This is a genomic window from Staphylococcus sp. SUC_1.2 (assembly GCF_026222585.1).
The window spans coordinates 1-57,671 of the sequence record NZ_JANJPM010000006.1 but is presented as its reverse complement, the minus strand read 5'-3'; the positions used below and the strand labels follow the sequence as shown (position 1 = coordinate 57,671).

60 protein-coding genes, 1 tRNA gene and 1 other RNA gene (1 of these 62 running past the window's edge) are annotated in these 57,671 nt (G+C 30.9%); 40 read left to right on the top strand and 22 right to left on the bottom strand.

Annotated features, from left to right (window positions below; genetic code table 11):
- Both murB and NR218_RS03450 read right to left on the bottom strand, forming a co-directional pair.
- Positions 1–476, bottom strand: partial view of a UDP-N-acetylmuramate dehydrogenase gene (murB, locus tag NR218_RS03455; RefSeq protein WP_017175938.1) — the 5' portion only. It extends 451 nt beyond the left edge of the window; 476 of the gene's 927 nt are visible here — the first part of the coding sequence; it begins with the start codon at positions 474–476; the stop codon falls past the left edge of the window.
- 93 nt (positions 477–569) lie between these two features.
- A complete protein-coding gene (locus NR218_RS03450) occupies positions 570–1,085 on the bottom strand; it encodes a GrpB family protein (protein WP_017175937.1) in 516 nt (171 codons plus the stop codon).
- A gap of 107 nt (positions 1,086–1,192) precedes the next feature.
- Here NR218_RS03450 and NR218_RS03445 point away from each other — a divergent pair, with 107 nt between their 5' ends.
- From NR218_RS03445 to NR218_RS03435, 3 genes are all read left to right on the top strand, one after another.
- Complete coding sequence (locus tag NR218_RS03445) at positions 1,193–2,071, top strand: EMYY motif lipoprotein (protein WP_265883251.1); 879 nt, start codon at positions 1,193–1,195, stop codon at positions 2,069–2,071.
- Positions 2,072–2,185: 114 nt separating this feature from the next.
- A complete protein-coding gene (ytxJ, locus tag NR218_RS03440; RefSeq protein ID WP_002449093.1) occupies positions 2,186–2,506 on the top strand; it encodes a bacillithiol system redox-active protein YtxJ in 321 nt (106 codons plus the stop codon).
- A gap of 204 nt (positions 2,507–2,710) precedes the next feature.
- Positions 2,711–3,835, top strand: coding sequence for a glycerate kinase (locus tag NR218_RS03435; protein ID WP_172473765.1), 1,125 nt, complete (start codon positions 2,711–2,713; stop codon positions 3,833–3,835).
- Positions 3,836–3,880: 45 nt separating this feature from the next.
- Here the strand turns inward: NR218_RS03435 and pepT are convergent, their stop codons facing one another.
- The 4 genes from pepT to gdpS form a co-directional block, all read right to left on the bottom strand.
- Positions 3,881–5,110: a peptidase T gene (pepT, locus tag NR218_RS03430; RefSeq protein WP_265883250.1), complete on the bottom strand. Its 1,230-nt coding sequence runs from the start codon at positions 5,108–5,110 to the stop codon at positions 3,881–3,883.
- Between the two features lie 14 nt (positions 5,111–5,124).
- A complete protein-coding gene (locus NR218_RS03425) occupies positions 5,125–5,619 on the bottom strand; it encodes a threonine/serine exporter family protein (protein ID WP_002448047.1) in 495 nt (164 codons plus the stop codon).
- 16 nt (positions 5,620–5,635) lie between these two features.
- The gene (locus NR218_RS03420) at positions 5,636–6,397 is read right to left on the bottom strand and encodes a threonine/serine exporter family protein (protein ID WP_002448186.1); all 762 of its coding nucleotides are present in this window, start codon (positions 6,395–6,397) and stop codon (positions 5,636–5,638) included.
- Between the two features lie 207 nt (positions 6,398–6,604).
- Complete coding sequence (gene gdpS, locus NR218_RS03415) at positions 6,605–7,675, bottom strand: GGDEF domain-containing protein GdpS (protein ID WP_017175933.1); 1,071 nt, start codon at positions 7,673–7,675, stop codon at positions 6,605–6,607.
- Positions 7,676–8,047: 372 nt separating this feature from the next.
- Here gdpS and NR218_RS03410 point away from each other — a divergent pair, with 372 nt between their 5' ends.
- Positions 8,048–9,121: a glycosyltransferase family 4 protein gene (locus NR218_RS03410; protein WP_265883249.1), complete on the top strand. Its 1,074-nt coding sequence runs from the start codon at positions 8,048–8,050 to the stop codon at positions 9,119–9,121.
- A 64-nt stretch (positions 9,122–9,185) separates the two neighbouring features.
- Here NR218_RS03410 and NR218_RS03405 read toward each other — a convergent pair whose 3' ends face one another.
- Positions 9,186–9,827, bottom strand: coding sequence for a YigZ family protein (locus NR218_RS03405; protein ID WP_017175931.1), 642 nt, complete (start codon positions 9,825–9,827; stop codon positions 9,186–9,188).
- A 140-nt stretch (positions 9,828–9,967) separates the two neighbouring features.
- Between NR218_RS03405 and fakB1 the strand changes: the two genes are divergently transcribed.
- From fakB1 to whiA, 19 genes are all read left to right on the top strand, one after another.
- Positions 9,968–10,834: a fatty acid kinase binding subunit FakB1 gene (gene fakB1, locus NR218_RS03400; protein ID WP_017175930.1), complete on the top strand. Its 867-nt coding sequence runs from the start codon at positions 9,968–9,970 to the stop codon at positions 10,832–10,834.
- Between the two features lie 306 nt (positions 10,835–11,140).
- Entirely contained in the window at positions 11,141–12,223 is a 1,083-nt protein-coding gene (locus tag NR218_RS03395; protein ID WP_017175929.1) for a DEAD/DEAH box helicase family protein, read from the top strand.
- Positions 12,216–12,893 carry a ComF family protein gene (locus tag NR218_RS03390; RefSeq protein ID WP_265883248.1) on the top strand — a complete coding sequence of 226 codons (678 nt, stop codon included), beginning with the start codon at positions 12,216–12,218 and terminating at the stop codon, positions 12,891–12,893. The genes NR218_RS03395 and NR218_RS03390 overlap by 8 nt, the downstream gene beginning before the upstream one ends.
- A 61-nt stretch (positions 12,894–12,954) precedes the next feature.
- Positions 12,955–13,530 (top strand): ribosome hibernation-promoting factor, HPF/YfiA family, encoded by a 576-nt coding sequence (gene hpf / locus NR218_RS03385; protein ID WP_071560682.1) that lies wholly within the window; start codon positions 12,955–12,957, stop codon positions 13,528–13,530.
- A gap of 462 nt (positions 13,531–13,992) precedes the next feature.
- Entirely contained in the window at positions 13,993–16,530 is a 2,538-nt protein-coding gene (gene secA, locus NR218_RS03380; RefSeq protein ID WP_071560683.1) for a preprotein translocase subunit SecA, read from the top strand.
- 114 nt (positions 16,531–16,644) lie between these two features.
- Positions 16,645–17,758, top strand: a protein-coding gene (gene prfB, locus NR218_RS03375; RefSeq protein ID WP_100066499.1) for a peptide chain release factor 2 whose coding sequence is annotated in 2 segments (ribosomal slippage) — positions 16,645–16,716 and positions 16,718–17,758 — 1,113 coding nt in all. Because the reading frame shifts where the segments join, the coding sequence is not laid out codon by codon here.
- 220 nt (positions 17,759–17,978) lie between these two features.
- Positions 17,979–18,869, top strand: a complete 891-nt coding sequence (locus tag NR218_RS03370; protein WP_002448211.1) for a CHAP domain-containing protein — start codon at positions 17,979–17,981, stop codon at positions 18,867–18,869.
- Between the two features lie 208 nt (positions 18,870–19,077).
- A complete protein-coding gene (locus NR218_RS03365) occupies positions 19,078–19,725 on the top strand; it encodes a YfbR-like 5'-deoxynucleotidase (RefSeq protein ID WP_017175923.1) in 648 nt (215 codons plus the stop codon).
- 5 nt (positions 19,726–19,730) lie between these two features.
- The gene (locus NR218_RS03360; RefSeq protein WP_002448072.1) at positions 19,731–19,958 is read left to right on the top strand and encodes a CsbA family protein; all 228 of its coding nucleotides are present in this window, start codon (positions 19,731–19,733) and stop codon (positions 19,956–19,958) included.
- Positions 19,959–20,224: 266 nt separating this feature from the next.
- The gene (gene uvrB / locus NR218_RS03355; RefSeq protein ID WP_071860279.1) at positions 20,225–22,210 is read left to right on the top strand and encodes an excinuclease ABC subunit UvrB; all 1,986 of its coding nucleotides are present in this window, start codon (positions 20,225–20,227) and stop codon (positions 22,208–22,210) included.
- 7 nt (positions 22,211–22,217) lie between these two features.
- Positions 22,218–25,058: an excinuclease ABC subunit UvrA gene (uvrA, locus tag NR218_RS03350; RefSeq protein WP_265883246.1), complete on the top strand. Its 2,841-nt coding sequence runs from the start codon at positions 22,218–22,220 to the stop codon at positions 25,056–25,058.
- Between the two features lie 101 nt (positions 25,059–25,159).
- Positions 25,160–26,095, top strand: coding sequence for an HPr(Ser) kinase/phosphatase (gene hprK / locus NR218_RS03345; RefSeq protein ID WP_017175919.1), 936 nt, complete (start codon positions 25,160–25,162; stop codon positions 26,093–26,095).
- A gap of 3 nt (positions 26,096–26,098) precedes the next feature.
- The gene (lgt, locus tag NR218_RS03340) at positions 26,099–26,941 is read left to right on the top strand and encodes a prolipoprotein diacylglyceryl transferase (protein WP_048761415.1); all 843 of its coding nucleotides are present in this window, start codon (positions 26,099–26,101) and stop codon (positions 26,939–26,941) included.
- Complete coding sequence (locus tag NR218_RS03335; protein WP_017175917.1) at positions 26,941–27,420, top strand: acyltransferase; 480 nt, start codon at positions 26,941–26,943, stop codon at positions 27,418–27,420. Before lgt ends, NR218_RS03335 begins: the two co-directional genes overlap by 1 nt.
- Positions 27,421–27,437: 17 nt before the next feature.
- On the top strand, positions 27,438–28,877 hold the full coding sequence (locus tag NR218_RS03330) for a tetratricopeptide repeat protein (RefSeq protein WP_017175916.1): 1,440 nt from the start codon (positions 27,438–27,440) through the stop codon (positions 28,875–28,877).
- 63 nt (positions 28,878–28,940) lie between these two features.
- Positions 28,941–29,882, top strand: coding sequence for a thioredoxin-disulfide reductase (gene trxB / locus NR218_RS03325; RefSeq protein ID WP_017175915.1), 942 nt, complete (start codon positions 28,941–28,943; stop codon positions 29,880–29,882).
- A 153-nt stretch (positions 29,883–30,035) separates the two neighbouring features.
- Entirely contained in the window at positions 30,036–30,950 is a 915-nt protein-coding gene (gene rapZ / locus NR218_RS03320) for an RNase adapter RapZ (RefSeq protein WP_017175914.1), read from the top strand.
- Entirely contained in the window at positions 30,947–31,933 is a 987-nt protein-coding gene (locus NR218_RS03315; RefSeq protein ID WP_019834951.1) for a gluconeogenesis factor YvcK family protein, read from the top strand. Before rapZ ends, NR218_RS03315 begins: the two co-directional genes overlap by 4 nt.
- A 97-nt stretch (positions 31,934–32,030) precedes the next feature.
- Complete coding sequence (gene whiA, locus NR218_RS03310) at positions 32,031–32,975, top strand: DNA-binding protein WhiA (RefSeq protein ID WP_019834952.1); 945 nt, start codon at positions 32,031–32,033, stop codon at positions 32,973–32,975.
- 67 nt (positions 32,976–33,042) lie between these two features.
- Here the strand turns inward: whiA and NR218_RS03305 are convergent.
- Positions 33,043–33,114: transfer RNA gene (locus NR218_RS03305), tRNA-Arg, on the bottom strand.
- A 177-nt stretch (positions 33,115–33,291) separates the two neighbouring features.
- Between NR218_RS03305 and clpP the strand changes: the two genes are divergently transcribed.
- A complete protein-coding gene (gene clpP / locus NR218_RS03300) occupies positions 33,292–33,879 on the top strand; it encodes an ATP-dependent Clp endopeptidase proteolytic subunit ClpP (RefSeq protein WP_017175911.1) in 588 nt (195 codons plus the stop codon).
- Positions 33,880–33,931: 52 nt separating this feature from the next.
- Here the strand turns inward: clpP and NR218_RS03295 are convergent, their stop codons facing one another.
- The 3 genes from NR218_RS03295 to NR218_RS03285 all read right to left on the bottom strand — a co-directional run bounded on the left by NR218_RS03295 (position 33,932) and on the right by NR218_RS03285 (position 35,475).
- A complete protein-coding gene (locus NR218_RS03295; protein ID WP_265883244.1) occupies positions 33,932–34,114 on the bottom strand; it encodes a hypothetical protein in 183 nt (60 codons plus the stop codon).
- Between the two features lie 17 nt (positions 34,115–34,131).
- Complete coding sequence (locus NR218_RS03290; RefSeq protein ID WP_017175910.1) at positions 34,132–35,031, bottom strand: TIGR01777 family oxidoreductase; 900 nt, start codon at positions 35,029–35,031, stop codon at positions 34,132–34,134.
- Positions 35,032–35,304: 273 nt separating this feature from the next.
- The gene (locus NR218_RS03285) at positions 35,305–35,475 is read right to left on the bottom strand and encodes a hypothetical protein (protein WP_002448117.1); all 171 of its coding nucleotides are present in this window, start codon (positions 35,473–35,475) and stop codon (positions 35,305–35,307) included.
- Between the two features lie 187 nt (positions 35,476–35,662).
- Here NR218_RS03285 and NR218_RS03280 point away from each other — a divergent pair, with 187 nt between their 5' ends.
- Positions 35,663–36,451 carry a hypothetical protein gene (locus NR218_RS03280; protein WP_017175909.1) on the top strand — a complete coding sequence of 263 codons (789 nt, stop codon included), beginning with the start codon at positions 35,663–35,665 and terminating at the stop codon, positions 36,449–36,451.
- 52 nt (positions 36,452–36,503) lie between these two features.
- Here NR218_RS03280 and NR218_RS03275 read toward each other — a convergent pair whose 3' ends face one another.
- On the bottom strand, positions 36,504–36,731 hold the full coding sequence (locus NR218_RS03275; protein ID WP_017175908.1) for a hypothetical protein: 228 nt from the start codon (positions 36,729–36,731) through the stop codon (positions 36,504–36,506).
- Positions 36,732–36,998: 267 nt separating this feature from the next.
- Here NR218_RS03275 and NR218_RS03270 point away from each other — a divergent pair, with 267 nt between their 5' ends.
- The 13 genes from NR218_RS03270 (at position 36,999) to NR218_RS03210 (ending at position 51,179) form a co-directional block, all read left to right on the top strand.
- Positions 36,999–38,018 (top strand): sugar-binding transcriptional regulator, encoded by a 1,020-nt coding sequence (locus NR218_RS03270; protein ID WP_017175907.1) that lies wholly within the window; start codon positions 36,999–37,001, stop codon positions 38,016–38,018.
- A gap of 46 nt (positions 38,019–38,064) precedes the next feature.
- Positions 38,065–39,072, top strand: a complete 1,008-nt coding sequence (gene gap, locus NR218_RS03265; protein WP_017175906.1) for a type I glyceraldehyde-3-phosphate dehydrogenase — start codon at positions 38,065–38,067, stop codon at positions 39,070–39,072.
- A 145-nt stretch (positions 39,073–39,217) separates the two neighbouring features.
- On the top strand, positions 39,218–40,408 hold the full coding sequence (locus tag NR218_RS03260; RefSeq protein WP_017175905.1) for a phosphoglycerate kinase: 1,191 nt from the start codon (positions 39,218–39,220) through the stop codon (positions 40,406–40,408).
- Positions 40,409–40,519: 111 nt separating this feature from the next.
- The gene (tpiA, locus tag NR218_RS03255; protein WP_017175904.1) at positions 40,520–41,281 is read left to right on the top strand and encodes a triose-phosphate isomerase; all 762 of its coding nucleotides are present in this window, start codon (positions 40,520–40,522) and stop codon (positions 41,279–41,281) included.
- A 2-nt stretch (positions 41,282–41,283) separates the two neighbouring features.
- Positions 41,284–42,801 carry a 2,3-bisphosphoglycerate-independent phosphoglycerate mutase gene (gpmI, locus tag NR218_RS03250; RefSeq protein ID WP_019835815.1) on the top strand — a complete coding sequence of 506 codons (1,518 nt, stop codon included), beginning with the start codon at positions 41,284–41,286 and terminating at the stop codon, positions 42,799–42,801.
- Positions 42,802–42,919: 118 nt separating this feature from the next.
- Entirely contained in the window at positions 42,920–44,224 is a 1,305-nt protein-coding gene (gene eno / locus NR218_RS03245) for a surface-displayed alpha-enolase (protein WP_002448208.1), read from the top strand.
- Between the two features lie 173 nt (positions 44,225–44,397).
- On the top strand, positions 44,398–44,868 hold the full coding sequence (locus NR218_RS03240; protein ID WP_019835816.1) for a hypothetical protein: 471 nt from the start codon (positions 44,398–44,400) through the stop codon (positions 44,866–44,868).
- 67 nt (positions 44,869–44,935) lie between these two features.
- Complete coding sequence (gene secG, locus NR218_RS03235; RefSeq protein WP_002448159.1) at positions 44,936–45,169, top strand: preprotein translocase subunit SecG; 234 nt, start codon at positions 44,936–44,938, stop codon at positions 45,167–45,169.
- A gap of 205 nt (positions 45,170–45,374) precedes the next feature.
- The gene (locus NR218_RS03230; protein ID WP_017175900.1) at positions 45,375–46,115 is read left to right on the top strand and encodes an alpha/beta hydrolase; all 741 of its coding nucleotides are present in this window, start codon (positions 45,375–45,377) and stop codon (positions 46,113–46,115) included.
- A 37-nt stretch (positions 46,116–46,152) separates the two neighbouring features.
- Complete coding sequence (gene rnr / locus NR218_RS03225; RefSeq protein ID WP_145449460.1) at positions 46,153–48,531, top strand: ribonuclease R; 2,379 nt, start codon at positions 46,153–46,155, stop codon at positions 48,529–48,531.
- A gap of 24 nt (positions 48,532–48,555) precedes the next feature.
- Positions 48,556–49,026 carry an SsrA-binding protein SmpB gene (smpB, locus tag NR218_RS03220; RefSeq protein WP_017175898.1) on the top strand — a complete coding sequence of 157 codons (471 nt, stop codon included), beginning with the start codon at positions 48,556–48,558 and terminating at the stop codon, positions 49,024–49,026.
- An 86-nt stretch (positions 49,027–49,112) separates the two neighbouring features.
- Positions 49,113–49,474: a transfer-messenger RNA gene (gene ssrA, locus NR218_RS03215) on the top strand.
- A 763-nt stretch (positions 49,475–50,237) separates the two neighbouring features.
- Complete coding sequence (locus NR218_RS03210) at positions 50,238–51,179, top strand: cation diffusion facilitator family transporter (RefSeq protein WP_019835719.1); 942 nt, start codon at positions 50,238–50,240, stop codon at positions 51,177–51,179.
- A 54-nt stretch (positions 51,180–51,233) separates the two neighbouring features.
- On the opposite strand, the gene NR218_RS03205 is transcribed toward NR218_RS03210, so the two are convergent.
- The 8 genes from NR218_RS03205 to tsaA form a co-directional block, all read right to left on the bottom strand.
- A complete protein-coding gene (locus NR218_RS03205; RefSeq protein WP_019835718.1) occupies positions 51,234–51,410 on the bottom strand; it encodes a hypothetical protein in 177 nt (58 codons plus the stop codon).
- A gap of 135 nt (positions 51,411–51,545) precedes the next feature.
- A complete protein-coding gene (locus NR218_RS03200; protein WP_070549395.1) occupies positions 51,546–52,262 on the bottom strand; it encodes a hypothetical protein in 717 nt (238 codons plus the stop codon).
- 132 nt (positions 52,263–52,394) lie between these two features.
- Positions 52,395–52,622: a hypothetical protein gene (locus NR218_RS03195; protein ID WP_019835716.1), complete on the bottom strand. Its 228-nt coding sequence runs from the start codon at positions 52,620–52,622 to the stop codon at positions 52,395–52,397.
- Positions 52,623–52,777: 155 nt separating this feature from the next.
- Positions 52,778–53,062, bottom strand: a complete 285-nt coding sequence (locus tag NR218_RS03190) for a hypothetical protein (protein ID WP_017175890.1) — start codon at positions 53,060–53,062, stop codon at positions 52,778–52,780.
- A 76-nt stretch (positions 53,063–53,138) separates the two neighbouring features.
- Positions 53,139–53,885: a poly-gamma-glutamate hydrolase family protein gene (locus tag NR218_RS03185; protein ID WP_017175889.1), complete on the bottom strand. Its 747-nt coding sequence runs from the start codon at positions 53,883–53,885 to the stop codon at positions 53,139–53,141.
- Between the two features lie 73 nt (positions 53,886–53,958).
- Complete coding sequence (gene lnsA / locus NR218_RS03180) at positions 53,959–54,525, bottom strand: lipoprotein N-acylation protein LnsA (protein ID WP_375541976.1); 567 nt, start codon at positions 54,523–54,525, stop codon at positions 53,959–53,961.
- Positions 54,526–54,621: 96 nt separating this feature from the next.
- Entirely contained in the window at positions 54,622–54,810 is a 189-nt protein-coding gene (tsaT, locus tag NR218_RS03175) for a type II toxin-antitoxin system toxin TsaT (protein ID WP_017175887.1), read from the bottom strand.
- Positions 54,811–54,832: 22 nt separating this feature from the next.
- A complete protein-coding gene (tsaA, locus tag NR218_RS12710; protein WP_416346226.1) occupies positions 54,833–55,090 on the bottom strand; it encodes a type II toxin-antitoxin system antitoxin TsaA in 258 nt (85 codons plus the stop codon).
- A 452-nt stretch (positions 55,091–55,542) separates the two neighbouring features.
- Between tsaA and NR218_RS03170 the strand changes: the two genes are divergently transcribed.
- A complete protein-coding gene (locus NR218_RS03170; RefSeq protein WP_017175885.1) occupies positions 55,543–55,746 on the top strand; it encodes a sterile alpha motif-like domain-containing protein in 204 nt (67 codons plus the stop codon).
- Here NR218_RS03170 and NR218_RS03165 read toward each other — a convergent pair.
- Entirely contained in the window at positions 55,738–55,980 is a 243-nt protein-coding gene (locus tag NR218_RS03165; protein WP_017175884.1) for a hypothetical protein, read from the bottom strand. The two genes, NR218_RS03170 and NR218_RS03165, sit on opposite strands and share 9 nt — an antisense overlap.
- 194 nt (positions 55,981–56,174) lie before the next feature.
- Here NR218_RS03165 and NR218_RS03160 point away from each other — a divergent pair, with 194 nt between their 5' ends.
- Positions 56,175–56,774 carry a histidine phosphatase family protein gene (locus NR218_RS03160; protein ID WP_019835711.1) on the top strand — a complete coding sequence of 200 codons (600 nt, stop codon included), beginning with the start codon at positions 56,175–56,177 and terminating at the stop codon, positions 56,772–56,774.
- Between the two features lie 14 nt (positions 56,775–56,788).
- Here the strand turns inward: NR218_RS03160 and NR218_RS03155 are convergent, their stop codons facing one another.
- Complete coding sequence (locus tag NR218_RS03155) at positions 56,789–57,280, bottom strand: GNAT family N-acetyltransferase (protein WP_048761455.1); 492 nt, start codon at positions 57,278–57,280, stop codon at positions 56,789–56,791.
- Positions 57,281–57,671: the final 391 nt, after the last annotated feature.

The following is a 57,671-nucleotide window of genomic DNA, read 5'->3' as shown; positions in this document are numbered from 1 at the left end:
TTTACACATAAAGCATAATCGATGCAATCTTTAATTTCTCCTCCATAGGCGCCTGCATTCATATAAACAGCACCACCAACAGAACCAGGAATGCCACAAGCAAATTCTAAGCCGGTAAGAACGTGATCTCTTGCCGCTCTTGATACATCTATAATTGCTGCACCGCTTCCTGCTATAATTGCATCATCTGAGACATTAATATGATTAAGAGATAATAGACTAATCACAATACCTCTGATACCGCCTTCGCGAATAATAATATTTGAACCATTCCCTAAATATGTAACAGGTAATTGATGTTCATGAGCATAACGTACGATAGTTTGTACTTGCTCATTTTCAGTAGGTGAAAGGTAAAAATCTGCATTTCCACCAGTTTTCGTGTATGTATAACGTTTTAACGGTTCATTAACTTTAATAATATTGTCAGGTACTAAAGATTTTAAATCTTTTAAGATGTCTTCTTGTTCTAACATAAGTACATCCTTTCTTCTCTTCTATAATCTAAACTTTATTATAGCAACTTTACATATGTTTTGCTAAAAGAGTTTAAAACAATTTGTATATCATTAAAGTGTATGATACAAATTATCAAAAAATTTCTGTTTTTGGTTTTCGTAGTATCGGATTGTTGAGTTTAGATTGATAAATTTATTTTTCTGATTAGAAAACATCTGTGCTACGTGTTTTTGTGTAGACAGTACGTGATCTATAGCTAAATATTGAGTGAATAAGGGCGTATCTATTTGAATAATATGTAATCGTATTATTTGCTTAAGATTGATCATATTATCAAATTTTGCCATCATCACTTTCTTTTTATAAGGGTGGTGTAATCGATAAAAGCCTACATAATTCAATCTCTTTTCATCAAGAGATGTAATATCATGGAGATTGTTGACTCCAACTAAAACATCTAAAATCGGTTCTGTGGGATAAGAAAAATGTTTTGTTCCTCCGATATGTTGTGTAAATTTTACTGGAGAATCTAACAAGTTAAATAACAGAGCTTTAGTGTCTTCGTACAACTGATGATAATCATTGCCGTTGGAACAATTTATAAATGATTGAACAGATGCATACATGTGTAACTCCTTCAATTAAATTATTATACAAATTCTGAAATACTATAACATAATTTATTTTCAATATAAATAACTTTATGTATAATACGGGTGTTAGGAGTGCAAAAATGAAAAAATTAATAATACTTTCATTATGTTCACTATACTGTTTGATACTTTCTGGTTGTGGTCAGAATAATAACGAAGATTTAAATCGCTTCAAACAACACCTATCTAAAGTAGAGACCAAGCAAAAAAGCGTGGAAAAAGTGATGAATCAATTAGAGCTGAACCGTTTAAATGATATAAGTAAAACCGATACAACAGATAAAAATAAAAAGTCATTTGAACGACTACAGAAAAATATAAATCACCGTTTAGTGCCTGAGTTTAAAGAGTATGAAAAAGAAGCTAAACATCTTCCGGCTAAGACAAATAAAACTCGTCAATTAAAGAAAGATTATTTAAATCATGTGAGTAATCAACATCAATCTATAAAGGAAATTAAATCATTTGTAGATTTATATAATCAATCAGTTGTGGAAAATGAAAAAATTCTAAATTATACACATTCATTTGAAATAAATAGAGCACTAGTAGAAAAAGATATACGTAAAACAAATAATCAAGAAAATGCACATCTATTAAAATCTAAAATTGAAAACAATAATCGTAATTTACGAAAAACTGCTCAAAAATATTTAGAAAAGGATAATTATCCTACTTCAAAAGCAATTAATGAGCATATAAAACCACTGATACAAAAACAGATTAAAGATTTAAATCAGACTAATATTACAGATTCACATTTAAACAATGCTCGTAAAAATGCGATAGAAATGTACTATAATTTACTTGATTATTATGAGACACGTGAAACAACTATTAAGATTGAAGATCAACTTTCAAAAATTAATGTTGAGAAACTACCTAAAACGGGTAAAGATTTAAGTAAGGGAAATTACAACTTTAATACAGAATTAGAAAAAGTACAGCAAAACGAATAAAACCTAAATTTAAATTTTTGGTTAACATTATATGATGAAATGTGTATAATTGTAGCCATTGAGAAGTTTAATTTAAAAAAAGGGACAAAGTTAAAAAATTTAGAGGTGAATAGAATGGCTATAAAGCTGAGTTCGATTGACCAGTTTGAACAAGTATTAGAAGAACATAACGATGTATTTGTATTAAAACATAGTGACACATGTCCAATTTCAGCTGCAGCATTTGATCAATTTAATAAGTTTTTATATGAAAGAGACATAGATGGATATTATCTAGTAGTTCAAGAAGAAAGAAAACTTTCTGATTATATTGCTGAAAAGACAAATGTGAAACATGAATCACCACAAGCTTTTTATTTTGTAGATGGAAAAGCTGTATGGAATGCAAGTCACAGTGATATTAATGTATCTACATTAGCACAAGCTGAAGAGTAAGAAAGATAAATATATCGATTTAAGAGTCTGGTACATTTTTTGTTACCAGCTCTTTATTATATCTACATTTTTATCACTTTAAATGACTTTTATATTTATAAAATGTAAAAAATGAAATATGCGATGAACCTATGTATAATGTGAAAGTGAAGTTATAACGTATGAATTTAAGAAAGATAGAAAGTGGCATGAGGTGAAAATAGAATGAAAATTTTAGTAGCCATGGATGAATTTAACGGTATTATTTCGAGTTATCAAGCGAATCGTTATGTGGAAGAGGCAATAGCAAGTCAAATTGATCATGCAGATATTGTACAGGTACCTTTATTTAACGGACGTCATGAATTATTAAATTCAGTATTTCTTTGGCAATCAGGTACAAAATATAAAGTGAATGTTCATGATGCTGATATGAATGAGATTGAAACAATATATGGACAAACTGAAGAAGGTACTGTAATTATTGAAAGTAATTTATTTTCAAAAGGTCATAAAGCAATTGAACAACGTACTAGTTTTGGGTTAGGAGAAGTTATTTTAGATGCATTAAACAAGGACACAGATCATATTATTATATCTTTAGGTGGTATGGATAGTTTTGATGGTGGCGTAGGGATGCTACAAGCTTTAGGAGCTAAATTTTATGATGATGAAAATAGAGAACTTGACGCACGAGAAGGCGCACAAATGATTAAGTTCATTCGTCATATTGACATTTCTGGACTGCCTAGTACATTGGAAAATGTCAGACTACAAGTGATGACGGATTTTTCTAGTAAGTTGTATGGAAAAAATAGTGAAATTATGAAATTAAGCTATAACCATCAAATTCCACACAAAAAAGCAGTGGAAATTGATAATTTAATTTGGTACTTAAATGAGATTATGAAAAATGAATTACATATTGCTTTAGGGCCAATTGAACGTGGCGGAGCCGGTGGCGGTATAGCTGCGGTGTTGAAAGCATTATACAACACAGAAATTTTAACGAGTCATGAACTAGTAAATCAAATTACACATTTAGATGAGTTAGTATCTCAGGCAGATTTAATTATCTTTGGAGAGGGTTTAAAAGAAGAAGATCATATGCTTGAAACAACCACATTGACTATTGCGGAACTTACAGAAAAATATCACAAACCATCTATTGCAATTTGTGCGACTAATGATAAGTTTGATATATTTAATCATCATCGCGTAACAGCCATGTTTAACACATTTATTGAAATGCCGAAAACATACACAGATTTTAAAATGGGTCTTCAAATTAGACATTATACAGTTCAAGCTTTGCGATTATTAAAAACTACAGCTAATGGAATAAAATAAATAAAAAAGTTTAGTTCAAAGAATGAACTAAACTTTTTTTATTTATTATTTTTCATATTGTGTTACTTCTTGAGCAATACCGATAATCACTTGTACTGCTTTTTCCATTACATCGATAGAAGCATATTCAAATGGGCCATGGAAGTTTCCACATCCTGTAAAAATATTAGGTGTAGGTAAACCTTTAAATGAAAGCTGAGAACCATCAGTACCACCGCGTATAGGCGCAGTATTTGGTTTTATCTCTAAATCTGCAAATACTTTTTTAGGAATATCAATAATATACGGATGTGGCTTAATTTGTTCAGCCATATTATAGTATTGGTCTTCGATATCTACTTTTACTGGATAACCTTCATAATGAATATTAATATCATCACGAATTTCTAAAAGTTTTTTCTTTTTAAGTTCAAAAGATTTTCTATCATGATCTCTTATAATATATTGTAAAGAAGCTTTTTCAACTGTTCCTTCTATTTTCATTAAATGATAGAATCCTTCATAACCTTCTGTACGTTCTGGTACTTCATTAGCAGGTAGTAGACTATGGAATTGATGTGCTAATCCAATAGCATTAACCATAACGTTTTTTGCAGAACCAGGATGAACGTTTACACCATGTGTAGTGATTGTTGCTTCTGCTGCATTAAAACTTTCGAATTGTAATTCTCCAAACTCACTGCCATCCATAGTATAGGCGAAATCGGCATTAAAGCGTTCCACATTAAATTTGTGAGGACCACGACCTATTTCTTCATCAGGTGTAAAAGCTATACGTATGCGACCATGTTTAATTTCTGGATGGGTCTGCAAGTATTTTACTGCTTCCATAATTTCTACAACACCTGCTTTATCATCGGCACCGAGTAAAGATGTACCATCTGTAATCATTAGAGTGTGACCTTCTAATTTTTTAAGTTCTGGAAATACATCTTGACTTAATACTCGATTTGTTTGACCTAATTTAATAGGTTGACCATCATAATCTTCTATAATCTGAGGATTAACATTTGTCGCATTAAAATCTGGTGAGGTATCTACATGTGCTAAGAAACCGACCGTAGGAACTTCTTTTTCTATGTTACTTTCTAAAGTGGCAAACAGATAACCATTATTATCCAATTCTGTTTCTAATCCAAAGTCTTGCAGTTCTTTTTGTAATAAATGTAATAAATCCCATTGTTTCTCAGTAGAAGGCGTCGATTTCGATTCGGGATTTGATTGTGTATCTATTTTCACATATCTTGATAATCTATCTATAATCTGTATTTTCATGACGAAACATCCCCTTAGACTCTATTGTTCATATTATAAGATTTTCTGTACGTTTTTCCTTTAATTTTACCATAAAATTGCTTAATACGTGTGTAAATATAATAGAGAATTTCTGCTACTAATATTCCAAAAGCAATTGAACCAGAAATTAATGTGACCTCTAGAAATGTATTCACAGCATGAGTATAGTCATTAGATACTAAAAATCGTGTTGCTTCATATGCTGTACCACCAGGAACAAGAGGGATTATACCTGGCACAATGAAGATAATAACGGGTCTTTTATAGCGTCGACTCATCACATGACTTAATAAACCAAGAATTAAACTACCTAAAAACGCAGCGCCAACTTTTCCTAAATCCATATCTACGGTATATTGATAAATTGTCCAAGCTAAGGCGCCGACAAATCCACAAGCAAGTAAAAGTCGTTTAGGAGCGTTAAATATAATAGAAAAAAGTACTGTCGAAATAAAACTTATAACAAAATGAAATAAATAAAATAACATACATAAACAGCCTTTCTTAAAGAATTAATAAAACAATCGCTACGCCTGCACCAATAGCAAATGATGTTAGTGCAGCTTCTACACCACGAGACATTCCAGCAAGTAGCTCGCCAGCCATTAAATCTCTAATAGCGTTACAAATTAAAATTCCAGGTACTAAGGGCATAACACTAGAAATTGTTATAATATTTTGATTTGTAGCAATGCCTAGTTTAGTAAATGTAACAGCAATTGTAATAACTACTGCTGATGCTACAAATTCAGAAAAGAATTTAATTTGAATGAAACGCTGGACAAAGCTAAAAGTTAAGAACGCAGCACCGCCAGCTAAAATAGCAATCCAGCAATCAGAAACAACACCGCCAAACATGAGTAAGAAAAAGCCACATGCAATTGCCGCAGCAAAAAAATTCAATAAAAAAGAATATTGTAATGAAGCTTTACTTAGATGAATCAGTTCTGATTTAGCTTCATCAATAGTTAACTCATTTTTAGCAATCTTTCTAGAAAGACTATTTGTAAGAGCAATTTTTTCTAAATCTGTAGTACGATCTCTAATTCTTATAAGCCTTGTATTTGTTCGATCATTAAGTGAGAAAATGATAGCGGTCGATGTGACAAAGCTATATGTATCATTTAAACCATAACTGTGAGCAATTCGATTCATAGTGTCTTCAACACGGTAAGTTTCAGCTCCAGATTCTAAGAGAATACGACCAGCTATTAACACAACATCAATCACCTTATTTTCATCGATAATAGTGATTGAATTATTCATAAAAGCACCTCCACAATAATTAAAATATATAATGATTTTCGTGTATATCTATAATATTCTTCGCTTGTATTAATACTTTATTACTAAATCAGTCATTTTAAAAGTAGAATAACAAATAAATAATATAGATGTTAAATGAGTATAAAAAAGAGATGCAACAGAATTCATTTCGAATTCCACGTTCCATCTCAAATTAAATCGTAACGTCTATAATTTAATTATAGGATTAAACATTACTTGATTACGACCTTCTTTTTTAGCTACATGGACCATATCATCGGCGTCTTTAAATACTTTACGTTGAGATTTATATTCATCTTGAGATAAATAACCAACGCCAATAGATACAGATAATTTTATAACTTCCTTATTAGGTAAATGGAACGAAGATTTTTCGACTGCCATCCTAATATTTTCAGCAAGTTTCACACTTTGATCTAAAGAATAATCGAAGATAACGATAGAAAATTCTTCACCGCCATTACGGAAGATTTTAAATTGATGTGGTACATAATTTTTAAGCAATTGAGACATTTGTTTTAGTACAGCGTCTCCTGCTTTATGAGTATATGTATCATTAACATCTTTAAATCCGTCAATGTCAACGAGTAAAAGTGCGAGACTAGTATGTTCTATTTCGGCTTTTTGAGAAATCTTATTTAAATGTCTATCAAATTCTTTTACATTACCTAAACCTGTTAAATAATCGTACTTATCCTCGTTTTCGTACCGTGTAACAAGCGAAAAGAAATGCCAGATATCAACAAAGGTAATAGCAGAAGTAATCGTTAGTACGAATGAAATAGGTATAAGCATAATTAATTCAGTTAAATCATATAAAGTTGTGAAGATAGATAAAACAAAAATAATAACAATACTGATAGCATTTAAAATAATTAAAGCAATAATATCATTTTTTTTAAGAAACGGCCCAATTAAACTAACAATAATACCTATTATAATAAGAACGACGCCATAAAAAAATGAATTTCCGAATAAAAATATATCCACTAGACTTATGATAAGTGAGGCAATAAAAGTGTAACCGACGTTTGTATAGCGACCAAGGAATAGTAACGGGACGAAAGTTAGGCGAATAAGATATTGATGATGAAAAGGAATAGGGTAAGCTGTTAATAGTAATGCCACCAAAGTCATTAAAATTGTGACATAACCTTTAGAAAATATCATGATTTTATTTTCTGAATATTGTAATCGATGGAATAAATAAATTCCAGCTACCATAACGGCAATATTGTAAATAATTGCTTCAATCATATTGGGATCGACTCCTTTAAATTAACCATTAGTAATTGTAAGTGAAAACTTACTATTTGTCATTAAGTTGTTTGTTATAAAATATATATTATGAATTTCAGATAGACTTTCATGTTCAAATTTATAACAAAATGATATGATATAAAAAATACGTATCTTTACAAAAAATTTACAATTAATTTTAATTAGTTTATGATACATGATTAAAAGTGGTCTATTTAATGAATAGATTATTACGAAGAAAATAAATAGACTAATAATATATAAAATTGAAAAAGTATATATACTACTATAGTCTAATTTAAAAAATTAATAATAATTGTTTAAATAGTATAGATGAAAAAATAACAGGAATATATTGAAGGTGAACTGATGTATACTTTATTACTTATTGTTGTAACATTGGTAATCAGTTTAATAATAACACCTATTATAATAAAGGTTTCTTTTAAATTTAATTTAGTAGATCGACCTAACTATAGAAAAGTACATACAAAACCAGTATCAGTCATGGGAGGTACTGTCATACTACTTTCATTTCTTATTGGTTTATGGTTAGGTCATCCCATAGAGAGAGCAGTCAAACCTTTGGTAATTGGTTTAATTATTATGTATTTTGTAGGCATCATTGATGATATTTATGATTTGAAGCCAATTTTAAAATTAATTGGACAAATTATAGCAGCATCAGTTGTCGTTTTTTACGGGATTACCATAGATTTTATTTCTTTTCCAATTGGTCCAACCATTCATTTTGGTATTTTAAGTATACCGATTACAATTATATGGATTGTAGCAATAGCAAATGCAATAAATTTAATAGATGGTTTAGATGGTTTGGCATCAGGTGTGTCAGTTATTGGTTTAACTACCATTGGTTTCATAGCTATATTACAAGGAAATGTATTTATCATTATGATTTGTAGCTTGTTGATTGGCGCATTACTTGGCTTCTTATTCTTTAATTTCCATCCCGCTACAATCTTTCTAGGCGATAGTGGAGCATTAATGATTGGATTTATTATTGGCTTTTTATCCTTACTAGGTTTTAAAAATATCACATTTATTTCTTTATTCTTCCCAATTGTTATTTTAGCGGTACCATTTATTGATACCTTATTTGCAATGATTAGAAGAGTGAGAAATGGTCAACACATTATGCAAGCAGATAAATCACATTTACATCATAAACTTCTTGCATTAGGATATACACATCGTCAAACAGTATTACTGATATACTCTATTGCGATTATGTTTAGTTTATCGAGTATTATATTGTATTTATCTCAACCATTAGGTGTATTACTAATGTTTATCTTAATCGTCATCACAATTGAACTCATCGTTGAATTTACTGGTTTAATAGATGATAGTTATCGTCCTATTCTTAATTTAATTTCTAAAAAAAATGACGATGCATCTCGCCATAAGACAAACCATAAATAATACTTTTATTCATTTATTTACAAAAGCCAGCAATCTTAAGCGTTTGCTGGCTTTTGTAATTTAATTAATTTGTTTCAATATCAAAAGGTAATTGCTTAGGTGTATCTTTTTCTAAATCATATTGACTTGCTGTATTACGGTTTAAAAATTCGATAAATGAGTCGTATTCTGTTTCTACAACATCAATCTTATAACTCACTTTATCAGTGTAAACTTTGTCTCTTAGAAAAAAAGAGGTTGAAGCAAGTTCATACTCAAATTTACCTGTTAAGTCATAATTAATGGTAACAGTAGTGGGAATAGCATTTCTTAATTCTACACGGCCGATATCGTAAATCACATCTCGTACTGCACCACTATATGCACGAATTAATCCGCCACCGCCAAGTTTAATGCCACCAAAATACCGAGTAACTACTACACAAGCATTGTGAATATCCAGTTTTTTTAATATTTCAAGCATAGGAATACCTGCTGTTCCTGTTGGTTCTCCATCATCGTTGGCTTTTTGTATATTCATTTGATTGCCAACAGTATACGCAGAACAATTATGTGTTGCTTCTTTATGAGTTTGTTTTACTTCTTCTATAAACATCTTAGCCTCTTCTTCTGAGAAAACAGGTTTGATATGAGCAATAAATCGAGATTTATTAATTGTATTTTCAATAATATGTTCTTTTTTTATAGTAATAACATGATCACTCAATTGATAAATACCTCCACGATATGATTAATATGAATTTTATTATACACGTTTGTTTTCTTTTAGATAAATAATTGATTATGAATTTCCTTTTTTATTAAAATAATTTATAATACTGTTGAGTATAATTGAGGAGGACGATTATGAAAATTGCAGTAATGACAGACTCTACTGCGAATCTGCCAAAACATATTATTGAAAAATATCAGATACCAGTTGCACCACTGAGTGTAACATTTGATGATGGAGAAACATTTACTGAACATCCAGATCTTTCAAAAGAATCTTTTTATAAAAAAATGGCCGCATCTAAAACAATTCCTACAACAAGTCAACCAGCTATTGGTGAATGGATAAAGAACTATGAGGAATTAAGAGATAAAGGTTATACAGATGTTATCGTCTTTAATTTATCAAGTGGGATTAGTGGTAGTTATCAATCAGCAACACAAGCAGGTGAAATGGTAGATGGCATTCAAGTCCACACATTTGATACAAGATTAGCTTCTATGATTGAAGGCAGCTATGTGATTTATACATTAAAATTGATTGAAGACGGAGCAACCCCTAACGAAATTATTGAGGAATTAACGTCTATTCGTAAAGATACAGGTGCATACTTATTTGTTGATGATTTAAAAAATTTACAAAAAAGTGGTCGTATTACTGGTGCCCAAGCATGGATTGGAACACTTTTACAAATGAAGCCAGTGCTTAAGTTTGAAGAAGATGGAAAAATTCATCCTTTAGAAAAAGTACGTACACGTAAGCGAGCTTATAATTCTATAGAACAACATGCACTTGATATTGCGAAAAATATTAATGATGTAACAGTGTTTGTGATTAATGGCGATAAAATAAAAGAGGGTAAAGATTTTTGTGCTAAATTAAAAGAGAAATATTCAAACATTAATATTCAATATTGTGAATATGGACCAGTCATTGCATCTCATTTAGGTTCAGGTGGAATCGGAGTTGGATATTTCCCAAGAAAAATTGTAATCGAATAAGATGAAGGTCTAATCGTTAAAAGTGAGAACATGGAGGGTTAAGGTACCCATCTCCTTTTCGATTAGACTTTTTTTATTTTAATAAGGAAGTGATGAAATATTAAATATTATGGAAGATTAGTATCTTCAGAAATAGAATTAAAAGATGAAATAATCAGTGAGAAAACGTTAGGTATCGTAAAGAGTTCAAAAGGATATCGGTGTATTCAATGTGGTAATGAAGATAGTGCTCATTTCTATCAATATTTTTCCTCTATTCTTAATAAAGAAGTAATATATTGTCGACAATGTATACATTTAGGAAGAATGGATAATATTACTGAATATAAAATCATTAAAAGTAAAAATGTTAAATCAGAGGGATTATATACATTATCTTTTAAATTATCTGAACAGCAATGTTATGCATCTGAAAAAATCTTATCTGCTATAGAAAACTGTGAAGACTTACTATTATATGCGGTAACTGGTGCAGGAAAAACAGAGATGATATATGAGGGTATTAGCTTATCACGTAAAAGAGGATTTAATGTAGCAATCATCTCTCCAAGAGTAGATGTAGTAGTAGAGATTAGCCAGCGTATTAAAGAAGTTTTTTTGAAAGAAAATATTGACGTATTGCATCAATCAAGTAAACAACAATATAACGGACATTTTGTAATTTGTACTATCCATCAACTATATCGATTTAAAAATCACTTTGAAGTTATTTTTGTCGATGAAATTGATGCATTTCCGCTGCCTATGGATCATCATCTACAAAATGCTATTAAACAAGCGGCTAAACCGCTATCTACATTGATTTATATGACTGCAACGCCACCTAGACATTTACTGCGTCAAATACCAAAACATCGCATTATACAGTTACCTGCTCGCTTTCATAGACACCCATTACCAGTTCCAAAATTTAAATATTTTAAATTAAATATGAATCGTACTCAAAGTTTTTTAAAGTATATGTTATTAAATCAGATTGAACATAAAAGATTTACGTTAGTATTTTTTAATAATATAGAAAAGATGATTAAGATATCCGAATACTATAAAAAAATATTTTCAGATTTGATATGTATTTCAAGTGAAGATGCTTTACGTTTTGAAAAAGTGAAAGCACTTCGTGAAGGAAAACATCGAATTGTTTTTACAACAACAATTTTAGAACGTGGATTTACTATGGCTCAATTAGACGTTATCGTAATTAATGCAGATACATTTGAAAAGGCTGCATTAGTACAAATTGCTGGAAGAGTTGGACGTAAACAAGAAGCTCCCACAGGAATGGTATTATTTCTTCATGAAGGTGTGAGTATATCAATGTTGATGGCTAAAAAAGATATTACAAGAATGAATAAATTAGGGATTCAAAGAGGGTGGATCGATGAATAAATGTATTCAGTGTGCTACTTCTATTCACGAAGAGTTATCTATATTTAATTTTTATAAACCACCACAACAATTTTGTGAAACATGCAAAAAACAATGGCAAGCCATTAAGCTTGATATCAATGATGAAAAAAGATGTACAAGATGCCTTAATTATAAAATAAAAGCGAGTGATGAATGTTTAGACTGTAAATGTCTCAATCAACAATTTACGCTAATGTCACAACTGTATTGTGAATATAAATATGATGGAATAATGAAAGAAACGATTCATCATTATAAATTTATGAAAGATTATTATTTAGCTGAGGTTTTAGCTTCAAAGTTAACATTGCCTAAAACGTCATACGATTATATTGTCCCTATTCCATCCCCTTATAAAAGAGATGAACATCGAACGTTTAATCCAGTAACCACTGTTTTGGACAAAATGGGTATAAGCTATATAGAATTATTAGGCACACGTTCACGACCTAAGCAATCAAGACTTGGAAAAAAAGAACGATTTAAAGCTGACAATCCGTTCTATCTTAAAGAAAATATAGATATTACAAATAAAAATATTTTACTGATTGATGATATCTATACTACAGGTTTGACAGTTCATTATGCTGGAAGTGTATTATGTAATAAAAAAGTCAGAAAATTCAAAGTGTTTGCGTTTTCAAGATGACTTAAACATGATATTATAATAGTAAGAATTACCAATATTAGAGGTTAAAGGAGAGATAACTATGATTAGATTTGAAATTCATGGAGATAACCTCACTATTACAGATGCTATCCGCAACTATATTGAGGAAAAAATTGGTAAACTTGAACGTTATTTTAATAATGTGCCAAATGCAGTTGCACATGTAAAAGTTAAAACGTATCAAAATTCAGCTACTAAAATCGAGGTAACAATTCCTTTGAAAAATGTTACATTGAGAGCTGAAGAACGACACGACGATTTATACGCAGGCATTGATTTAGTTACAAGCAAATTAGAACGTCAAGTTCGTAAATATAAAACGCGTGTGAATCGTAAGAATAGAGATAATGGAGAACTAGAACCATTTATTGCTGAGCAACAAACAGTAGTGAATGAGAATGTGGAAGCGACTTCTGAATCATCAAATGAGAATGAAATAGAAATTATTCGTTCTAAACAGTTTAGCTTAAAACCAATGGATTCTGAAGAAGCAGTATTACAAATGGATTTATTAGGGCATGATTTTTACATTTTTACAGATCGTGAAACAGATGGTACAAGTATTGTGTATCGACGTAAAGATGGTAAATATGGTCTGATTGAAACAACTGAATAGTTGAATGTAGACGTTCTTTACGAAAGTTTAAGTATGAGAGGAGCTATGACTAGAATTGAAAATGCATGACATAGGCACGTATTCAATTCAGTCAATGACTACTCCCTTGTTTAAAGGTACCTGAGACAATTTGATGTCCCAGGTACTTTTATTATTTAGAAGAGAATAATAAATATTATATGTATCGTACAATGTGAAGAATGAGTATGAAGCTACTATCAACTAGCTATTTTACACTTATTCATGGACGGTATAATCATGCTATGCTAATGTAATGAGGTAATTAAAAATTAAAGGATAGTAAGTTTTTTGAAATAGAAAGAAAGTTTAGATATAAAAGTAATTATTGTACACAATTAAGCATATCATTTATATGAGTATTTAAGTATAAATTTGAACTTATAAATGATATTATAAATTGTTGTAGGCCAAACAGTTTTTTTAGCTAAAGGAGCGAACATAATGGGATTTTTATCAAAAATTGTTGACGGCAATAAGAAAGAAGTGAAACGTTTAAGTAAAAAAGCTGATGAAGTACTTGCTTTAGAGGAAAAAATGGCGATTTTAACTGACGAAGAAATCAGAAATAAAACAAAGCAATTTCAAGAAGAAGCACAAGCAATTGAAGATGTAAAAAAACAAAATGACTATTTAGATAAAATTTTACCACAAGCATTTGCATTAGTACGTGAAGGTGCAAAACGTGTATTTAACATGTCACCTTATAAAGTCCAAGTTATGGGTGGTATTGCTATTCATAAAGGCGATATTGCAGAAATGAGAACTGGTGAAGGTAAAACATTAACTGCGACAATGCCAACGTATTTAAATGCTTTAGCAGGGCGAGGTGTTCATGTTATTACAGTCAATGAATACTTATCTAGTGTTCAAAGTGAAGAAATGGCTGAATTATATGAGTTTTTAGGTTTAACAGTTGGTTTAAATCTAAATAGCAAATCTACTGAAGAAAAACGTGAAGCATACGCAAAAGACATTACTTATAGTACAAATAATGAATTAGGCTTTGATTACTTAAGAGATAATATGGTGAATTATGCGGAAGAACGCGTAATGAGACCATTACATTTTGCTATTATTGATGAGGTTGACTCTATTTTAATAGATGAGGCAAGAACACCGCTAATTATTTCAGGTGAAGCTGAAAAGTCAACGTCTCTTTATACTCAAGCGAATGTTTTTGCTAAGATGTTAAAAGCGGATGAAGATTATAAATATGATGAAAAAACAAAAGCTGTTCATTTAACAGAACAAGGTGCAGATAAAGCAGAACGAATGTTTAAAATTGATAATTTATATGATGTTCAAAATGTAGATATTATTAGTCATATTAATACTGCTTTAAGAGCACATGTGACTTTACAACGCGATGTCGATTACATGGTCGTAGATGGAGAAGTATTAATTGTAGATCAATTCACTGGTCGTACAATGCCTGGACGTCGTTTTTCTGAAGGATTGCATCAAGCTATTGAAGCTAAAGAAGGCGTGAAAATTCAAAATGAATCTAAAACAATGGCTTCAATTACTTTCCAAAACTACTTCCGTATGTATAATAAATTAGCTGGAATGACTGGGACTGCTAAAACTGAAGAAGAAGAGTTCCGTAATATCTATAATATGACAGTAACTCAAATTCCAACGAACAAACCTGTTCAACGTCAAGATAAGTCTGATTTAATTTATATTAGTCAAAAAGGAAAGTTTGATGCAGTTGTAGACGATGTGGTTGAAAAACATAAACAAGGGCAACCCGTTTTATTAGGTACTGTTGCAGTAGAAACAAGTGAATACATTTCAAATTTATTGAAAAAACGCGGTATACGTCATGATGTATTAAATGCGAAGAATCATGAAAGAGAAGCTGAAATTGTAGCCAATGCAGGACAAAAAGGTGCAGTTACTATTGCTACTAATATGGCTGGACGTGGAACAGACATTAAATTAGGTGAAGGCGTAGAAGAAATAGGTGGCCTTGCAGTAATAGGCACTGAAAGACATGAATCTCGTCGTATTGATGATCAATTACGTGGTCGTTCAGGTCGTCAAGGAGATAAAGGGGATAGTCGTTTCTACTTATCATTACAAGATGAATTAATGGTTCGTTTTGGTTCTGAAAGACTTCAAAAAATGATGAATCGTTTAGGTATGGATGATTCAACGCCAATAGAATCTAAAATGGTTTCACGCGCAGTTGAATCAGCTCAAAAACGTGTTGAAGGAAATAACTTTGATGCACGTAAACGTATTCTCGAGTATGATGAAGTATTACGTAAACAACGTGAAATTATTTATAATGAACGTAATAGCATTATAGATTCAGAAGATAGTTCAGAAATTGTTATTGCGATGATGCGTACTACTTTACAGAGAGCGATTAACTACTATATTAACGATGAAGATGATAATCCTGATTATGGACCATTTATAAATTATGTTAATGATGTGTTTATTCAAGAAGGAGAATTAACTGAAGAAGAAATTAAAGGTAAAGATTCTGAAGACATTTTTGAAGTGGTATGGACTAAAATTGAAAAAGGTTATGAAAGCCAAAAAGAAAACATTGGAGATCAAATGCCTGAATTTGAACGTATGATTTTATTACGTTCTATTGATACTCATTGGACTGACCATATTGATACAATGGATCAGTTACGCCAAGGTATACACTTACGTTCATATGCACAACAAAATCCACTTCGTGATTACCAAAATGAAGGACACGAGTTATTTGACTTAATGATGCAAGCTATTGAAGAAGATACGTCTAAATATATATTAAAATCTGTTATTCAAGTAGACGAACAAGTTGAACGTGAAAAAACAACAGATTTTGGCAAGGCACAACACGTATCTGCTGAAGATGGCAAAGAAAAAGCAAAAAAACAACCGATTGTAAAAGGTGAAAAAATCGGACGTAATGATCCTTGTCCTTGTGGTAGTGGTAAAAAATATAAAAATTGCCATGGTAAAGAAGATTAATATCAAGTAATTATAATTAGGCGAGATCGAGACGTATATTGCTTATCATTTAAAAGCTTTTGTCGCGATCTCGTATTTTATTTAAAGAATTTATAAATAAAGGAGACATATATAGTGGAATTATCAGAAATCAAACGTAATATTGATGAATATAATAATGATTTAGAACAAATTAGGGGGTCTCTTTGACTTAGAAAATAAAGAAACAAATATTCAAGAATATGAAGAAATGATGACAGAACCAGACTTTTGGGATAACCAAAATAAAGCTCAAGATGTTATTGATAAAAATAATGCATTAAAATCGATAGTTAATGGTTACTATGAGCTCAATCATAAATTAGAAGATATGGATGCAACATGGGAATTACTTCAAGAGGAATATGATGATGAAATCAAAGAAGATTTAGAACAAGATATTGTATCATTCAGAGAACAAATCGATCAGTTTGAATTACAATTATTATTAGATGGTCCACATGATGCAAATAATGCTATTTTAGAGTTGCATCCTGGTGCTGGAGGGACCGAATCTCAAGACTGGGCTAGCATGTTATTAAGAATGTACCAAAGATATGGTGAACAACAAGGCTTTAAAATAGAAACCATCGATTATTTACCAGGTGATGAAGCGGGAGTAAAAAGCGTTACATTATTGATTAAAGGTCATAACGCCTACGGTTACTTAAAAGCAGAAAAAGGAGTACACCGACTTGTAAGAATTTCACCTTTTGATTCATCTGGAAGACGTCATACGTCATTTGCTTCTTGTGATGTTATACCAGAATTTGATAATGATGAGATAGAAATAGAAATTAATCCTGATGATATTACAGTAGATACATTTAGAGCGTCAGGTGCAGGTGGACAACATATCAATAAAACAGAGTCTGCAATCCGTATTACTCACCATCCAACCGGAATTGTAGTGAATAACCAAAATGAACGTTCTCAAATCAAGAACCGTGAAGCTGCAATGAAAATGTTGAAATCTAAATTATATCAATTGAAGTTAGAAGAGCAAGAACGTGAAATGGCAGAAATTCGTGGTGAACAAAAAGAAATAGGATGGGGTAGTCAAATTCGTTCGTATGTATTCCATCCATATTCTATGGTAAAAGATCATCGTACAAATGAAGAGACTGCTAAGGTAGATGCAGTAATGGATGGAGATATTGCGCCATTTATAGAAGCTTATTTACGACAAACGATGTCACAAAATGATTGATTGAGTTGTTTATTAATAAAAAATAAAATTTTAAAATCTAAATAAATCTAACTTTAAAATGTAATTCGTGACTTGTAATATTACTAATTTAATCAATTTAAACTAATTTAGGAGTGTTATTTAACCTTTATATTACAAGGTTTTAACATTCCTCTTTTTTAATGTTGTTTATGCTAAAGTATTAATGAACAAGCATACACTACAGCAAAGGAATGACAACATGTTAAAAAAATCAATGACTGTAACATTTGCTTCAATTGCAGCAATTACAGGTTTAAATACGTTAGCACATGCACAACAAACACACATTGTTAAAGAAAAAACAAATGTAGAAGCATTGGCACAACAATTTTCTACAACTGCAGATGAGATAAAAAAATTAAATCATATAGGTAATGAGGAAGTTGAAAAAGATATTTCAATAGTTGTACCTGATAAAGATATTGTTGAAGTTAAATCGGGTGATACATTAAACAACATTGCGAATGCTCATCATTTAACATTAGATGAATTATATGCATTTAATCCAGGAGTAAAACCGTTAATTCATCCTGGTGATTTAATCGCAGTAAGTGACAAAGGTTCAGCAACATTAGAAAGTCAATTGATAAGTGATAGTAGTGTATATGCTACGCCTTATTCAAGTGAAACTGAAACTGCACCATTAAGTTATAATAGCGCTGAAACTGCGTCATATGTAGCGTCTCCATCATATGTTACTAGTAATAATTACAATACTGAAACAGTAAGTGCACCAGTATATTATAATAATAGCGCTTTAAATAACCAAGGTAATCATTATTATTTTGGTAACTGTACATATTATGCATTTGATCGTAGACAACAATTAGGACGTTCAGTAGGGAGCTATTGGGGAAATGCAAATAATTGGGCAAGCTCAGCTAGAAATGCTGGTTTAGTGGTCGATCATCGTCCAGAAGTGGGTGCTGTTTTCCAAACACCAGCGGGTTATTATGGTCATGTGGGCATCGTAGAACGTGTGAACAATGATGGTTCGTTTTATGTTTCAGAGATGAATTGGAATGGTCATTTCAATGATGTTACAAATAGAACAATTTATAATTCGTCTAGTTATAATTTTATACATTAAATTTTCAAAGGATTTATAATGTTAAAGCATCAACAAAGCTTGTGTTTTGTTGATGTTTTTTTAGTTATTAATAATGCAATGTATTGTTTAAAAAAAGAAATAAAAGTTATGAAATTATCACAATTAAAACTTTTTACTAAACGATTGATTGATATAATAAATACAAGTATAATTTCTATTTAATAATATAAGGAGGTATAACCGCATTATGGGGGTTCATCAATACTTTAAACGTTTATCTGATCTTGAAAAATTAATAAGATTACCAGGAAAATTCAAATATTTTGAGCATAATGTTGCAGCACATTCATTTAAAGTTACTAAAATAGCTCAATACTTAGCAACAGTTGAAGAATATCATGGTAATTCAATTGATTGGAAAAGCTTGTATGAAAAAGCCCTTAACCATGATTTTGCAGAAGTATTTACAGGGGATATTAAGACACCAGTTAAATATGCAAGTAGAGAATTAAAAATGTTATTTTCTCAAGTCGAAGAAGAAATGGTAGATACGTTCATTAATGAAGAAATTCCGAAGCCATACCAAGATATTTATCGTAAAAGACTTCAAGAGGGAAAAGATGATTCTTTAGAAGGCCAAATTTTATCAGTAGCTGATAAAATTGATTTATTATATGAAACGTTTGGTGAAATTCAAAAACGTAATCCGGAAGATCTGTTTTTTGAAATTTATGAACATAGCCTAGAAACAATAATGCAATTTGATCATTTAAGTTCAGTACAAGATTTTATTGATCACGTTATACCGGAAATGCTTACAGAAAACTTTATTCCTCGTGCTGAACTACGTGAAACAACAATGTCAATCTTAGAACGACGAAGAAGAAATGAGTGAATATAATGGTATGGTATACTTTAGCTGCTTTCTTTCCTTGTATCTTAGTTATTTTATTTAGTGTCATTACCAGAAGTAAATGGGTAGGCGTTATTGTAACATTGATATTAATTGCCGCTTCAGTGTATAAAGGATTTTTTCATAATGAATGGATTATATTTTTAGATGTAGTATCTATCCTAGCTGGTTATGTGATTATTGATAATTTAGAATTTCACAAACATCAAGACTAAGCCAAAAAATTGCAGTACTATACCATTTGTTTTATATTATTAATACATATCTAATAAAAATACGTCAACATATTAAGATGAGGCATAAATATAGAAGTGAATTTATATTTGTGTCTCATCTTTTATATATGTATAAAAAATGATGGCAAACGTAAGCGAACAAACGTTTGTTTTTTTATTCGCTTTTTTGTTAAAATAAGTATAAATAATATTATTTATACTGAAATAAACAATTAATAAAATAAACTGAGGAGGCGCTTGAAAGAATGGTAGAACATCATCCTTTTAAATTAAATTCTGAATTTGAACCACAAGGGGACCAGCCTCAAGCCATAAAAAAAATCGTTGAAGGTGTTAAAGCTGGTAAACGTCATCAAACATTACTTGGTGCAACGGGTACTGGTAAAACATTTACCATGAGTAATGTTATTAAAGAAGTTGGAAAACCTACATTAATTATAGCGCATAATAAAACGCTAGCAGGTCAATTGTATAGTGAATTTAAAGAGTTCTTTCCTGAAAATAGGGTAGAATATTTCGTGAGTTACTACGATTATTATCAACCTGAAGCATATGTACCATCAACGGATACATTTATCGAAAAAGACGCCTCAATTAACGATGAAATTGATCAGTTACGACATTCAGCTACAAGTGCTTTATTCGAACGTGATGATGTGATTATTATTGCAAGTGTAAGTTGTATTTATGGTTTAGGTAATCCAGAAGAATACAAAGATTTAGTTGTTAGCGTTCGAGTAGGGATGGAAATGGATAGAAGTGAGCTTCTTCGAAAATTAGTCGATGTTCAATATTCAAGAAACGACATCGATTTTCAACGTGGTACATTTAGAGTAAGAGGAGATGTTGTAGAAATCTTTCCTGCTTCAAGGGAAGAAATGTGTATCCGAGTAGAATTCTTTGGCGATGAAGTTGATAGAATCAGAGAAGTAAATTATCTAACTGGTGAAGTGATACGTGAAAGAGAACATTTTGCTATATTCCCTGCTTCCCACTTCGTTACTAGAGAAGAAAAAATGAAAGTCGCTATTGAACGTATTGAAAAAGAACTTGAAGAGCGATTAAAAGAATTGAAAGCTGAAAATAAATTATTAGAAGCACAACGTCTAGAACAACGTACAAATTATGACTTAGAAATGATGAGAGAGATGGGCTTTTGTTCAGGAATAGAGAATTATTCTGTTCATTTAACATTAAGACCACTTGGTTCCACACCTTATACTTTACTTGATTATTTTGGTGATGATTGGCTTGTAATGATAGATGAGTCGCACGTGACGTTACCACAAATTAGAGGTATGTTTAATGGAGACCAAGCACGTAAAAAAGTACTCGTAGATCATGGTTTCCGTTTACCAAGTGCTATGGATAACCGTCCGCTTAAATTTGAAGAATTTGAACAAAAAACTAAACAGCTCGTTTATGTTTCAGCAACACCTGGTCCATATGAAATTGAACATACTGATAAAATGGTAGAACAAATTATTCGACCAACTGGTTTATTAGATCCTAAAATTGATGTTCGACCTACGAAGAATCAAATTGATGATTTACTCAGTGAAATTCAAGAAAGAATTGATAGGAATGAACGTGTACTTGTCACAACCTTAACTAAAAAAATGAGTGAAGATTTGACAACATATATGAAAGAGGCAGGAATTAAAGTGAATTATCTTCATTCTGAAATCAAAACACTTGAACGTATAGAAATTATACGTGATTTAAGAATGGGCACATATGATGCTGTAGTAGGTATCAATTTGCTTAGAGAGGGTATTGATATACCTGAAGTGTCGTTAGTAGTTATTTTAGATGCAGATAAAGAAGGATTTTTACGTTCAAATCGTTCACTTATTCAAACTATCGGACGTGCTGCACGTAACGATAAAGGAGAAGTTATCATGTATGCCGATAAGATAACAGACTCTATGCAGTACGCAATTGATGAAACACAGCGTCGTCGAGAAATACAAATGGCACATAACGAAAAATATGGTATTACTCCTAAAACAATCAATAAAAAAATACATGATGTCATTAGTGCAACAGTGGATAATGATGAAACAAATGAAAAGCAACAAACTGAAGTACCTAAGAAAATGACAAAGAAAGAACGTCAGAAAACAATTGAAAATATTGAAAAAGAAATGAAAAAAGCAGCTAAAGATTTAGACTTTGAAAGAGCAACAGAATTGAGAGATATGTTATTTGAACTAAAAGCAGAAGGGTGATTATTACATGAAAGGTCCAAGTATCGTAGTTAAAGGTGCAAGAGCACATAACTTAAAAGATATCGATATTGAGTTACCAAAGAACAAACTTATAGTGATGACTGGTCTCTCTGGGTCGGGAAAATCATCACTTGCATTTGACACAATATATGCTGAAGGACAACGTCGCTATGTAGAATCGTTAAGTGCCTACGCACGACAATTTTTAGGACAAATGGATAAGCCAGATGTTGATACCATTGAAGGACTATCACCTGCAATTTCAATTGACCAAAAAACGACAAGTAAAAACCCGCGTTCTACAGTAGCTACTGTGACTGAAATATATGATTACATTCGATTATTATATGCACGTGTGGGGAAAGCATTTTGTCCATATCATGGAATCGAAATTGAATCGCAAACCGTCCAGCAAATGGTAGATCGTATATTAGAATTAGAAGAAAGAACTAAAATTCAAATTTTAGCTCCTTTAGTTTCACATAGAAAAGGGAGCCATGAAAAATTAATTGAAGATATTGGCAAAAAGGGATATGTCAGATTACGTGTCAATGGTGAAGTGGTCGATGTAAACGAGGTTCCTGCACTAGATAAAAATAAAAATCATACTATTGAAGTAGTTGTAGATCGTTTAGTTGTAAAATCAGGAATAGAAACAAGATTAGCAGATTCAATAGAAACAAGTTTAGAGCTAGGTGAAGGAAACCTTACTGTTGATGTCATTGGTGGAGAAGATCTCAAATTCTCTGAAAATCATGCTTGTCCAATTTGTGGATTTTCTATAGGTGAATTAGAACCTAGAATGTTTAGTTTTAATAGCCCATTCGGTGCTTGTCCAACATGTGATGGATTAGGTCAAAGACTTACAGTAGATCTAGATTTGGTTGTTCCTGATACTAATAAAACTTTAAATGAAGGTGCGATTGAACCTTGGGAGCCTACAAGTTCCGACTTTTATCCAACATTATTAAAACGAGTATGTGAAGTTTATAAAATTAATATGGATAAGCCATATAAAAAATTGACTGATAGACAAAAAGGTATTCTTATGAATGGGTCAGGCGATAAAGAAATTGAGTTTTCATTTCATAGTCGAAATGGAGGCACACGCCGTAGAAAAATGAAATTTGAAGGCGTAGTCGCTAATATAGATCGACGTTATCACGAATCACCATCAGAATATACACGTGAAATGATGAGTAGATATATGACTGAACTTCCGTGTGAAACATGTCACGGTAAACGTTTAAGTAAAGAAGCACTTTCAGTATATGTTGGTGGATACAATATTGGAGAAGTTGTAGAATATTCAATTAAAAATGCACTCAAATTTTATGAGAATATAGAGTTATCAGAGCAAGACAAAGCGATTGCTAAACAAATTTTAATTGAGATTATTTCAAGATTGACATTTTTAAATAATGTAGGCCTTGATTATTTAACACTGAATCGTTCTTCAGGAACATTATCAGGTGGAGAAGCACAACGTATTCGTCTTGCTACTCAAATTGGATCACGATTGACAGGCGTGCTTTATGTATTAGACGAACCTTCTATCGGGTTACATCAACGCGATAATGATCGTTTAATCAATACATTAAAAGAGATGAGAGATTTAGGTAACACACTAATTGTCGTTGAACATGATGATGATACGATGAGAGCAGCAGATTACCTTGTTGATGTCGGACCTGGTGCAGGTAACCATGGCGGCGAAATTGTCTCAAGTGGGACTCCTAAAAAGGTAATGAAAGACAAGAAATCCTTAACAGGTCAATACTTGAGCGGTAAAAAACGTATTGACGTACCGGAACATCGTAGAGAAATCACGAATCGTAAAATATCAATAAAAGGTGCAAAAAGTAATAATTTAAAAGATGTTGATGTAGATATTCCATTGTCTGTAATGACGGTTGTAACTGGTGTTTCTGGATCAGGTAAAAGTTCATTAGTTAATGAAGTGTTATATAAATCATTAGCTCAAACAATTAATAATTCTAAAGTTAAACCTGGAGAGCATGAGGAAATTAAAGGTATTGATCAATTAGATAAGATTATAGATATTGATCAATCACCTATAGGAAGAACACCACGTTCTAACCCGGCGACATATACAGGTGTATTTGATGACATTAGAGATGTTTTTGCTCAAACGAATGAAGCTAAAATTAGAGGATATCAAAAAGGACGCTTTAGTTTTAATGTTAAAGGCGGTCGTTGTGAAGCTTGTAAAGGCGATGGCATCATTAAAATAGAAATGCACTTCTTACCAGATGTATATGTTCCATGCGAAGTGTGTGATGGCAAACGATACAATAGAGAAACTTTAGAAGTCACATATAAAGGGAAAAATATTGCAGATGTATTAGCAATGACAGTAGAAGAAGCGACTTATTTCTTTGAAAATATTCCTAAAATTCATAGAAAATTACAAACACTTGTAGATGTAGGATTAGGCTATATTACTTTAGGACAACAAGCAACCACACTTTCTGGTGGGGAAGCACAACGTGTGAAACTGGCTTCAGAATTACACAAACGTTCTACAGGACGCTCAATTTATATCTTAGATGAACCTACTACAGGTCTTCATGTTGACGATATCAGTCGATTATTAAAAGTATTAAATCGCCTTGTGGAAAATGGAGATACAGTGGTTATTATTGAACATAATTTAGATGTTATTAAAACAGCAGATTATATTATAGATTTAGGACCAGAAGGTGGCGAAGGTGGCGGTACTATCGTTGCAACTGGAACGCCAGAAGACATTGCAAGTGTGGGAGCTTCTTATACTGGTAAGTATTTAAAAACAGTGTTAGAACGTGATAAAGTGCGAGATGAATAAAATAGCATTTAATGTGCGATAGTGTTTTTTTATATAACATATTGTTATATTTTTGATATGATAAGAGATGAATTAATTCAAGGGAATTTTGAGGTGAACTCATGTTAACGACAGATAGATTGGTTAAAGTATTAAAACTGAAGCTATTTACTGGAGAAAAAGGATTAAATAAAACGATTAAAAACATTGATATTTCTAGACCTGGTTTAGAAATGGCAGGTTATTTTTCTCATTATGCAGCAAATCGTATTCAATTATTAGGTACCACTGAATTATCATTTTACAATTTATTACCAGATGAAGAAAGACGGGGACGAATGAGAAAATTATGTCGTCCTGAAACGCCAGCAATTATTGTGACAAGAGGATTAGAGCCACCTCAAGAACTGATTGAAGCGGCTCAAGAAATGGATACACCTTTGATTGTTTCTAAAGATGCTACAACAAGTTTAATGAGTCGATTAACGACATTTTTAGAACATGAGTTAGCTAAAACGACCTCTCTACACGGTGTTTTAGTAGACGTATATGGTGTAGGAGTATTAATTACAGGAGACTCTGGCATCGGGAAAAGTGAAACAGCATTAGAATTAGTAAAGCGAGGTCATCGTTTAGTAGCAGACGATAATGTTGAAATCCGTGAAATTACGAAAGACGAATTGGTTGGTACACCACCTAAGTTAATTGAACATTTATTAGAAATACGTGGACTAGGAATTATCAATGTCATGACTTTATTTGGAGCGGGGTCAATTCTAACCCAAAAACAAATACGGTTAAATATAAATCTTGAAAATTGGGATAAGAATAAATTATATGATCGCGTTGGATTAAATGAAGAAACATTAAAGATTTTAGATACAGAAATAACTAAAAAAACAATCCCTGTAAGACCAGGAAGAAACGTTGCTGTTATTATAGAAGTAGCTGCAATGAATTATCGTTTAAATATCATGGGTATTAATACAGCTGAAGAATTTAATCAACGTTTGAATGAAGAAATTATCAAGAATGGGAATCAGAATGAAGGGAAATAGTATATGCTTTTTAATTTGAATTATATCAATCCTACTGCTATCGATATAGGTCCTTTATCGATAAAATGGTATGGAATTATTATTGCAGTAGGAATATTAATAGGATATTTTATTGCTCAAGAAAGCTTGAAATCTATAGGATTACATAAAGATACATTAGTAGATATTATCTTTTATTGTGCAATTTTCGGATTTCTAGTTGCAAGAATTTATTTTGTTATATTTCAATGGCCTTATTATATGGAAAATCCATCAGAAATACCTAAAATTTGGCATGGCGGGATAGCTATTCACGGTGGATTAATAGGTGGCTTTATTACTGGAATTATTCTATGTAAATTGAAAAATCTTAATCCTTTTCAAATTGGAGACATTGTTGCGCCAAGTATTATATTAGCTCAAGGTATAGGGCGATGGGGCAATTTTATGAATCATGAAGCTCATGGTGGACCGGTATCAAGAACATTTCTAGAAAGCATGCATATTCCAGAATTTATTATTCGAAATATGTATATTGAAGGTGTATACTATCATCCTACTTTTTTATATGAATCTATTTGGGATATACTTGGATTTATTATATTAATTACCCTTAGAAAGCATCTACGTGTTGGAGAAACATTTTCATTATACCTCATTTGGTATTCAATAGGACGCTTCTTTATTGAAGGATTAAGAACAGACAGTTTAATGTTAACAAGTCATATTCGCGTAGCTCAACTTGTTTCAGTTATTTTAATGATTATGGGTATTATTTTAATTATCTATCGTCGAATCAAACATCAACCAGTTATTTATAAAAATGCTGGACCATTAACTTGGAATTCAAGAGTGAAGGTAAAATAATGAGACGATTAACTATTATTAATACACAGTCGATGAATCCCTTATGGCGCATTTACCAATTTGTTCGTTTTTCTAAAGTGTTAAAAAATACAGTAATAATAGAAATAAGTCGCTTTATTCCTTTTTTAAATGTAAAACGTTATATTTATATTCATTTCTTGAAGATGTCAATTGGGGAACGAACTGCATTTGCCTATAAGGTAATGCCTGATATTTTTCATCCCCAGTTAATATCTATTGGCAGTAATACTGTTATTGGTTATAATACAACAATATTAACGCATGAAATTTTAGTAAATGAGTATCGTTATGGACGAGTGGACATTGGTTCTCATACTTTAATTGGAGCAAATGTGACCATTTTACCTGGGGTGAAAATCGGTCATAACGTTATAATTAAAGCAGGTACTATCGTCTCTAAAGATGTTCCCGATGATACTATTGCTTTTGGAAACCCCATGCAAATTCATAATAAATAAGAAAGTGGTGACAAAGCATGGCACGAAAGGAACAAAAAATTATTCCAATGACTTTTGATGAGAATTTTTATCGAAAGATGGCAGATCAAAAATATAAACAGAGAGATTATAGAAAAGCAGCTGAATATTATAGAAATGTGCTAGATTTGTCACCTGAAGATTTTGATATAAGACTTAAGTATGCCGATTGTTTAAATGAATTGAATTTGAATAAAAAAGCAGAAAAAATGTTTTATGAAAGCATTATAAATGATCATAATGTAGCAGAAAGTTATTATCAATTGAGTCAACTGAATATTAAACTTAACGAGCCAAACAAGGCCTTCTTGTTTGGTATTAATTATGTAGTTTTATCAAATGATGATTCTTTTAGAGAAGAATTAGAAAAAATGTTCGAAGTTTCTTATATTGAAGAAAATAAAATTGAAATGGAAGCACAATTATTTGCAGTTCAATTATTATTTCAATATTTATTCGCTCAAGGACGTTTACAAGAAGCACGAACGTATATTTTAAAACAAAACGATGATATTCAGTCGCATCGCGTTATTAGAAATTTACTAGCAATGTGTTATCTTTATTTGAGTGAATATGAGATTGCTAAAGAATTATTCGAAACATTGCTTGCTGAAGATAACTCGGATGTACATGCACTCTGTCATTATACATTGCTATTATATAATACTAATGAAACAGAGAAGTATCACAAATATATAAAAATATTAAATAAAGTGATGCCGATGAACGAAGATGAAAGTTTTAAGTTAGGTATTGTACTAAGTTATCTCAAACAGTACAAAGCGTCTCAACAACTTTTATTACCTTTATATAAAAAGGGTAAGTTTGTTTCAATTCAAATGTTTAATGCTTTAAGCTATAACTATTATTACTTAGGAAATAAAAAACAAAGTAAATTATTTTGGGATAAATTATTGCAAATTTCTGAAGTAGATGTTGGATATGCCCCATGGGTATTAGAAGAAAGTAAATATACATTTGAACAAAAAATATTACCTTTATTATTAGATGATGACAGTCATTATCGATTATATGGCGTATTTTTATTAAATCAGTTAAACGGAAAAGAAATACTAATGACTGAAGACATTTGGTCAGTATTGGAAAACATGAATGACTATGAAAAGTTATATTTAACTTACTTAGTTCAAGGATTACATTTAAATAAGCTTGATTTTATTCATAAAGGATTAAAGAAAATGTATGACGTTGAAGAACTATCGTTTGATACAGAATTATTTGTCAGTTGGATTGATAAAGGAGAAGCTTTAATCGTTGAAGGCGTTAATTTTAAAGAGTTAAATAGATATATTGCGGCACATGTTTATTTATATTACCGTTATCATAAAAAGCGTATAACTAAAAAGAAAATCATTGAAATTTTTAATACTACAAGATATAAATTAGATAACGCAATTGATAAATTATTGAGCATATAAATTTATGAAAAGCAAATAATACTATATAATGCGCGTATTAATATAAACGTAGGAGGTATAAAAATGAACGAAGTAGATTTTGATGTTGCGATAATTGGGGCTGGACCAGCTGGAATGACTGCTGCAGTTTATGCATCACGTGCAAATCTAAATACAGTGATGATTGAACGTGGTATGCCTGGAGGACAAATGGCAAATACGGAAGAAGTTGAAAATTTTCCAGGGTTTGAAATGATTACAGGTCCAGATTTATCAACAAAAATGTTTGAACATGCGAAAAAATTTGGTGCTTCTTATCAATATGGAGATATCAAATCAATTGAAGATAATGGCGATCACAAAGTGATTAATCTAGGAAATAAAACTATAACAGCTAGAGCAGTGATTATTTCAACAGGTGCAGAATATAAAAAAATTGGTGTCCCTGGTGAACAAGAGTTAGGTGGCCGTGGCGTAAGTTATTGTGCAGTATGTGATGGCGCATTCTTTAAAAACAAAAATATATTTGTTATTGGTGGAGGCGATTCAGCGGTAGAAGAAGGCGCATTCCTTACTAAATTCGCTGATAAAGTAACAATTGTTCACCGAAGAGACGAATTAAGAGCCCAAAAAATTCTACAAGATCGTGCATTTAAAAATGAAAAAATTGATTTTATTTGGAGTCACACTTTGAAATCAATTAATGAAAAAGATGGAAAAGTTGGATCTGTAACGTTAGTTTCAACAAAAGATGCGTCTGAACAAACGTTAGATGCAGACGGTGTATTTATTTATATTGGGATGAAACCTTTAACAGCACCATTTAATAACTTAGGTATTACAAATGATATGGGTTATATTATTACAAAAGATGATATGACTACTTCTGTACCAGGGATTTTTGCAGCTGGAGACGTGAGAGATAAAGGATTACGTCAAATCGTAACTGCTACAGGTGATGGTAGTATTGCTGCACAAAGTGCAATTGATTATATCGAAGAATTAAAAGATAAAGAAGAAGCTTAAGGGATTAATTAAAGCTAGAATAATCACTTCTGATAGAAGTATTATTACTAGCTTTTTTCTTAGCAGTAAAGTCGATACAAATTGTTAGCAAGGTAAAAATATATGCTATGATGTTATATAAATACATGTATGCTTAAATGGATGGTGCTTAGAATGGTTAATCAAATAAATGATGAAATGAGCAAAAGTGAACTATTAGTTGTTACAGGATTGTCTGGCGCTGGTAAATCATTAGTTATTCAATGTTTAGAAGATATTGGCTTTTTCTGTGTAGATAATTTACCACCTATATTACTACCTAAACTTGTGGAGTTAATGGAGCAAGGTAACCCTTCACTTCAAAAAGTAGCAATTGCAATTGATTTAAGAGGAAAAGAGTTATTTAAATCACTTATAGATGAAATTGATGTAATTAAAACGCGAAATGATGTTATTGTAGATGTTATGTTTTTAGAAGCTACAACTGAAAAATTAATTTCTAGATATAAAGAATCACGTAGAGCGCACCCTTTAAATCAAAATGGTCAAATGTCTTTAATTGATTCAATTCTAGAAGAACAACAATTACTTTCAAATATTAGATCAATAGCGAATTATATTATTGATACTACAGAGTTAAAGCCTAAAGAATTAAAAGAAAGAATCAAACGTCATTTCGCCGATGAAAAAATGAATTCATTTAGTATTAATGTAACTAGTTTTGGATTTAAACATGGTATTCAGAAAGATGCTGATTTAGTATTCGATGTACGCTTTTTGCCTAATCCATATTATGTTGAAGACTTGAGACCGATGACTGGAGAAGATGAAGCAGTTTATAATTATGTGATGAAATGGAAAGAAACTGAAACTTTCTTTGAAAAACTAATGGATTTACTTATTTTTATGATTCCAGGCTATAAAAAAGAGGGTAAATCACAACTGGTTATAGCAATAGGTTGTACTGGCGGACAACATCGCTCTGTAGCCTTAGCTAAACGTATCGGAGAAGAGTTAAATGATATATTTGATTATAATGTGTATGTTCATCATAGAGATGCACATATTGAAAGTGGCGTGAAGAAATGAAACAGTTGAAAGTAGTACTAATCGGAGGAGGCACAGGACTCTCAGTACTAGCTAGAGGGTTACGAGAATATCCAATAGATATTACTGCTATTGTTACAGTTGCAGATGATGGTGGTAGTACAGGTAAAATTAGAGATGAAATGTCTATTCCTGCTCCAGGAGATATTAGAAATGTCATTGCAGCGCTAAGTGATGCAGAACCAATTCTAGAAGAATTATTTCAGTATCGTTTTGAAGAACATCAAATTGAAGGTCACTCATTAGGTAATTTATTACTTGCAGCACTTACAAATATAAAAAATGACTTTGGTCATGCAGTGAAAGAATTAAGTAAAATTTTAAACATTAAAGGAAAAGTGATTCCATCTACTAATACTAATGTTATGTTAAATGCTGTTTTAGAAGATGGTGAGATTGTTAAAGGTGAATCTAAAATACCTAAAAAAAATAAAAAAATTCGACGTGTCTATTTAGAACCATCTAATGTAGAACCCATGCAGGAAGCCGTTGATGCTTTACAAGAAGCGGATTTAATTGTTCTAGGTCCTGGTTCACTGTATACAAGTGTAATTTCAAATTTGTGTATTGAAGGTATTTCTAAAGCAATAATAAGTTCACAAGCACCGAAATTATACATTTCTAATATTATGACTCAACCAGGAGAAACAAATGATTATGATGTCTACGATCATGTTAAAGCTATTCATCAACATGCTGGTGAACCATTTATTGATTATGTTATTTGTAGTAATGATGCATTTGATGAACAGATTCTTCAACGATATAAAGAACGTAATGCTCATCCTGTAAGTACGAATAAAATAAAATTAACAGAAAATAATATTAAAATGATTACTTCTAAAAATCTTGTAGAAATTTATGACCATGTCTTTGTTCGTCATAATACAAAGGTACTTGCTAAACTTGTATATGATTTAGCACTTGAATTAACAAGTACAATTCAATTTAAACCTAAAAAATAAATTTTAATGAATTAAAAAATAATTTGATATAGAGTGTTATATATTTTGAGATGTTAATTACATATAATAATGATGATGAGAAAAGGAGGGAGCATCAATGAGTTTTGCATCAGATATGAAAAATGAATTGACCCGCATTGAAGTCGATGAAAGTAATGCTAAAGCTGAACTTAGCGCTTTGATTCGGATGAACGGTGCACTCAGTTTATCTAATCAACAATTTGTAATTAATGTTCAAACTGAAAATGCGACTACGGCTCGAAGAATATATTCATTAATTAAGCGTATTTTTAATGTCGAAGTAGAAATTTTAGTACGAAAAAAAATGAAATTAAAAAAGAATAATATTTACATTTGTCGAACTAAAGTACGTGCTAAAGAAATACTTGATGAATTAGGTATTTTAAAAAATGGTATTTTCGTTCATGACATTGATGCGAGTATGATTAAAGATGATGAAATGCGTAGAAGCTATTTAAGAGGGGCATTTTTAGCGGGTGGATCAGTAAATAATCCAGAAACCTCTTCCTACCATTTAGAAATTTTTTCTCAATATGAAGGACATGCTGAGGGATTAACTAAACTAATGAACAGTTATGGACTGAATGCTAAGCATTTAGAACGAAAAAAAGGAAGTATTTCTTATTTGAAAGAAGCGGAGAAAATTTCTGAGTTTTTAAGTTTGATAGGGGGGTACCAAGCACTATTAAAATTTGAAGATGTAAGAATAGTGAGAGATATGAGAAACTCTGTCAATAGATTAGTAAATTGTGAAACAGCTAATTTAAATAAAACTGTGAGTGCAGCTATGAAACAAGTACAAAGCATTCAATTAATTGATGAAGAAATAGGTTTAGATAATTTACCTGATCGTTTAAGAGAGATTGCAAAATTACGAGTAGAACATCAAGAAATTTCTTTGAAAGAATTAGGAGAAATGATATCAAATGGGCCTATTTCTAAATCAGGAGTAAATCATCGCTTACGAAAATTAAATGAACTCGCTGATAAAATTAGAAATGGAGAAAAAGTCGAATTATAAAATAAAATGTGTTTTAAAAAATAGGATGAAACATTAATATAACGTTTCATCCTATTTTTAATAATAGCCCCCTCGAGAGGAATCGAACCTCTATCTTAAGAACCGGAATCTTACGTGCTATCCATTACACTACGAGGAGTATAATATAAAAACTAATTTCTGTACTAAATATATAATTAACAGTACAATTTGAATATATGAATAGTGTATAAAATTATAAAACGCAACGTCAAATAAATGTAAAGGTATTATTTTTGACCATTTTTGACTTTTATTGTAAAATAAATATAACAGTTAATTACAAGGAGGAAATATAATGAATTTAATTCCTACAGTTATTGAAACAACAAATCGCGGTGAACGCGCATATGATATTTATTCTCGTCTATTAAAAGACCGCATTATTATGTTAGGCTCAGCAATTGATGATAATGTTGCAAATTCAATTGTATCACAATTATTATTCTTACAAGCTCAAGATTCTGAAAAAGATATTTATTTATACATCAATTCTCCAGGTGGTAGTGTAACAGCAGGATTTGCTATTTACGATACAATTCAACACATTAAACCAGATGTACAAACAATTTGTATTGGTATGGCTGCGTCAATGGGATCATTCTTATTAGCAGCTGGTACAAAAGGTAAACGTTTTGCCTTACCAAACGCTGAAGTTATGATTCATCAACCATTAGGTGGCGCTCAAGGTCAAGCGACAGAAATTGAAATTGCTGCTAACCATATCTTAAAAACACGTGAAAAATTGAATCGTATTTTAGCTGAACGTACAGGTCAAAGTATTGAAAGAATTCAAAAAGATACTGATCGTGATAACTTCTTAACTGCTGATGAAGCAAAAGAATATGGTTTAATTGATCATGTAATGCAACCTGAAGATATGTAAATAGAATTGTTTAACATGTAAAAAAGGAAGAGCATTGATGCTCTTCCTTTTTTTATGGTTTTTTAGTTTTTAATAAATAATGTATAGCTACAAACCCTAATAATAATCCTATAATAATAAAGAAAAAAGATAAAAGTACCATAATAATACTCTTTTCGAAAGCAAAGACACCATTTAAAATTAAAAATACACTAGCGATAAGTAGTAAGATATACGTTAACTTGTTGTCATTCATTACTAAATCTCCAAATATTATTCGTTAATTAAGTCTTCAAGTGCAACTTTTAAATTATTATATCTAAAATTAAACCCTAATGCTTCTAATTTATTAGGTAAGACTTTTTGAGTATCGAGAACTACTGTCGACATTTCTCCTAGTACAGCACGCATAATGAATGATGGCACCCATGTTTCATGTGGTTTATGCATCGTACGTCCAAGCGTATAACCAAATAAATTTTGACGTTCAGGAATTGGAGAAGCCATATTAAATGGACCTTTTGCATTTGATTCGTCAATTGTAAATAAAATCGCACGCACTAAGTCATCTATGTGAATCCAAGAATACCATTGACGGCCAGAACCTAATTTGCCGCCTACGTAGAATTTATATGGTAGTTTCATCGTTTGAAGTGCGCCACCTTCAGAAGACAAAATCATACTAAATCTTCCCAATACAACACGTGTACCAAAATTTTCGAAACGACGAGCAAATCGTTCCCATTGATAAACAACATCTGACAGGAAATCAAAAGGAAGTGTTTGATATTGTTCTGTATAAGTTCGATGTAAACTTGGAGGATAATAACTCAAAGCACTGGCATTAAAAAGCACTTCAGGTTTATGTTGACGTTGCTCAAATAAATGAACTAAAGATTCAGTCGATTGAATACGACTTGTCATAATCGTTTGTTTGTAAGAGGATGTCCAACGTTTATTTAATGTAGCTCCTGCTAAATTAATAACTATATCAATATCTGGTACTTGATTTTCCCATCCTTTTTTAGACCAGTTAACATACGTAATCTTAGGCTCATCACTTTGTTTATCACTACGAGTTAAAATTGTAATATGAGCCTCTCTTTTTTTAATTTCATTTACTAAATGACTACCTACCATTCCAGTTCCACCAGTAATTAAAAATTGTTTCATTTACTAACACCTCATTTTTTATAAAGAAAATAAATTTTTTTAATGACAATGTAGAGAAAGATGCTCAAAAAGCATTCAAGATTTATTCAATAATATGTCATTAACTTTAGAAAATACGGTCATTAAATTACCTAAATTTAGCTATAATATAAGTGTAGATTTGCCATAGAGAATAGTAGAATATTTAAAAGTATGTTTATACCTTTAATATACTAATATACAAAACAAAAGTCATTTTAATTTCTTTCTATTCTCTTTCAAGTATCTATTATATTACTTTATAAATAAGATTAAGAATAATATGATTATAGGAATTAAAATGCCAATAAATATATCAAATTTTGAGTTTTTACTTTCATCAAAATCATCATTACTTAACATCATAGATTTAATTTTATTGCTTGAATGATGTTTGAATAATGTGTTAAAAGTATCTTTTTTCATTTTGTCACTCCAAAATTTACATCATATTGATAGTGTAGTTATTTATATATGATGTTATCATATATAATTGAATGAGTATTTCATTTATATATGTACTTAAGTGTTTTTTTATTTTTTTAAAAGGAAATAATGTAAAATAGATTGCTATATTAAAGGATGAATAGATAATTAAGAAGTGAGGGAGTCCATGTCAAAAAAAAATAGAAATCTTAAAGACTATGAAGCACATGAAAAGAAAAAGATGAGTGGTATTTCTAAAATAATTAGTACACTTATTGTGCTTCTATTACTTGGTGGATTGGTGTTTGCAGTTTTTGCTTTTGTAGATAATTCAAACAGAGTCAATGAACGTTTAAATAATCAGTCAACGGAAGAACATAAAGATAAGAAAGATAAAAATACTAAAAGTGATAAAAAGAATGAAGAAGGTACGCAAGAAAATACAACAAGTGAAAACAATACAAATAATAGTAAAGAAAATAAATTAGATAACGTAAAAAATCCAAATGTCACTGATAACTATTCTAATGAGCAAAATAATTCAATAAAAGTACAACCTACTAATCAAGGTAAAACAGCACAAACGCAGCAATCTTCTAAAGAAACATCTACAAAACAACCTAATACAAATCAAATTCAAAGTACTCAACAAAAAGAAAACGCACCAACTCAAGAAAAAGAAAACGCACCGACTCAAGAAAAAGCAACGCAAGAAGAAACAGATAAATCAACTAAAAATACTCAGTCAAGTCAATCTTCTCGTTCTAATGCTTCAACTGAAACATCACAACATAAGTCAAGTAACAATGACACAACTACTACACAAGAACGAGCTAATACAAATCAATCATCCCAAACACAAAAATCAACGATGCAACCATCTACTGCCGAACCTAAAACACAATCATCTAGTTCAACTACTTCAGAATCAAAAAATAATACCCAACAATCTCAAAGATTTTCAAACGAAGAATAAAAAAAGACCTAGGTATATACACATTTTACCATGTGTGTATCTCTAGGTTTTTTTAAAATATCCAGTTAAGCAAGAATGTTAAGATAATTGAAAGAACAATCGATATAAAAATAGAAGAGAAACAACCAAAAGGACAACCACAACCATAGTGATATCGTATTGTATTGTGATGTTCAGAAATATCTCGATATTCTTGTTCTCTTTTAAAATAGTTATCATCTTTATATCTATTATCAGAAGGATCTAAAACTTCTACATCCTTATTGTCTTTATATTTCAAAGTGCTTCCTCCTATCTAGTTAATGTTTAAATTATAATTCATCATTTTTGAAAAACCTATAAGGTTAACTCTATTGCATTTACTATACCCTATTTTAAATATTTAACAGATTATTTAAAATAATAAAGGTTTTCACTTGCTTTTTTATAACGACAATAGTAGTATTGCAATTGTAAAGAGGTTGAATTTTGTCCCACCTGGGACAAAAAAAGTCAAACCCCCTCTAACTCTCGATTACCTTTTGAGAAAAATAGGAGGAAGGTAGTAGTGAAAGACCTGATTAAACTACAACAAAAGTTGGTTCCTGACTTAGTTGATAAAATGTATCGACGTTTCTCTATCTTAACGACAATTTCAAATAATGAACCTGTTGGGCGTAGAAGTTTAAGCGAACATATGGATATTACAGAAAGAGTCTTAAGAACAGAAACAGATATATTAAAAAAGCAAAATCTTATACAAGTAAAATCAACTGGTATGGAAATCACTGAAGAAGGTACAAAAGTACTTAATCAATTAAGCGATTACTTTAAAGTGTATAAAGATGATAATCATTACGCTAAACATATTAAGTCCAACTTTGGAATTAAAGAAGTATATGTCATACCTGGAAATGCTGACATGCATGAAGAAGTTAAGTCTGAGATGGGTAGACAAGCAGGTCATTTACTAGAAGATATATTGTATGAAGATGCAATTGTGTCAGTGACAGGCGGATCAACAATGGCTAATGTTAGCCGAGCAATGCATTTATTACCATTTAATGTGTTTTTTGTTCCGGCACGTGGTGGTCTTGGTGAAAATATGGTTTATCAAGCAAATACAATTGCAGCAAGTATGGCACAACAAAGTGGTGGGTATTATACTACCCTATATGTACCAGATAATGTAAGCGAATCAACATATAATACATTACTGATGGAACCATCAGTTGTGCACACATTAGAAAAGATTAAACAAGCAAATATAACAATACACGGTATTGGTGATGCGCTGAAGATGGCGCATCGTAGACAATCATCTGATGAGGTGATTGAAAGACTTCAACATCATCAAGCCGTCGGAGAAGCTTTCGGATATTATTTTGACGCTCAAGGTCATGTAGTTCAAAAAGTAAAAACTATTGGATTACAACTTGAAGATTTAGAAAGCAAAGAATTTATATATGCTGTTGCTGGCGGCATGTCTAAGGGAGAAGCTATCAAAGCATATCTCAGTATTGCTCCCAAAAATACAATATTAATTACTGATGAAGCAGCAGCTAAAGTAATACTAAATAAGGAATAAAAAGTTATTTAACTTTTTAAATATCATTTTAAAGGAGGCCATTATAATGGCAGTAAAAGTAGCAATTAATGGTTTTGGTAGAATTGGTCGTTTAGCATTCAGAAGAATTCAAGACGTAGAAGGTATTGAAGTAGTTGCAGTAAACGACTTAACAGACGACGAAATGTTAGCTCATTTATTAAAATATGACACTATGCAAGGTCGCTTTAACGGAGACGTAGAAGTTGTTGAAGGTGGTTTCCGTGTAAATGGTAAAGAAGTTAAATCTTTTGAAGAACCAGATGCAAGTAAATTACCATGGGGCGATTTAGATATCGACGTAGTATTAGAATGTACTGGTTTCTATACAGAAAAAGAAAAAGCTGAAGCACACATTAATGCAGGAGCTAAAAAAGTATTAATTTCTGCTCCAGCTAAAGGTGATGTTAAAACTATCGTATTTAACACAAACCACAAAGATTTAGACGGATCTGAAACAGTAGTATCAGGTGCTTCATGTACTACAAACTCATTAGCACCAGTTGCTAAAGTTTTAAATGACGAATTTGGTATTGTTGAAGGTTTAATGACAACTATTCACGCTTACACTGGCGACCAAATGACTCAAGATGGTCCACACAAAAAAGGTGACAAACGTCGTGCACGTGCAGCAGCACAAAACATCGTACCTAACTCAACAGGTGCAGCTAAAGCTATCGGTAAAGTAATTCCTGAAATCGATGGTAAATTAGATGGTGGAGCACAACGTGTACCAGTAGCTACTGGTTCATTAACTGAAGTAACAGTTGTATTAGAAAAAGAAGTAACAGTTGAAGATGTTAACAAAGCAATGAAAAATGCTGCTGACGAATCATTCGGTTACACTGAAGATGAAATCGTATCATCAGATATTGTTGGTATGAACTTTGGTTCATTATTCGATGCAACTCAAACTCGTGTCATCTCAGTTGGCGACAAACAATTAGTTAAAGTAGCTGCTTGGTATGACAACGAAATGTCTTATACTTCTCAATTAGTACGTACTTTAGAATATTTAGCTGAATTAACTAAATAATTTCGTAGCCTAGTTTAATAAAAACTTGTGCTCAGTACACTTATATAAAATGTTGAATTAAGTTAGCTTATGAGTAAGCGGGGAGCACTAACGCTTCTCCGCTTATTTTTATATTAATAATTCCTATTTAAAGGAGGAAATTATAATGGCAAAAAAAATTGTTTCTGATTTAGACTTAAAAGGGAAAGTTGTACTTGAACGTGCTGATTTTAATGTACCTTTAAAAAACGGTGAAATTACAAATGATAACCGTATTGTTCAAGCTTTACCAACAATTAAATATATTTTAGAACAAGGCGGTAAATTAGTATTATTCTCTCATTTAGGTAAAGTTAAAGAAGAAAGTGATAAAAAAGAGTTAACTTTAAAACCAGTAGCGGATTCATTAACTGAAAAATTAGGCAAAGAAGTTGTGTTTATTCCAGAAACACGCGGTGAAAAATTAGAATCTGCAATTAAAAATTTAAATGAAGGCGATGTATTATTAGTTGAAAATACTCGTTTTGAAGATTTAGATGGTAAAAAAGAATCTAAAAATGATCCTGAATTAGGTAAGTATTGGGCATCATTAGGTGATGTGTTTGTAAATGATGCATTTGGTACTGCACACCGTGAACATGCTTCAAATGTTGGTATTTCTACTCATCTAGAAACAGCTGCAGGCTACCTAATGGAAAAAGAAATTAAATTTATCGGTGGTGTGGTAAATGATCCACATAAACCAGTTGTGGCTATTTTAGGTGGTGCTAAAGTATCTGACAAAATTGGTGTTATTAAAAATTTAGTGAATATCGCTGATAAAATCATTATTGGTGGCGGTATGGCATATACATTTTTAAAAGCACAAGGTAAAGAAATTGGTCTATCTTTATTAGAAGAAGATAAAATTGACTTTGCTAAAGAACTTTTAGAAAAAAATGGCGATCAAATTGTATTACCTGTTGATTGTAAAGTAGCTAAAGAATTTTCAAATGATGCTAAAATCACTGAAGTGTCTATTGATGAAATTCCAAGTGATCAAGAAGCAATGGATATTGGACCAAAAACAATCGAGTTATTTACTAAAGAATTACAAGGTGCTCACACAGTAGTATGGAACGGACCTATGGGTGTATTTGAATTTAGTAATTTTGCTAAAGGTACAATCGGTGTATGTAAAGCAATTGCTAACTTAGAAGATGCAATCACAATTATCGGCGGCGGTGATTCAGCAGCGGCTGCAATTTCACTAGGATTTGAAGATGATTTCACTCATATTTCAACTGGTGGCGGTGCTTCATTAGAATACCTTGAAGGTAAAGAATTACCTGGTATCAAAGCAATTAACGATAAATAATATTTATTTGAATAATAAAAATGTTTCTTTTATGATTTTCATGGGAAAACAATAAAAGAACGTAAATATTTATAATTAAGTTTAAATTTATTAATAATAGGAGTGTCAATAATGAGAAAACCAATCATAGCTGGTAACTGGAAAATGAATAAAACAGTTCAAGAAGCTAAAGACTTTGTAAACAATTTACCTACATTACCTGATGAAAAGGAAGTTGAATCAGTAATTTGTGCGCCAACAATTCAATTAGATGCATTAATCTCTCTAGTGAATGATGGCAAAGCAAAAGGATTAAAAATTGGTGCTCAAAACACTTATTTTGAAGATAATGGTGCATATACAGGAGAAACTTCTCCAGTAGCATTAGCTGATTTAGGTGTTAAATATGTCGTTATTGGACATTCAGAACGTCGTGAATTATTCCATGAAACAGATGAAGATGTAAATAAAAAAGCACATGCAGTATTTAATCATGGAATGACACCAATTATTTGTGTTGGTGAAACAGATGAAGAAAGAGAAAATGGCAAAGCTAACGAAGTAGTAAGCAACCAAGTAAAAGAAGCAGTAAAAGGCTTGTCAGAAGATCAACTTAAAGAAGTTGTTATTGCTTATGAACCAATTTGGGCAATCGGTACTGGTAAATCAGCTACTTCAGAAGATGCAAATGAAATGTGTGCACAAGTACGTAAAACAGTAGCAGACGTGTCTAGTCAAGATGTAGCTGATGCGACTCGTATTCAATATGGTGGTAGTGTGAAACCAAATAATGTTAAAGAATATATGGCTCAATCAGATATCGATGGTGCATTAGTTGGTGGCGCATCACTTAAAGTAGATGATTTTGTACAATTGTTAGAAGGTGCTAAATAATTATGGCTAAACAACCAACAGCATTAATTATTTTAGACGGTTTTGCTAACCGTGAAAGTGAACATGGTAATGCAGTAAAACAAGCGCATAAACCAAATTTTGATCGTTATTACAACAAATATCCTACGACTCAAATTGAAGCAAGTGGTTTAGATGTTGGTCTTCCCGAAGGTCAAATGGGTAACTCTGAAGTAGGTCATATGAATATAGGTGCAGGTCGTATTGTCTATCAAAGTTTAACTCGTATTAATAAATCCATTGAAGATGGTGATTTCTACGAAAATGAAGTGTTAGGTAAAGCAGCTCAACACGTTAAAGATCACGATTCAGCATTACATGTATTTGGTTTACTTTCAGATGGCGGTGTTCACAGTCATTACAAACATTTATTTGCATTATTAGAACTTGCTAAACAAAAAGGTTTAGATAAAGTGTATGTACATGCATTTTTAGATGGTCGTGATGTAGATCAAAAATCAGCAATTAAATATATTGAAGAAACAGAAGCTAAATTCAAAGAACTTGGTGTAGGTCAATTCGCATCAATTTCAGGTCGTTATTACGCAATGGACCGTGATAAACGTTGGGATCGTGAAGAAAAAGCTTATAATGCTATTCGCAATTTCGAAGGTCCTTCTTATGCGAATGCTAAAGAAGGTGTAGAAGCGAATTATGCAAATGATGTTACAGATGAATTTGTTGAACCTTTCATAGTTGAAGGACAAAATGAAGGTGTTCAAGATGGTGATGCTGTTATCTTCTTCAATTTCCGTCCTGATAGAGCAGCACAATTATCTGAAATATTTACAAATAAAGCATTTGACGGCTTTAAAGTTGAGCGTGTAAATGATTTATTCTATGCAACGTTTACTAAATACAATGATAATGTTGATGCAGAAGTCGTATTTGAAAAAGTTGATTTAACGAATACAATTGGTGAAGTTGCTCAAAATAATAATTTAAAACAATTACGTATTGCAGAAACTGAAAAATACCCACATGTTACTTATTTCATGAGTGGTGGACGTAATGAAGAATTTGAAGGTGAACGTCGTCGCTTAATCGATTCACCTAAAGTTGCTACGTATGATTTAAAACCTGAAATGAGTGCATACGAAGTTAAAGATACATTGTTAGAAGAGTTAGACAAAGGTGATTTAGATTTAATTATTTTAAACTTTGCTAACCCTGACATGGTAGGTCATAGTGGTATGCTTGAACCAACCATCAAAGCAATTGAAGCAGTAGATGAATGTTTAGGTGAAGTGGTTGATAAAATTTTAGATATGAATGGCTATGCAATTATTACAGCTGACCATGGTAACTCAGATCAAGTTTTAACTGATGATGATCAACCTATGACTACTCATACTACAAACCCAGTTCCAGTAATTGTTACTAAAGAAGATGTAACATTACGTGAAACTGGTCGTTTAGGTGACTTAGCACCTACATTACTAGACTTATTAAATGTTGACCAACCGTCAGACATGACAGGTGAATCTTTAATTAAGCATTAGTAAAACTGTAAATGATAAGATGATTTAATATTAAGTCATCTTAGTATAAATATTTTATTAAATAACAAAAAATAGTTATAATAATTAAGGAATCTAAATTTAAAGGAGATTATTTATTATGCCAATTATTACAGATGTTTATGCTCGCGAAGTATTAGACTCACGTGGTAACCCAACAGTTGAAGTTGAAGTATTAACTGAAAGTGGTGCTTTTGGTCGTGCTTTAGTACCTTCAGGTGCTTCTACTGGTGAACACGAAGCAGTTGAATTACGTGATGGAGATAAATCACGTTATAGCGGTAAAGGTGTTACAAAAGCTGTTGAAAATGTAAACGAAATTATCGCTCCAGAAATCGTTGAAGGTGAATTTTCAGTTTTAGATCAAGTATCAATTGATAAAATGATGATTCAATTAGACGGAACACCTAACAAAGGTAAATTAGGTGCAAACGCTATTTTAGGTGTATCTATTGCCGTTGCACGCGCAGCAGCTGACTTATTAGGTCAACCATTATACAAATATTTCGGTGGATTTAACGGTAAACAATTACCAGTGCCAATGATGAATATTGTTAACGGTGGTTCTCACTCAGATGCACCAATTGCATTCCAAGAATTTATGATTTTACCAACTGGTGCTGAATCATTTAAAGAAGCATTACGTTGGGGTGCTGAAATTTTCCATAACTTAAAATCAATTTTAAGTGAACGTGGATTAGAAACTGCTGTAGGTGACGAAGGTGGTTTCGCTCCAAGATTTGACGGTACTGAAGATGCAGTTGAAACAATTATTAAAGCGATTGAAAAAGCTGGTTACAAACCAGGCGAAGATGTATTCTTAGGATTTGACTGTGCTTCATCTGAATTCTATGAAAATGGTGTATATGACTACACTAAATTCGAAGGTGAACATGGTGCGAAACGTAGCGCAGCTGAACAAGTTGACTACTTAGAAGAATTAATTAGTAAATATCCAATCATTACAATTGAAGATGGTATGGATGAAAATGACTGGGACGGTTGGAAACAATTAACTGATCGTATCGGTGATAAAGTTCAATTAGTAGGTGACGATTTATTCGTAACTAATACTGAAATTCTTTCTAGAGGCATTGAACAAGGTATTGGTAACTCAATCTTAATCAAAGTAAACCAAATTGGTACATTAACTGAAACATTTGATGCTATTGAAATGGCTCAAAAAGCTGGTTACACTGCAGTAGTATCTCACCGTTCTGGTGAAACTGAAGATACAACAATTGCTGATATCGCAGTAGCAACAAATGCTGGTCAAATTAAAACTGGTTCATTATCAAGAACAGATCGTATTGCGAAATATAATCAATTACTACGTATTGAAGATGAATTATTTGAAACAGCAAAATTTGACGGAATTAAATCTTTCTACAATTTAGATAAATAATTTTAGTAATATACTAAAGTCAATAGAGTTCACGCGTTTGCCTGTCATAGAGTTGAGACTATGACAGGCTTTTTTTAATATAAAATTTTAAATAATAGTATAGAAGTGTAAGATTTAACTTCATTGATGAAACTGATATAATAATCCTGTAATTGAAAGAAGGAGAATTGAAGATGGATCAACAACTTAATCAGTCAAATAAAAGAGAACGTATTACTGGTCAATTGATTGGATATAGTTCGCTTGTATTTTGTATATTATTAATTATCCATAATTTTATTGCTTTAGATGCTCGCACTGCTAAAACACTGTTAACACTAGCACATCAAAAAGCGTCAAGCAGTGCAGTAAATAATATTTTAAATAGTTTTAGATATACAGGTATTATGTATATTCTTGCATATTTAGCTGGAGTGATTGCTTTATGGAATCGACATAAATATCTTTGGTGGTTTATGTTTGCCGTATATGTATCAAATGTATTATTTACACTTGTCAACTTAACAATGGTGTTAAATGCTATTATTGAAACAAAATCGGTTTTATTTATTTTACCTATTTTAATCGTCGTGATTGGTTCAGCAATATTAGCAATATATATGTTAATTATTTCAATTGTACGTAAAAGTACATTTAATCGATAGTATTTGATAACTATATTAAGAATATGTTATAATTCGGAACGTATATAATGAACGGAGGACATTTTTCATGCATACATTATTTATGGTCTTATTAATTATTGATTGTATTGCATTAATTACTGTTGTATTACTCCAAGAAAGTAAAAGTAATGGACTTTCGGGTGCGATTAGCGGGGGCGCTGAACAGTTATTTGGTAAGCAAAAACAACGTGGCGTCGATTTATTCTTGCATAGATTAACAATTGTGTTAGCCATCATTTTCTTTTTAATAATGATTGGAATAAGTTATTTTGGTTTATAAGGTCCGACGATATCAATGTCGGGCTTTTTTATTTATAATAGAGTTAACACATTTTATAAAGAAGTCATTATTTTAATATAATCATCAATGCATATTTTTAAGCTATTCAGGGAATAAAATAGATTGATTATATAATGAATGCAGTCTATTAGTACAAAATAAAAAAAGTAATCATATTATAATTTTTGTTAGAGAGGGATAAAAAATGCAAATTAAGTTACCTCAACCTTTCTTTTTCCAAGAAGGTAAAAGAGCAGTCTTACTCTTACATGGATTCACAGGTAATTCCTCAGATGTAAGACAACTTGGTAGATTTTTACAAAAAAAAGGTTATACTTCTTATGCGCCACAGTATGAAGGTCATGCTGCACCGCCAGAAGAAATATTAAAGTCTAGTCCATATGTATGGTTTAAAGATGTACTTGATGGCTATGATTATCTTGTAGAACAAGGTTATGAAGACATAGCGGTAGCTGGATTGTCATTAGGCGGCGTATTTGCATTGAAGTTAAGTTTAAACCGTCCTGTAAAAGGTATCATAACAATGTGTGCACCTGCCGAAGTAAAAACAGAAGGTACAATCTATGAAGGTTTTTTAGAATATGCACGTAATTTTAAAAAATACGAAGGTAAAGACCAAGCAACGATTGATAAAGAAATGGAAGATTTTCATCCTACTGAAACACTCAAAGAACTTAGTGATACGTTAAGTCGCGTGCGTAATGATGTAGATGAAGTCTTAGATCCCATTTTAGTAGTTCAAGCTGAAAAAGATGAAATGATTGATCCTCAGTCAGCAAATTATATATACGAAAATGTAGATTCAGATGAAAAACAAATTAAATGGTATGCAAATTCAGGACATGTCATTACAATTGATAAAGAAAAAGAGCAAGTGTTTGAAGATGTATATGCGTTTTTAGAAGGATTAGACTGGTCTGAATAAATCATAAAAATAATTGATTGAAGAAAGGAGGAGCATGATGAATTTAAAGCAATCCATTGAAGAAATTGTAAAACAACCTGATTATGAACCGATGTCTGTATCAGACTTTCAAGATGCTTTAGGTCTTAGTAGTGCCGACTCATTTAGAGAATTAATAAAGGTGCTCGTTGAACTTGAACAAGCAGGATTGGTAGAGCGAACAAAGACAGATCGCTATCAACGTAAAGTATCAAATAAGAATTTAAGTTCAAAATTAATAAGAGGTACTTTAAGTCAAAATAAAAAAGGCTTTGCTTTTTTACGCCCAGAAAACGAAGAACTTGAAGATATTTTTATTCCACCAACAAAGATTAATCGTGCTTTAGATGGAGATACAGTAATAGTTGAATTACAAAAATCCAGAGGAGAGCATCGTGGAAAAGTTGAAGGTGAAGTAAAATCTATAGAAAAACACTCTGTCACACAAGTGGTAGGTACGTATAGTGAAGCAAAACATTTTGGTTTTGTCATTCCTGACGATAAACGTATTATGCAAGATATATTTATACCTAAAGGACAGAGTCTTGGAGCTGTAGATGGTCATAAAGTACTTGTCCAAATCACAAAATATGCTGATGGTACAGATAATCCAGAAGGACATGTGTCTGCTATTCTAGGTCATAAAAATGACCCAGGAGTAGATATTCTTTCAATTATTTATCAGCATGGAATTGAGATTGAATTTCCTGATGAGGTATTAAAAGAAGCGGAATCAGTCCCTGAAGAAATAAAACCTGAAGAAATTAAGGGACGAAGAGATTTAAGAAACGATCTTACAATTACAATAGATGGTGCAGATGCTAAAGATTTAGACGATGCAATTAGCGTTAAACGTCTAGATAATGGCCATACGGAATTGACAGTAAGTATTGCAGACGTAAGTTATTACGTAAAAGAAGGCTCTGCGCTAGATAAAGAAGCTTATGATAGAGCAACGAGTGTATATTTAGTAGACCGTGTTATTCCAATGATTCCACACCGTTTAAGTAATGGTATCTGTTCATTAAATCCTGAAGTAGATCGTTTAACGTTAAGTTGTCGTATGGAAATAAATGAGCGTGGCGAAGTGGTGGATCATGACATATTTGATAGTGTTATTCATTCAAACTATCGTATGACATATGATGCAGTGAATCAAATTATTACCGAAAAAAACACAGAAGTGCGTCAACAATACAGTGAAATTGTCCCAATGTTAGATTTAGCACAAGATTTATCTAATCGACTTATCCATATGCGTAAACGTCGTGGTGAAATTGATTTTGATATTAATGAAGCTAAAGTGTTGGTCAATCAAGAAGGACTACCTACAGATGTAATATTGCGAGAACGTGGTGAAGGAGAGCGTTTAATTGAATCATTTATGTTAGCAGCCAATGAAACAGTTGCTGAACATTTTAACAAATTAGAAGTGCCATTTATTTATCGTGTTCATGAACAACCAAAATCAGATCGATTACGCCAGTTCTTCGACTTTATTACTAATTTTGGTATTATGGTTAAAGGCACAGGTGAAGATATTCATCCTTCAACATTACAATCTATCCAAGAAGAAGTTGAAGGTCGTTCTGAGCAAATGGTTATTTCAACAATGATGTTACGTTCGATGCAACAAGCACATTATGATGATACAAATTTAGGTCATTTCGGCTTGTCAGCAGAATATTATACACATTTTACTTCCCCGATTCGTCGTTATCCAGATTTAACTGTCCATCGCTTAATTCGTAAGTATCTTGTCGATCACTCTATGAATCATAAAGAGATGCATAAATGGGAAGAAACATTACCAGAATTAGCAGAACATACATCTCAACGTGAACGTCGCGCAATTGAAGCAGAGAGAGATACAGATGAGTTGAAGAAAGCAGAGTATATGATTCAACATATTGGTGATGAATTTGAAGGTATTGTAAGCTCTGTTGCCAATTTTGGTATGTTCGTTGAATTACCAAATACGATAGAAGGTATGGTTCATATTTCTAATATGACAGATGATTATTATCAATTTGATGAACGACAAATGGCGTTGATAGGTGAACGACATGCTAAAGTGTTTAGAATTGGTGATGAGGTAAAAGTTAAAGTTACTCATGTAGACGTAGATGAACGCATGATAGATTTCCAAATTGTTGGCATGCCATTACCTAAAAATGATAAATCACAGCGTCCTGCTCGTGGAAAAACGATTCAAGCTAAAACGCGTGGTAAATCTTTAGATAAATCCAAAGATAATCATCATAAAAACAAAAAGAAAAAACGTAAACAACGTAAGGGTAAAAATCAACGTCAACGTGATAAACAAAGCGCAACTAAGCATAAACCTTTTTATAAAGATAAAAATATTAAGAAAAAAGCGCGTCGTAAGAAAAAATAATCAGCAAAGAGGTGACATACATTAATGGCCAAGAAAAAAACAAAATCACCAGGTACGTTGGCTGAAAACCGTAAAGCAAGACATGATTATAATATTGAAGATACCATTGAAGCAGGTATTGCGCTTCAAGGTACAGAAATTAAATCGATTCGACGAGGTAGTGCGAACTTAAAAGATAGTTATGCACAAGTGAAGCGTGGAGAAATGTATATTAATAATATGCATATTGCTCCATACGAAGAAGGAAATCGTTTTAATCATGATCCATTACGATCAAGAAAGCTGTTATTGCATAAAAAAGAGATTATCAAACTCGGCGAACGTACAAGAGAAATTGGATATTCGATTATTCCTTTAAAATTGTATTTAAAACATGGACAATGTAAAGTTTTATTAGGCATAGCTCGTGGTAAAAAACTGCATGATAAACGTCAAGCATTGAAAGATAAAGCAATGAAACGAGATGTTGATCGTGCAATGAAAGCCCGTTATTAAGCATAATTGTTGCTTAATCGGGCTCTATTTGTTATGATAAGTAAAGTTGTTTAAATTAAACTGTATCTTATATTTTATTATATTGCGGGGGCGTTTTTGGATTCGACAGGGGTCCCCCGAGCTTATTAAGCGTGTCGGAGGGTTGTCTCCGTCATCAACACATTCGGTTAAATATAACTGACAAATCAAACAATAATTTAGCAGTAGCTGCGTAATAGCGCTCTGCATCGCCTAACAGCATTTCCTATGTGCTGTTAACGCGATTCAACCCTAATAGGATATGCTAAACACTGCCGTTTGAAGTCTGTTTAGATGAAATTTAATCAAACTAGCATATTGTTGGTTGTCTATTGCTTACCAATATGCGAAATGAATCAATAGACTACACACGTAGAAAGATTTGTATCAGGACCTCTGGACGCGGGTTCGAATCCCGCCGCCTCCATCTCATAGCTTGTAACCTTATTGGTTGCAGGCTTTTTATTTTTATTGCCCCAATATAGCCCCCAAATATACCCAATAAAAATGCACCCTATAATTAAGATGCAATATTTTTGTATAAAACTATTTCATTTTTATCATTGTGAATTTCAAGGATAATATCATGAATTTTCTCATCTTCACTATAAGTATCTTTCATTTCATTATATTTAAAATATGCTAACTGTCTATTTGTCCTTTGTCCCAGTTATGTTGCGTTTTTATTGATTTTTTTGTTCTAAATCCGTAGAAGCGGTTTATCTTTTTAGGTGGGTTTTTAATAATTAAATTTCCTAGTAAAATCATAAAAATACTTGAAGGAAATAAAAGCATTTGATAACTTCCTTTTTCATGTTTTTGAAGAGCTTCTTTCTTAATATTATATAGAAATAATGCAACGAAAAAAATAATGTAAGTATGATGTTAATAAATTAAAGAATGATGAATACTTTTGACTAACACTAGATATAAGTCAGTTAGTCTAAGACAAAATAGAAATAACGAACTTTTATGATTGGTAAATCAACTGTGGTGATTAAATGTAATGCAATTTATATTTACATTTATGTGATAAATCATTTTGCCTCAAATATACAATGTTTTTAAATTTCAATTATTTATTGTAATAACATTAAAACGTTGATATATTAATGTTTGTAACGTTTTTTTTAATATATATTAGGGTAGTTTTAAAGAAAATAATTTATAATTTAATTGTTTGGAGAGAAGTAATGAACAATCAATCAAAATATTTTCATCATGTAGAACATAGGAAATTTCAAAGTAGTTCAAAAGCAACGCTTTGGTCTTCTTTGATTATTACGTTGATTTTTACAATTGTAGAGTTTGTAGGTGGGTTATATGCTAATTCACTTGCTTTATTATCAGATTCATTCCATATGTTAAGTGATGTTTTGGCACTAGGGTTGTCTATGCTTGCTATTTATTTTGCAAGTAAACCTCCAACGAAACATTATACGTATGGATTTTTAAGATTAGAAATTATTGTAGCTTTCTTAAATGGTTTAGCATTAATTGTTATTTCGTTAGGTATTATGTATGAAGGCATTTTGAGAATCATACATCCTGAATCGGTAGCAAGTGGTATCATGATATTTGTAGCTGTATTAGGTCTTATTATAAATATCATTTTAACACTTATTTTATATAGATCTTTAAGAAAAGAAGATAATGTTAATATTCAAAGCGCATTATGGCATTTTTTCGGAGATTTATTAAATTCAATTGGCGTTATCGTAGCAGTAGTACTTATTCATTTTACTGGATGGGAAATTATTGACCCAATCATTAGTATCATCATTTCTCTTATCATTTTAAATGGTGGATATAAAATAATTAAAAATGCTTGGAAAGTGTTAATGGAGAGTATTCCAGATGGATATGATTCAGATGAAATTATTAATGCAATGAAAAGCGTTGAAGGCGTTATAGATGTGCATGAATTTCATTTATGGAGTATCACTACAAACCATAGTTCATTGAGTGCTCATGTTGTTTTAAGTGATGAATATACTAAATGGCCATATTCAACGGTTAATAAAGTTTCTGAATTGTTGAAAGAAAAATATAATTTAGAACATGTTACACTACAAATTGAAAATATTCATCTTAACCATTTAGATGAAGATTACTTTAAACAATACGAAGAATGATAATTAAATAAGAGTAGAAGCGATGGATAGTAAGAGCGCTTCTACTCCTTATTTTTAGTTTTTATTTATTTTTTTACTATCTACGCGTTCAGAATTGCCTTTAGATTTGTGTGCTTTTGGATTATTTTTTTTATGTGCACTTTCGTTTACATCTTTGACTGTATCATTACTATGACTACATGCACCTAATACTAGAAAGCTTGAAAGTGTTAGTAAGGCTAATTTTTTCATTGTCTCATCCCTTTGTTTTAAGTCGTATCATATTTTAGTATGGCATATTAAATGTAATATTCAATAAATATTTATAAGTTTTAAAAAGATGTCGAAAATAAAAGGTAGAGCTTCAAAACTCTACCTTTTTTATTATTAATTGTTTATTTGGTTTGTATTATTATTCGTATTATCGCTTTGTGTATTTTGAGTTGTATTTGATGTGCTATTTTGATTTACATTATTAGTATTGTTTTTTGTTGTATTAGATTCATTTGTATGATTATATTGAGTACTATTTTGACTATTCTGGGTTTGAGTAGAATTTGATTGTTTTGAATCATTATTTGCTGAATTCGTCTGATATTGAGATGTGTCTTGTTGGTGTGTTGAAGGTTCTTGATGTCGTTGTGTAGAATTTTGGTTATTTGTAGTCGCATTATTTTGTTCAGTAGTTGGGTTTTCTTGTTGTATTGATTGTTGTGTAGTTGGTGATTCTGATGACTGAATTGAATGTTCTTCTGTGGCGGGTGTGTTTTCTTGAGTGGCAGGAGTGTCCTGAATAGACTCATTTGATGTATCCTTATGATCTTTCTTAGAATTATTATCTTTTTTATTATTATTTTCTTTATTTGTTTTATTATCTTTAGGCTTTTCTTTTTTTACAGGAGTGATGTCACTTTTAGAGGGATTATTACTCTCAATGACTTTATGAATACCCAGTGCAAGCATACTTAATAAGATAATAATAATAGCCATAGCAAGCATTTTTAAGTAATTTTTATTCTTAAAAATAGCAATAATACCAAAAATAATGACTATACATGCGATTAAAAATAAAGTAATGCCTAGATAGAATATAATGTTATCCATAACTGACCTCCATAATTACAACATATCAATCAAATATTACTATAATTATTACATAATAAATATTAATATTTATTTAACATTTTATTATTTTTTTAAAACAATTTAGTTAATAAAATTATTAATATAATAGTGTTATTCATTCGATTTATTGTAAATGTTAATTTCTTCATTTTTAAAATTGATTGAAACATATAACTGGTCATCATATGTATTAATAGGAAGAGACGGTGTATTCAGTTTAAACTCTGATAGAATTTTAAATGAACCATTATTTAAAGGTTCAACTATAGATACATCATTTTCGTTTTGTTGTATAAGTAGATTTCTATTCGTCATATTATTAATTTTCCAATGATTCATGTAAACTCACCTCTATTAAAAATAAAAAGCCTGAAACATACTCAATACATATGTGCAGGCTTTAAAAGTTATATTCATAGTTAAATAAATATATTTATTTAAGACTTTTAAGCAAAGATCCTTGAATAGGAATAACTTGAAAAAATTGGATATTTTTAATTAAAGCTTTGTTCAATTTCAGTAAAAGCTTTATTTGTAACTTTAATATTATCAATTCTATCAGACATAATATTACCATCTAGATAGCCATGATCAATAAGAACTTTACAATTTTCTAAGAAATCGCTATATTTTCTATCGCAAAAATAATCATCTTGAGCTGTAATACTATCTTTAAAATTATTTGCTTCTTCCTCTGTTTGACCACTATTTGAACGTTCCATATATAGCTTATAAAATTTTGCTACTGTATATTTTTGTTCGTTAGTTAATTCGTCCATAGAAACGCCTCCTAAACTCATTACTTATATATACCCAATTTAATTTAATTAAAAAACTAAAAAAACGATATTACATTTATTGAGCTTTTTTAATACCTTGATCTACTGCTTCGGCAAATCTATAAAATGTTCTCGTATAATTTTTGGGGGATCGTCTATTATTTTTATCCAAGTTGTTATGTTTAAAAAACAAAGCTCGTTGGCGAGTCGTCAATTCTAGTTGCACTCCTGTATCTTTTTTATCTCTATTAATAATATTATTATTGGAAAGGGCCTCAATTCCTTTAGGCGTTTTTTGTACTGTAAATCCATGATCAGTTAATGAATGACGTAATGTTTGAACCAATTTTTTATCTTGACCACCTACGTAAACAATGGGTTCATCGCCTGCATATCCGTGAATAGATACTGTTTTTGACGAATGGTTGAGCATATCTAATAATTGAGGTTCATCAAAAACAGTAGAAGTAATATGTAGTTGAGCATTATTATCTGAACGTAGACCTTCAAATGAATAAAAATTATATTGACCAATATTTGAAATACGACGAGCGAGTTCAGTGGTTCCAGGTTCAATACTTCCACCATGAATCGCTGTAATTAAGGTATCGCTGTGCTTACGGTGTTTTGTGATTATTTTCCAATCTTTATTTTTTGTTGTATGTTGTTTTAAATCATTAAAGTTAGCATAGTAATCTAAAGATTGATTTTGTTTTAAATCAAAATGTTTATAAAAGTAAAGAAAGAAAAGAATAAATAATATAATAATAAGAGTTAAAAACATATAATAAAAAAATCGATAATGTAATTTTTTGTTTTTCATAAAAATAAGTTGTTCCTTTAAATATCATTTCTTAGTATAGAAAAGTATAGCGTAACGCCATAGTCTTTAACTATTAGTATGTTTTTACGAGCTTAAGGCGATAGTCATTATTAAAATTATCAACTAAAGCATATGGAGAGATAATCAGTAAACCATGATCATTTATCGTATCTTTACTTACACCGTATTTATATGCTTGATAAATAATTTTAGTACAATATGTAAAACGTTCACTTTTTAAATTAAGTGTAACTAAATAAGTTTTATCACTATTTTTATAATGAGCTTTTGCCCAATCAGCTGCTTTTTGACCTGCATTAGGATATTCACAACGATATACTTTAATCCAATCATTTTTTTTAACGCCAAATCGCTGTTTAAATGATTCGAAAGATTCAGTAATAGGCTTATCGCCGGGTCCTTCAATTTGTAAAACAGTATCATGATCTAAAGCAATACTTGAATGTCCAAAGAAACCAAATAATACCGGACCTTTTGTAAGAATAATGTCACCAGGTTGTAATTTGAAATCATTTCCTTTTCCTGAAGATGAAGAAGTGGAACTTATAGATGCATAAGTATGAGAAGGGAACGCGAAAAATAGTAATGAAATGAAAATAACAAATATAATACGCTTCAATTGAATAGTCTTCAATTTATATCTCCTTAATTGTTTTATAGAGAAATATATAAAAAAGAACAAAATAAGATTGTATTTTGTTCTTTTAAACTCTATTTATAAAATACCAAATATTAGTACATATATCAGTAAAGCAAAACCAAAAATATAAAAGATGACTGTAAAGCCTAAATATGATTCTTTACGTTCTTCTTTTTTAGATTTTAGCAATAACCCTAATATAATTGAAGCAGCAACAACAAATATAATACCCAGCCAAAGTAAAATTGTTAAATGTGTACTCATTTGTAAACCTCCCACATTTTAATTAAAAAAAGTTATATATCAGTGGATATATATAATATAAAAAAATGATTAGATTAGTTAAAAAAATTATTTCGCTTATAAGGTTTTTATCCAAAATAGCGGCAATTAAACTGAATGAAATAGTAAGGTCACATATGATTAAACCAGGTATGAGCCAAAAATAATCATCTAACTTAGGAAAATAGGTGACAGTAATATTAAAACCTAGAAATAAAAGGGTAATCATAATATTAATCCAAAATAATTTATTAATATTCATAGGTAGTGTCACCTCTATAATAATGATGTCTTTTTTATCATCATATCACTTCTTTAAAAGAAAGGTAAAACTTTAATTCTTATTAAAAGAATTACTTCGTAAATACACAGAAAAAAAGCTGGCGATTAAACTAAAATATACTCATCGGCAGTCATAAATATGTATGATTACACTAATAAACATATCAATTAAAAGGGAAAATCAGAAAAGTAAATAGAAGAGTATAAAAGTTCAAAAAATCATCACATTTACAGAAAGTTAATATCCGCATAGAATGTTTTTAGTGAATAATTAAAAATAAAGTGTTTTAATTATTTTAATAAAACCAATTAAAACATTACAACTTTTATAAAAATCTAACTTACTGATTTGCTTATATAAATAAACATCACTCATTTAGAAATAATAAGATGATAGGAGATACTGAAATGTTGTAATGTGAGGAGGAAAAAATGACATTTTATGATTTTGTTATTGGATTTATTAATGATGATACACCACTAGGAAGTTTAGCAAACTACATTGTAAATGATCATAAATTTCCCAAAAACGAACGCAATAATAAAGAAATTAGAGCATATGTTATGTCAAATTACGTTGATCACCAACTTATCGAAAGCGCTAATCGAGCAATTAGCCTCTATAAATTAATTTGAATTAGGATAGTACCAATTTTGTTGCTTTAGCGCATTCCATATATCTTTAGTTTTAAAGTTTAATTCATTATCTCTAATTGAAAAAGGTTCTATAATTTCTCTATCTAACCACGAATGAATAAGTTCACTAGGAACTCCATCAAGTAACATTTCTGATTTACTTATTACAAAACATTCCCAATCTAATGAGAGGTTATTAGGATTGACATAATTGTATTGATTATGATCATTCATAATGAACGCTCCTTTATTTATAAAACTTATAATTCATTATACCCCTTATAATGAGAATCAAACGAGTAGTAATTAATTTTTTACCTTTAGTTATTTTTAAGTATAAAAAAATTAAGGTATACTATGTATGGATTATAAAGTGGTGTAAAAGAAAGTTGCCTATATTATTTAAAAAATATATTGAGGTGAATGTAATGAGTAAAATACTCTATTTAATGAGACATGGACAAACTATGTTTAATTTAAGAGGGAAAGTACAAGGTGCAAGTGATTCTCCACTTACTAAATTAGGAATATCTCAAGCGAAGCAAGCAGGTCATTACTTTAAACATAATCATATTACTTTTGACGAAGCATATTCATCTAGTTCGGAACGAGCATGTGATACGTTAGAAAATGTTTTACCTGATCAAGCATATCAACGTAATAAAGGATTAAAAGAATGGAGTTTTGGGCTATTTGAAGGAGATAGTGTTCAATTATTGGATGCAGTTTGGGATAAACACGATATTTTTGGAACTAGACTACGTGCTTTCGGAGGAGAAACGAAAAGTGAAGTTGAACATCGTATCGTCACAACATTAAGTAATTTATTAGAGTCCTCTAATGGAAAAACATTCTTAGCGGTAAGCCATGGTACAGCCATTCAGGTTTTTTTAAGAAAATGGATAGGTGATGATATGGCAAATCAATATATCATTGGAAATTGTTGTATTTTAAAATTCATTTATACACATGGAAAATTTGAATTTCTCGATATGGTTGATCCTACAATCGATGATGTCAATAAATAAAATTTTTATCCTGGCTATTTAATATCATAGAGTAGCCAATGAACATCGAAATAAGTATCATCTACTTTAAATGAGTTTTTTTCAATCCCTAAAGTTTCAAAACCAAGTGCAGTGAAAAAAATCTTTGCACTAATATGATTGGACGTAATACAAGTCATTAGTTTTTCAATATGACGAGCCTTTGCATAATTAATCACTTCACAGATTAAATTTTGCAAAGTAATCTCGTCTTTTTTGTCTTTTAAAAAGAGATTTTCTAACATTGCTTTATGTTGTGTGCCTACTTGTTTGAGTTGTCGCAATGTAACACCAGCCACAAGTTTTTCATTTTTAAAATTGCCAAAAATATTACAATACTCTTCTTCTTTAGATAGAATGTGTTTTAAATAATTTGGAGACACATGTTGAAAATAAAGTTTATCCCATGAATAAGTATGTGAATCATTTGATATTAAAGTAATATATTGATTTAAATCATTGTTAGTAAGAATTCTAACTTCTGACATTATACTCACCTCAAATTATCATTAGCATTTAATAATCTATTTATACAAATTAATTGAATTATAAATATTTTATAAACTTTAATTAATAACTATATATATAGAATAGCTTATTTTAAAAAATTATACAAAAAGTGTGAGAATATATAGACATTAAAATAATATCTATCATACATCGATATTTTTAAACTTAATTTTTTAGATAGGAAATGGGCAAGATAGGATTCAATTTGAACACGTCGTTCAACTCTAGCAATACATCCCCAAGGACGTAAATGTTCTTATTGAAAGTCATTATGTTAACTTCTGTACTACTATTGAAATAACTTGATATCAGCTTTTTTCAATTCAGTCTTTATCTATCAACACATAAAAAAATCCTGAGACATAATGA

Excerpts from the sequence above, each read along its gene's own strand:
- NR218_RS03390 (WP_265883248.1), top strand. The coding sequence starts at position 12,216 with ATGAATAAATGTATTCAGTGTGCTACTTCTATTCACGAAGAGTTATCT.
- uvrB (WP_071860279.1), top strand. The coding sequence starts at position 20,225 with ATGGTAGAACATCATCCTTTTAAATTAAATTCTGAATTTGAACCACAA.
- NR218_RS03410 (WP_265883249.1), top strand. The coding sequence starts at position 8,048 with ATGTATACTTTATTACTTATTGTTGTAACATTGGTAATCAGTTTAATA.
- NR218_RS03155 (WP_048761455.1), bottom strand. The coding sequence starts at position 57,280 with ATGTCAGAAGTTAGAATTCTTACTAACAATGATTTAAATCAATATATT.
- NR218_RS03395 (WP_017175929.1), top strand. The coding sequence starts at position 11,141 with ATGGATAATATTACTGAATATAAAATCATTAAAAGTAAAAATGTTAAA.
- NR218_RS03190 (WP_017175890.1), bottom strand. The coding sequence starts at position 53,062 with ATGGACGAATTAACTAACGAACAAAAATATACAGTAGCAAAATTTTAT.
- NR218_RS03205 (WP_019835718.1), bottom strand. The coding sequence starts at position 51,410 with ATGAAAAAATTAGCCTTACTAACACTTTCAAGCTTTCTAGTATTAGGT.
- smpB (WP_017175898.1), top strand. The coding sequence starts at position 48,556 with ATGGCCAAGAAAAAAACAAAATCACCAGGTACGTTGGCTGAAAACCGT.
- eno (WP_002448208.1), top strand. The coding sequence starts at position 42,920 with ATGCCAATTATTACAGATGTTTATGCTCGCGAAGTATTAGACTCACGT.
- trxB (WP_017175915.1), top strand. The coding sequence starts at position 28,941 with ATGAACGAAGTAGATTTTGATGTTGCGATAATTGGGGCTGGACCAGCT.
- ytxJ (WP_002449093.1), top strand. The coding sequence starts at position 2,186 with ATGGCTATAAAGCTGAGTTCGATTGACCAGTTTGAACAAGTATTAGAA.
- NR218_RS03185 (WP_017175889.1), bottom strand. The coding sequence starts at position 53,885 with ATGAAAAACAAAAAATTACATTATCGATTTTTTTATTATATGTTTTTA.
- secG (WP_002448159.1), top strand. The coding sequence starts at position 44,936 with ATGCATACATTATTTATGGTCTTATTAATTATTGATTGTATTGCATTA.
- NR218_RS03445 (WP_265883251.1), top strand. The coding sequence starts at position 1,193 with ATGAAAAAATTAATAATACTTTCATTATGTTCACTATACTGTTTGATA.
- gdpS (WP_017175933.1), bottom strand. The coding sequence starts at position 7,675 with ATGATTGAAGCAATTATTTACAATATTGCCGTTATGGTAGCTGGAATT.
- NR218_RS03210 (WP_019835719.1), top strand. The coding sequence starts at position 50,238 with ATGAACAATCAATCAAAATATTTTCATCATGTAGAACATAGGAAATTT.
- NR218_RS03195 (WP_019835716.1), bottom strand. The coding sequence starts at position 52,622 with ATGAATCATTGGAAAATTAATAATATGACGAATAGAAATCTACTTATA.
- NR218_RS03435 (WP_172473765.1), top strand. The coding sequence starts at position 2,711 with ATGAAAATTTTAGTAGCCATGGATGAATTTAACGGTATTATTTCGAGT.
- pepT (WP_265883250.1), bottom strand. The coding sequence starts at position 5,110 with ATGAAAATACAGATTATAGATAGATTATCAAGATATGTGAAAATAGAT.
- fakB1 (WP_017175930.1), top strand. The coding sequence starts at position 9,968 with ATGAAAATTGCAGTAATGACAGACTCTACTGCGAATCTGCCAAAACAT.
- NR218_RS03360 (WP_002448072.1), top strand. The coding sequence starts at position 19,731 with ATGGTATGGTATACTTTAGCTGCTTTCTTTCCTTGTATCTTAGTTATT.
- NR218_RS03200 (WP_070549395.1), bottom strand. The coding sequence starts at position 52,262 with ATGGATAACATTATATTCTATCTAGGCATTACTTTATTTTTAATCGCA.
- rnr (WP_145449460.1), top strand. The coding sequence starts at position 46,153 with ATGAATTTAAAGCAATCCATTGAAGAAATTGTAAAACAACCTGATTAT.
- NR218_RS03230 (WP_017175900.1), top strand. The coding sequence starts at position 45,375 with ATGCAAATTAAGTTACCTCAACCTTTCTTTTTCCAAGAAGGTAAAAGA.
- tpiA (WP_017175904.1), top strand. The coding sequence starts at position 40,520 with ATGAGAAAACCAATCATAGCTGGTAACTGGAAAATGAATAAAACAGTT.
- uvrA (WP_265883246.1), top strand. The coding sequence starts at position 22,218 with ATGAAAGGTCCAAGTATCGTAGTTAAAGGTGCAAGAGCACATAACTTA.
- NR218_RS03365 (WP_017175923.1), top strand. The coding sequence starts at position 19,078 with ATGGGGGTTCATCAATACTTTAAACGTTTATCTGATCTTGAAAAATTA.
- rapZ (WP_017175914.1), top strand. The coding sequence starts at position 30,036 with ATGGTTAATCAAATAAATGATGAAATGAGCAAAAGTGAACTATTAGTT.
- gap (WP_017175906.1), top strand. The coding sequence starts at position 38,065 with ATGGCAGTAAAAGTAGCAATTAATGGTTTTGGTAGAATTGGTCGTTTA.
- tsaT (WP_017175887.1), bottom strand. The coding sequence starts at position 54,810 with ATGAGTACACATTTAACAATTTTACTTTGGCTGGGTATTATATTTGTT.
- hpf (WP_071560682.1), top strand. The coding sequence starts at position 12,955 with ATGATTAGATTTGAAATTCATGGAGATAACCTCACTATTACAGATGCT.
- NR218_RS03295 (WP_265883244.1), bottom strand. The coding sequence starts at position 34,114 with ATGAATGACAACAAGTTAACGTATATCTTACTACTTATCGCTAGTGTA.
- NR218_RS03170 (WP_017175885.1), top strand. The coding sequence starts at position 55,543 with ATGACATTTTATGATTTTGTTATTGGATTTATTAATGATGATACACCA.
- whiA (WP_019834952.1), top strand. The coding sequence starts at position 32,031 with ATGAGTTTTGCATCAGATATGAAAAATGAATTGACCCGCATTGAAGTC.
- hprK (WP_017175919.1), top strand. The coding sequence starts at position 25,160 with ATGTTAACGACAGATAGATTGGTTAAAGTATTAAAACTGAAGCTATTT.
- NR218_RS03160 (WP_019835711.1), top strand. The coding sequence starts at position 56,175 with ATGAGTAAAATACTCTATTTAATGAGACATGGACAAACTATGTTTAAT.
- NR218_RS03165 (WP_017175884.1), bottom strand. The coding sequence starts at position 55,980 with ATGAATGATCATAATCAATACAATTATGTCAATCCTAATAACCTCTCA.
- clpP (WP_017175911.1), top strand. The coding sequence starts at position 33,292 with ATGAATTTAATTCCTACAGTTATTGAAACAACAAATCGCGGTGAACGC.
- NR218_RS03260 (WP_017175905.1), top strand. The coding sequence starts at position 39,218 with ATGGCAAAAAAAATTGTTTCTGATTTAGACTTAAAAGGGAAAGTTGTA.
- NR218_RS03450 (WP_017175937.1), bottom strand. The coding sequence starts at position 1,085 with ATGTATGCATCTGTTCAATCATTTATAAATTGTTCCAACGGCAATGAT.
- NR218_RS03330 (WP_017175916.1), top strand. The coding sequence starts at position 27,438 with ATGGCACGAAAGGAACAAAAAATTATTCCAATGACTTTTGATGAGAAT.
- secA (WP_071560683.1), top strand. The coding sequence starts at position 13,993 with ATGGGATTTTTATCAAAAATTGTTGACGGCAATAAGAAAGAAGTGAAA.
- NR218_RS03425 (WP_002448047.1), bottom strand. The coding sequence starts at position 5,619 with ATGTTATTTTATTTATTTCATTTTGTTATAAGTTTTATTTCGACAGTA.
- NR218_RS03335 (WP_017175917.1), top strand. The coding sequence starts at position 26,941 with ATGAGACGATTAACTATTATTAATACACAGTCGATGAATCCCTTATGG.
- NR218_RS03285 (WP_002448117.1), bottom strand. The coding sequence starts at position 35,475 with ATGAAAAAAGATACTTTTAACACATTATTCAAACATCATTCAAGCAAT.
- NR218_RS03240 (WP_019835816.1), top strand. The coding sequence starts at position 44,398 with ATGGATCAACAACTTAATCAGTCAAATAAAAGAGAACGTATTACTGGT.
- NR218_RS03370 (WP_002448211.1), top strand. The coding sequence starts at position 17,979 with ATGTTAAAAAAATCAATGACTGTAACATTTGCTTCAATTGCAGCAATT.
- tsaA (WP_416346226.1), bottom strand. The coding sequence starts at position 55,090 with ATGAATATTAATAAATTATTTTGGATTAATATTATGATTACCCTTTTA.
- gpmI (WP_019835815.1), top strand. The coding sequence starts at position 41,284 with ATGGCTAAACAACCAACAGCATTAATTATTTTAGACGGTTTTGCTAAC.
- NR218_RS03280 (WP_017175909.1), top strand. The coding sequence starts at position 35,663 with ATGTCAAAAAAAAATAGAAATCTTAAAGACTATGAAGCACATGAAAAG.
- NR218_RS03290 (WP_017175910.1), bottom strand. The coding sequence starts at position 35,031 with ATGAAACAATTTTTAATTACTGGTGGAACTGGAATGGTAGGTAGTCAT.
- NR218_RS03315 (WP_019834951.1), top strand. The coding sequence starts at position 30,947 with ATGAAACAGTTGAAAGTAGTACTAATCGGAGGAGGCACAGGACTCTCA.
- lgt (WP_048761415.1), top strand. The coding sequence starts at position 26,099 with ATGCTTTTTAATTTGAATTATATCAATCCTACTGCTATCGATATAGGT.
- NR218_RS03420 (WP_002448186.1), bottom strand. The coding sequence starts at position 6,397 with ATGAATAATTCAATCACTATTATCGATGAAAATAAGGTGATTGATGTT.